Consider the following 57,671-nt stretch of genomic DNA (forward strand, 5'->3'; position numbering starts at 1 on the left):
TCGACTCCGCTCGACTTGCATGTATTAGGCACGCCGCCAGCGTTCGTCCTGAGCCAGGATCAAACTCTCCAATAAAGTTATTGAAAAGAGCGATAAGCTCATTTAGAAAATGCTGACGAGAACTTAAAGTTCTCTTTTAGTTTATCGTCCTTCTATTAAGAAAGACGTTCATCATCCATTTGTTCAGTTTTCAAAGAACTTGTTGTTCCAGTCGTTTATTCGCAACTGGATATTCATCATAACATGTCGAACATTTCGTTGTCAACTACTTTTTTCGACATTTTGTTTTAACTTGTTACTCAGTTAACTTCTCGACCTCGTAACAGTATCGCTCGGAGCGACAAGAAATAATATATCATGTTAAAATAATTTTGACAAGTCTTTTTTCTAAAAAAATTTAAAAGTTAAATTCCTATCTTAACACCTTACTTAATAAGTACTTATATATAACTAAAACAGGAGCCGTATCTAATAAAATACGACTCCTGTTCTTCTGTTACTTTACCTATAACTGAAGCAGTCTAATAAGCTCATCTTCATCTTCAATTGTATCAATCCCCAGCTGTTGAGCTTTAGCAAGCTTACTGCCTGCTTTTTCACCCGCAATCACGAGATCCGTTTTCTTAGATACACTTCCCGTTACTTTGGCCCCAAGTGCTTCAAGCCGTTCTGTAGCCTCATCACGTGTCAGTTTATGAAGCGTACCTGTGAGAACGACTGTTTTACCGCTGAAGAAGGAATCGGTGACGACTACTTGTGGTTCTTCCGGTGCTTTGGCTTCTACGCCAAGCGACAGCATTTTTTCTATACTTGCTCTAACGAAAGGATCCTGGAAGAAAGTCACGATACTCTCTGCAACAATCTGCCCAACATCAGGGAGTTCTACAAGCTCTTCTACAGAAGCATCCATAATACGATGAAGATCACGGTAATGCTCTGCCAGCATTCTAGTTGTCGATTTCCCTGTGTTCGGTATTCCAAGTGCATAGAGGAAAGAAGCCAGATCTCTGCCCTTGCTGTCTTCAATGGCTTGAAGCAGGTTGTTTGCCTTTTTCTCCCCAAAGCGAGAGAGTCCAATGATATCATCATAAGTGAGAGAGTATAGATCTGCAGGTTCTTTTAGTCCCACCTCGTCATAAAGTTGAATTGCCGTTTTATCACTAAACGTCTCAATATCCATGGCGTCCCGTGAAGCAAAATGAGAGATACGAGCGACAATCTGCGGCTTACAGTTCGATTTGTTATTACAAAATAGATGTGCCCCCCGCTCTTCAAGCGGATATCCGCAGGCTGGGCATTCTACCGGGTACACGATTTCTTCTCCGTCTGCTTCATCCGTAACTTTTCCAAGAATCTCAGGAATGACATCATTTGATCTGCGGATAAAGACACGGGTACCGAGTGCATACTTCAGGTTCTTCCGCTCAATATCCCCCACATTGTTAAGTGTACAGTTCGAAACGGTTACCCCTGCAAGTTCAACAGGTTCAACGCGGGCAAGCGGAGTGACTTTTCCCGTTCGACCGACATTCCAGCCTACAGCTTTAAGAACTGTTGTCGTCTCTTCCGCCTCAAATTTATAGGCAACTGCCCATCTAGGGAACTTATCCGTATAACCTAAAACTTCACGCATCCGCATATTCGTCAGCTTAATGACAGCTCCGTCAATCAGATAATCCAGCTTATCTCTGTTTTCCTGAATTTCGGCTAGACGCTCCATCACATCATCAAATTCAGTGAAATAGCTGATATACGGGTTTACTTTAAAATGATTATCTCTAAGAAATTGCATCATCTCTTCATGGCTGGAGAAACGGATCTCATCCGAGTATCCAACATTATAAAAGAAGGCGCTTAGTTTGCGTTCTGAAGTTACTTTAGGATTAAGATTGCGCAGGGCACCTGCTGCCGCATTTCGGGCATTTTTGAGCGGTTCAGCTGCTGTTTCGTTATATTTACTCAGCACCGATAAGTTCATAATACCTTCGCCTTGAACTTCTATCGTGCCGTCTGTATAAGGAATGGTTAGTGGAACGGATTTGATCGTCTTAACTTGCGCTAAGATTCCTTCTCCTGTCACACCATTACCACGTGTTGAAGCCTGAACTAACTTACCGTCCGTATAGGTGAGGTTAAGCGTAAGCCCATCAAATTTAAGTTCGATCGCATATTCTGGAGTCGGAAGCGGATTGTCTGGATTCTTCGTATTATAGTCCTGCACCAGACGCTGTACTCTTCCGTTCCAGCTACGCAGCTGTTCTATATTTTGGGCTTTATCTAAACTCCACAAAGGAGATAGGTGCTTATGAGGTTTAAATCCTTTGAGGATCTCCCCGCCCACACGCTGAGTCGGAGAATCAGGAAGGATGATTCCCCCTTCTTGTTCGAGAGTAACAAGCTCATCATACAGCACATCATATTCTTTATCGCTGATCAGCGGATTGTCGAGCGTGTAGTAGTGATAGTTATAATGGTTCAGCTCTTTTACGAGCTCTTCTAAACGATGCATCGGATCCATGCAGGGCAATCCCTCCGTGAATTAATATGTAAGACCGCCAGCAAAAATGAAACGGAACAAGGTTTATAAAATGTTAATTTTGAACCTATCCTTTTCACTCATGCGGGCTGTGGCCTTGATTCAAAATAAAAGCGTATATATTTATGTTTACCTTAACTGTATTTCATGATTTGAACACCATCGTACTGCAGAAACATTGAAATCCTTTTCTAACATCAAGACTCCACTTTCGTAATAGGTGCAAATCCTGCAAGCAAACGTTTGAGTCCAACAGGTGCAGGGAATGCAATCTGAAGCTCCGTGTCATTGCCTGTACCTTTAATGGAGACGATTGTCCCTGTTCCCCACTTACCATGCTGTACCTTATCGCCTGCCGCAAAATCCTTGGATGCTCCTGCAGCAGATGTCTGAGAACCTCCTGAACCCGTTGTAACTGTTACACGTGAAGCAGCAGAAGCGGTTGATCCGCCAAGACTAAGGTCCTTACGTGCTCCGCCCCCAAAGTTACTTCCTGTTCCTGTGCTGCTAAACCCTCTGCCGCTGTAGGAACCACCTGTATTGTTCCCAGTTCCGCGGCGATAGCGGTCACGTGCGATCTTGGTATCCTCTTTGAGTTCCTCCGGAATTTCATCAAGGAAGCGGGAAGGCGGGTTAGCTGTCGTACGACCAAATAAAGTACGCATCCGAGCACAGCTCAAGAATAACTGCTGCTCTGCACGTGTAATCCCTACATAAGCCAAACGACGTTCTTCCTCTAGTTCCTCTTCGTCCATAAAGGCTCTGCTATGCGGGAATACCCCTTCTTCCATACCAATGACAAATACAACGGGGAATTCAAGACCTTTGGCACTGTGCATTGTCATCAGAACAACCGCATCCGCCTGTTCCTCTTCATCATCGTTCATGCTGTCAATATCCGCGATGAGAGCAAGGTCTGTAAGGAAAGAGACAAGGGACTTGTCCTCATTATTTTTCTCAAATTCCATCGTTACAGACAGGAACTCATCAATATTTTCGAGACGTGCTTTGGATTCAAGTGTATTCTCGTTCTGGAACTCAAGGCGATACTGGCTCATCTCGAGAATTTTCTCTGTAAGTTCGGTAACCGAAAGATACTCAACCATCTGGTGCAAGGCAGCAATCATATCATAGAATTCTACTAATGCATTACGTGTACGGCCTGCAAAGCCAAGATCGTCAACTATCTCAAGCACACGGAAAATGGAAATCCCCCGTTCTCCTGCTGCAGCAGCAAGCTTCGCTACCGTCGTATCACCGATTCCCCTCTTCGGTACATTAATAATCCGCGTCAAGCTGATATCATCGTCCGGGTTAGAGAGAAGTTTGAGGTACGCAAGAATATCCTTAATTTCTTTTCGATCATAGAACTTAATCCCGCCGACAATTTGGTATGGAATATCGGACTTAATGAGAATTTCCTCTATTACCCGGGACTGAGCATTGGTACGATATAAAATTGCATGAGCTTGATAGGATTTCCCATTCTTCACATTTTTACTGATTTCCGAAGCTACAAAATAACCTTCATCATGTTCGGAATCCGCACGGTAGACTTTAATCTTCTCGCCACCTGTTTTGTCGGTCCAAAGTTTCTTCGGTTTACGGCCAGTATTCAGATTAATCACAGCATTTGCTGCATCTAGGATATTGGAAGTGGAACGGTAGTTCTGCTCCAGCATGATGGTGCTAGCTTCTGGATAATCTTTTTCAAAGTTAAGAATGTTCGTGATATCTGCACCGCGCCAGCGGTAAATCGACTGGTCACTATCCCCTACGACGCAAATCCGGTGATGCTTGTCAGCGAGCATACGGGTGAGCATATACTGCGCACGGTTTGTATCCTGATACTCGTCCACGTGGATGTACTGGAATTTCTTCTGGTAAAAGTCGAGAACCTCGGGTACTTCTTTAAAAAGCTGAATCGTGGTCATAATCAAATCGTCAAAATCAAGCGAATTGTTCGCTCTAAGACGTTGTTGGTACTTGGTGTATACTTTCGCCACAATTCCTTCAAAATAATCGCCAATCTGTGCTTCATATTGTGCCGGTGTGATTAGTTCATTCTTCGCGGCGCTCATTGCAGCCTGAACGGCTTTGGGTTCAAATTTCTTAGTATCGATATTCAGGTCTTTCATACAGTTACGAATGACTGACAATTGATCCGATGAATCCAAAATGCTGAAATTTGAGGTAAAACCGATGCGATCAATATCTTTGCGCAAAATTCGTACACACATGGAGTGGAATGTGGAAACCCAGATATCCCGACCTTGAGAGCCGCCAACGAGCTTGGAAACACGATCCTGCATTTCACGTGCTGCTTTATTCGTAAATGTAATAGCTAGAATGCTCCAAGGTGCTGCCTTCTTGGTGGCTACAAGATAGGCAATCCGGTGGGTAAGCACACGGGTCTTCCCACTTCCTGCTCCGGCCATAATCAGCAGCGGTCCTTCGGTAGTCACTACAGCTTCTCGCTGCGGGGGGTTAAGGCGCGAGATCGCGTCTTGTATGTCAATGGATTGCATAAATGCAAGCCCCTTTCTTCTATTAATATGGTGTTGATATAAGGAAGAACATGCTAGTCAAAAGAAATGACCCACCGACGTTCATGGTTATGCACCGGCTGCTATCAAAAACAGCCGTGAAATCAGTGAAGTCAAATGGGCAAGATGGACTGGCCTAAAGACCAAGTTGTTTAATTCAGGTAGAGATGATAGATAAAGATATCATCTTAAGATCTATTTTCGCGGATAATCAAAATCAGTTCCTGAGGTATTCATTGTACCCTTAGCTCGTATTCAGACTCAACTTGTAAAGTCTAGACAAATATACTCATTATTCCGGCTCTACACAGGCTTTACGGCTGATACGGTAGAGAGCGCAGCCTTCAGATCACTGTATAAAATATTGCCAACGACGATCGTATCTGAAACCCGGGCAGCTTCCCTCGCTGTCTCCGCATCACAAATTCCGCCGCCGTAAAATAACTGCGCACTAGATATCGCTTGATGGGCTTCCTTCACGGTAGTCATATCACCAAATGTACCGCTGTACTCTACATAAACAATAGGAAGATTCATCAGTTTATCCGCAACCTGCGCATAGGCGGTAACACTGCTCTCATCGAGATCCGTGTGTGCTTCAGTCAGTTTCGCCACAGTAGAGTCTGGGTTCAGGACAATATACCCTTCCGGAACCAGCAGTTCCCAAGGAATCATATAGCCGTACTCTTCAATTGCCGCCTGATGAAGTCCCGTGATCCAGCGTGAATGATCTGTATTCAGCACCATGGGAATCATATAAAGGTCGAAGCCTGGCACCACCGCGGATAAATCAGACACCTCTTGCACACAAGGAAGCTCGTACCGGCGTACACGGGATAGCAAATCGACCGTATTCTCATAGGTAATACCAGAGGAACCTCCGATCATAATCGCATCCGATCCAGACATACATACGGCTTCGAGCGTATCATCTGTCATCTCCCGGTCCGGGTCCAGCTTGAAAATATGCTTCCAATCCTTGATCATTTCCTTCAACAGTTCATTCCTCCATGCTGCATGTTTATACTTAAGATTAGGTGAGTAAATCCAAGATTTATATCATACGAAAAACCTCTACTGCTAAGTCTAAGTCAGGGGGAAGTGAGTGTCAATTTATGTTCGCATTTTAGGGGAACAAAGTTAATTGTTGGGGGTTCCAGGTGATTGGTGTAATTTGAGGTTAGATCAGTATGTCATAAAGAAAACGAGGATTAGGATAATGGTTAGGTGTAACGTAGGAATCAACATAAGAAAACCCGCCTAAAAGAACCTAGTACATACAATCCTTGTACAGAGTATCTAAAAGCGGGCTTATTTTCGCCTATACAATCCTTGGTAAGCTACAGAAGATAGGCATGAGTGAGGAATTTGTATCTATTAATAAGCGTTTTTGAAACCATTACGAATCGTTTTAAAAATAATTTTAATATCGAATAATAAAGACCAATTCTCAATGTAGAAAATATCTTGCTCAATCCGATCTTCAATTGAAGTATCTCCTCGTAGCCCTTGGCTCTGAGCAAGCCCTGTAATCCCCGGTCTGACGTGGTGCTTGATCATGTACTTTGGAATCTCTTCTTTAAACTGGTTTACAAAGTGCGGACGCTCGGGGCGCGGTCCAACCACACTCATGTGACCAAACAGTACATTAAAAAATTGCGGCAATTCATCAAGACTGGTTGCTCTAAGAAAAGAGCCAAACTTTGTTCGTCTTGGATCGTTTTTTGTTGTCCATCCATTGTCTACCGTACCTTCCGGCAATATTTTCATTGAACGGAATTTGTACATATAGAAAGAGCGCCTGTTTAGACCCACTCGTTCTTGTTTGAAAATAACCGGACCTGGAGAGGTTAACCTAACCCCTAACATGATGACAAGCATTATTGGTGAAGTAATAAGGATTGCTAATAGGGAAAACACAATATCAAACATCCGCTTGGCAAGGCGATTAACGGAAAGATCAAGCGGGATATCCCTTACATTGATAAGCGGCATCCCTGCAAAATAATCAAACATTGGTCTTGCTGGTAAATAGTCAAAGAAGTCGGGGATAATCAGCGTACGTACTCCGGCTTTTTCACATGTGTTAATAATCTGAGGATACTTGTCATGGGCATCCAGCGGAAGTGCAAGAACAACCTCATCGATCATTTGTTTTGCAAGGATCGTTTCCAGCTCATTCATAACGCCCATAATCGGTTTATATTGCTTCGATTCTTCATAATCCCATTTACGGTAATCATCTAGAAAACCAATTACTTCATATCCTATATCGGCATGCTTCAGTAAATTGTTGTAGAACCTCTTACCTAACGAACCTGCTCCAAGAATAAGAACAAACTGGCGATTATATCCTTTTTTTCGTAAAGACTTCAGGAGTCTTTTCAGTGCATACCGATAGGTAAGTGTGAAAATAATGTTCCCAACCATATAAATGGCTAAGTAAGAACGAGAGATATTCACTTCTTTAAAAAAGAACATTAAACTTAGGAGTATAAACATACTTACGGTGTGGATCTCAATGATTTTCCAAAAGTCATCGGCGAATCGTTTCTTTCGCTTAGGTGTATATATGGAGAAAAGAAAACCCGTTACAATAGCGATCAAACCGTAAACCAGACTCCACAAAGTATATGTCTCTAAAGGAAGCGGGTTCTCATATGAAATCCAACCACTCTCAAATTTAAGCCACCATGCGAGTAAAAACGATAATTGGATGATCAGAAAATCAACACATACATAAAGCTGTGTCAGGATTTGCTGATTTCTGCGAATCATGATTTCACCTCGCTTGAAGAATCTTTTATTTGGTTCGTACTAGGGTGTGATGCTGCCCGTTTAGCTGGGAGCATGTTTTTTATCAGAGATAGGGATAACTTGAGACCAATTCCCGTGTAGACAGCTGTGTTCGTAAAAAAGTTATATTGCTTATGGTAATGCTTGTGGTGAAAGACCCACATTGCTCGGTGGAATTCGTAAATAATTTTCCGTGGTCTGCGTTTAGCACTTCCGCCTTTGTAGTGAACAATATATGTATAAGGGTAATAGTAAATGCCCCATCCTGCTTGCTTGATTCGGTAACACCAGTCAATATCTTCGCCGTACATAAAGAACGTCTCATCCAGTCTACCAATCTCCTGAATCACTTCTGATCTTACCAGCATAAATGCTCCTACCAGACAATCAACAGGATACGGCTCATCGGGATCAAGGTGGCCCAGTTGATATTGGTTAAATCTTGGATTTTTCGGGAAAAGCTTCGAAATACCAAACGCATAATAGAACGATGCCGAAGGTGTTGGAAAACCTCTCTTGCAAGCCTTATCTAAGGAACCGTCCGGTAAAATGACTTTGCAGCCAGATGCACCTGTCTCAGGATGCTCATCCATGTATTGAAGCATTGTTTGAAAGGTATCTGGCTGTACAATGGTATCCGAATTAAGAAGCAAAATGTAGCGACCCGATGCGATCTGCATTCCTTGATTATTCGCTTTTGCAAACCCTGTGTTGGTGAGATTGCGAATGATATTCACATTAGGAAACTGCTGTTCTACGGCTTCAACGGTTGCATCGGAAGAATGGTTATCTACTAAAATGATTTCATAGCTATAGGTGGTGCTAGAAGCATAGACGGAGGCGATACAATCTAGTGTCAGCCGCTTCGTATTATAATTGACGATAATAATGCTGAGATCCATATAAAAACTCCTGACAAAATATACTAATCCATTCGACAATTATAGCATAATCTGATTGGTAATTCCCAAAATATCCTGACTTTTACTCTCTAGTCCTAACTGCTTGAATTTGTGCACGTTTTCTTTTTAATTCTGAGCGTTTCTTATAAAAAGAACCCCACTCTTGTAACACCTTAGGTTCTTTCCATAGGAAATATAAATTACTTGCGAATTCATAGGCTAATACATGTGGTACTTTTTTAATAAAAGAAGAAAGCCTCTCATTTTTATATATCATTTTATAGCGATTAATATAGGAAGCTTTACGAATGAATAATGGAATGCTCTCTCGCCCTCCTTTTTTCCACCCCCGTTCGTGCAGTCCTACAGCTTCTGCCACATAATAGGCTTTCCATCCCATTACTTGTGCTCTCCACGCCACATCTACATCCTCTTTATAAGCAAAAAAATCATTGTCAAAAAACTCGCCGTTTATACTAATATTACGAATCATTTTGCGAGAGTACATCGCAGCTGCTCCCGAAACACCAAACACAAATCCTGACTGGGACCATTTAGAAGCTTGTTCACCCGACCCTCGGTCAAAAGCTCGGTAAGCTTTATTCATTATTAATCCCGTTGTGTCCACGATAGAAGGGTCTGCCTTTAGTTTTAATATTCCTGTAGCACTACCTACCTCAGGATGCGAACTCATACAGTGAATAATTTCTGAGATATAATTCTGTTCTAATGAAACATCTGGATTAAGAACAAGGACGTAGTCGCTGTTCGTTTGTTCAATAGCCTGATTATGGCCTGGAGCAAAGCCAACGTTCACTTTATTTTCAATAAGTTCTACTGGAGGTTTTTGCTCCCCACGTTGCTCTAAAAACTGCCTAAGATATTCAACTGTACAGTCAGAAGAAGCATTATCTACAATAACAATAGAATCTATTGGGTAACTTTGCTTAAGAACATGATCTATACAAATAAGGATATCATCCTGACTATTATAAGTAACAATATGGACGCTCACCTTGATGTTATGTATATCTTCCTCTGCTAGAAATTCATTTTTTGTCCTATTCAGTGTCAATGTATTATCCTCACTCTATAAATATTACTTTTCATATATTCCATATTAACCCAACAACTATAATTTATCATCCTATAAAAAAGAGCTTTCTCACATCTTCGTTGAACGAGAATGTAAAGAAGCCCTTATTAGATGTATCATTAATTTATTTAGCTAAGCTCACTTGGTACACTGCTATCCCGCAATTGCTTTAAAAAGCTCTTTAGGCCCTCTCGCCATGGCGGTAAATCAGTAAAACCATTTGTTCGAATAGAGAGATGTTCCATTACGGAATTCTGAGGACGGGGAGCAGGTCTAGGAAACTGTTCCGTACCACATGGCTCCACAGATGCAGTGACATGAATACCTAAAGTATCTTGAGCATCTTCTAAAATAGCTCTTGTGAATTCATACCATGTGCAAGATCCGCTGTTGGATGCATGATAAATACCATATTTATCGGTTTGGATAAGTTCAAAAAGAAAGGAAGCTAGATCAACTGTATACGTTGGTGAACCTTTTTGATCATTCACAACTTGCAGCAGTGGTTTCTCCTGCCCTAACTTAAGCATAGTCTTCACAAAATTATTACCATGTAGGCCATATACCCAAGAAGTACGAACAATAAAATAGCGGGTAGACAACGTTTGAGTTAATATTTCTCCTGCTCTTTTGGACTTGCCATAGATGCTCTGAGGATCTGTATTATCATATTCATGATAAGGTTCCTTAGACTTGCCATTAAAGACATAATCCGTACTAATATAAACAACTTTTGCTTGAATTTTTTCAGCTGCCACTGCTAAATTACGACTTCCTACTGCATTGACTTTATAAGCACCTTCTACATCACTCTCAGCGGCATCTACTGCTGTATAAGCAGCTGAATGAATAATTACATCAGGCATAAATTCAGAAACAACCGCCTGACACTGTTCTTCATCTGTAATATCCAAGATGTTTCGATCACAAGCAAGAACTTTACAGTCCTTATTTTGCAGCAATAAAACGATGTCTTTTCCTAGCTGACCTGCTGCGCCGGTAACGAGTACTCTCATTTAATCGTCCCCCAGACGGCTCCCATATTGTTGGGTGTAGTATTCTTGGTAAGCGCCGGACTGAATTCGTGTCCACCAGTCCTTATTTTTTAAATACCACTGGATTGTTTCTTTAATTCCAGTTTCAAACGAGTGTTTTGGTTTCCATCCGAGTTCCTGCATCGTCTTGGTCGGGTCTATTCCATACCTGCGATCATGTCCCGGTCGATCCTGCACATACGTAATCAGTGACTTTGGTTTACCAAGTTCAGCGAGAATGGTCTCAACAATGTGTACATTGGTCCGTTCATTATTGCCTCCAATGTTATATACTTCTCCATTTCGCCCTTGATGAATAACCAGGTCTATTGCACTGCAATGGTCCTCTACATAAAGCCAGTCTCTGACGTTTAGTCCATCTCCATACACAGGAAGAGCTTTATCAGATAAGGCGTGAGAGATCATAAGAGGAATTAGTTTCTCTGGGAACTGGTAAGGACCATAGTTATTAGAGCATCTCGTAATGTTTACGGATAGACCAAAAGTCTCGTAATACGCTCTTACAAGCAAATCTCCACCTGCTTTACTCGCAGAATAAGGACTGTTTGGGGCAAGAGGTGTCTCTTCCGTAAATAATCCTGTTGCTCCAAGGGAACCATATACCTCATCTGTCGAAACCTGTACAAACTTGCCAACGTTATATTTCTTCGCTGCATCTAGTAATACCTGCGTTCCTAGCACGTTTGTTTTAACGAATACGTCCGGTTCCAGGATACTACGATCTACGTGTGATTCTGCTGCGAAATTCACAACCACATCTATATCTTGTTGCATCAGTTGTTCTATCGCTTGTGCATCTGTAATATCTACCTTAACGAAGGTGTGTTTAGGGTTGTGTTCAATGGATTTTAAGTTCTCGAGATTTCCTGCGTAAGTGAGTGCATCGACGTTGATAATTTCATAGTCAGGATGCTGTTGCAGCATGAAGAGAACAAAGTTGCTTCCGATGAATCCGGCTCCCCCGGTGACGAGTAATTTCATATTGGCCTCCTACTCAAAGTTATACTCAGCATTAGCTAATATTGGGTGTTTTTGATCTTTATCTGAAAGAATAGGCTGACTTGTTGGCCAATCAATATTCAGTGCAAGGTCATTCCACAGTATCCCTCTGTCGTTTTCCGGTGAATAATATTCATCTACTTTATAGAGAACTTGTGTATTGGGAACTAGAGTACAGAATCCGTGTGCGAAGCCCTTAGGGACAAGCAGCTGACGTTTGTTATGCTCACTAAGAATGACTCCTACCCACTGTCCGAAAGTGGATGAGTTAGTGCGAATATCTAAGATAACATCATAAATAGCACCCGATATGACACGCACGAGTTTAGTTTGCGCTTTTGGATTTAATTGATAGTGTAATCCACGTATAACTCCCGGCTCTGCAGAGAGCGATTGGTTATCTTGGATAAATTTATAATTAATTCCGCTCTGCTGAAAAATATCTTCATTGTAGCTCTCCATAAAAAAACCTCGGTTGTCCCCATGGACTTTTGGTTCAATAAGACAAGCTCCTTCTAGTGCTAAAGGAGTGATGTTCATGCTTTTTCTCTCCTTTTTTAGATTTTCAGCTTACCGAAGTCTTCACTAAACAACAAATCCTTTGCCAGTTCGTTGGCTCTTGCCAAAGAGGCGTGCGTACCTGCATCAGTCCACCAGCCTTGAAGTACATCAAAGCTTAATTCTCCTAACTCAATATATGCATTGTTGACGTCTGTGATTTCCAATTCGCCCCGTGCAGAAGGTTTTAAAGTTTTCACAATATTAAACACGCGATGATCAAACATATATATCCCCGTTACTGCATAATTACTTTTTGGCTTTATCGGCTTCTCTTCTATGGATACAATACGATTTTTTTTAAGTTCGGCAACTCCAAAACGATGGGGATCAGATACTTCTTGAAGCAATATTTTTGCACCTTCACCTTGCTGGCGAAAGTTTTCAACGTACGGGGTGATATCGTCTTCGAATACGTTATCACCTAAAATAACTACCATTTGATCTTCACCTACAAAATGTTCAGCGAGATCAAGAGCTTGGGCTATTCCTCCAGCTTCATCTTGTACTTTATATGTAAATGTGACTCCCATTTCTCTGCCGCTACCGAGCAGGTTGACCACATCTCCCATGTGTTCTTTGCCTGTGACGATGAGAATGTCGGTAAGCCCAGCTTTTTTAAGTTTATAAACTGAGTGAAATATCATAGGGTATTTACCGACGGGGAGCAGATGCTTATTGGTTACTTTGGTTAAAGGAAAAAGGCGGGATCCTGTCCCGCCTGCTAGAATGATACCTTTCATAGGGTACCTCCAAAACTTTATAATTTCTTAATCTCTTCATACACCCTTTTACAATTCTGATTATCATTAAATGTATAAAATTGATTAATCCGATCTAAATACGTCATGTCTAGATTACAATTGTTTTTCATATGTTCTATAATAGAATTCACTGTTTCTTCATAAGTATTAAAAACTGGTCCAAATCCATCCTGCTCATAACTGAAATAATCAGGTGCTATATGATTTTCATCAAATTGAAAATAAATGACCGGCTTCCTGAGATATGCAAAATCAAATGCTAATGAAGAAAAATCTGTTACTAATAATGAAGACTCCACTAGTAATTTTTGATAACCATCGTCCCCAAATGAAATTTGTATATTATCGTTTATATCAAAATCTTCAATTTGCTGTCGAATGTTTGGATGTGGTAAAAAAATAATACTATACCCCAGTTTATTTGCCATCTCATTAAGTCTGGCATCATTAATCAAATTATTATACATACTAAAATATTCGCTATGTTTAAAAGTTTTACTATATTTTCTTTCTCCATTTGATTGATTTAAATGAGTGACTAAATGATTTCTCCAAGTTGGACTTATCAGTATTTGCTTCTTTGACTTATTAGAGTCATTAGCATAGTTATATAGATTATCATATCGTGTCAAACCTAATAATTTTACAACATTTCTATCATAAGTATATTTACCATTTAAAATAGCTTCATATTCTCTTTCAGTCGTTGTAGTGAATAGTTTTATATTTTTGTTATACTTATTTAACCAACTGGATAAATCATTGTGCATAATTCCATGCTGTAAAAATATAAAGTTGCTATTCATTAAATTTCTGTAATATTTACTCATACTATTAAACGGATTAAAAACCCAATCTTCGGCATGAGAAGAGATAATGTTTTTTGTTATCAACACCATAATTTTATGTCTATAGCTGCCAAAAGGGATAACTTTCCCAATCTTCTTCATACGCGAATAATCACTTGAATTTTCATTGATCACAAATATTTTTTTGATTCTGTCCTTCTGAGTTTGGCTATACTTAAAGAGATGTTCAGCATTATCATCAGCCTTATGTTGCCTATCCATAAAGAGCCATATTTCTTTTTTATAAAGAGCCTTAAACAAGAAATGTATATTCCTTGCAATTATAGCTTTTTTTGATCCGATTTCTTTTGAGGAATAGATAGAATAAAGATAACTGAGTTCAGTTTTCAATTTATCAAATTGGCTACTTTTTTTCTTCAATTGCAGACCATTATTCTTATATAATAAAATCCAATCACCAGCACTATAATAAGAATTTCTAAAATTACTAATATTAGAGAATTTACCCATGTGTAAACCTATCGGAACTCTATGGTTTTGGTCAGAACTAACATAAAAATTAATAAGGTTAGTTTCCTCTAAATCCCTCAAATCAAACGTTCTAATAAAACCTTTAAATGTCTTTATTACCTTTCCTAAACTATATAGATTTTTTTCTTCTCTATCTACATTAGTTAATTCGTAAAATGAGTTATTAATTTTAATTTCGATCTTAACTTCATCTTTATCAAATAATGAGCCAAAGTGTCCTTCAATACTTAATATATTATTATCCATGCTAATAAAGTCTAAAGTCACCTTTTGATTCTTCAGAGAATTAATATAGTTATTATTAATATATAATCTAATGTCATCTTTTAAATATACCTTTCTCGGTTTTTCTTTATATTTTTTTAATAAGACATCATTTTTCAGGTATAAATTCATATTTGGCATCTCAAGGATGATACTATCTTCTATATTACTAAGGGTAGCACTTAATAACTCATAAAACTCATATAACTCTTGTTCTTCGAGGACACTTGGTCTCGATTCTAACTTTAATCTCCATTGCAAATCATACATCACTAAATATTGTGTGTATTTTGAAACAAAACCAAGCTTTCTTTTAGAATAGTCTACGACCCCCAATGAAAAATTCTTCAAATACTCATTATACCATTCTTTTTTATGTTCACTCATCTGAATAGCAGATGAGTTATCAGGCCTTCTCCTATAGAAATATACTCCTTCTTTTAGAACACCCAAAGTACCTTTTTCTAGTATAATCTTATGTAATACTTCTGCATCTTCTGCATATTTCATATTTTCATTAAACCTAATTTTTTGAAAATATGTAGACTTGATAAAAGAACTTCCTATCTGTAACTGAATAAATCTATATTCACTAAAAACATCAACAACCTTGCTGGAGTTATATTTGTAATTGAGAATGTGATTTCCTGACTTAGCATCAAAAAAAATAAGTGGGATAGAAACTACATCAACTTCTTTATTATTTTTTTCAAAAAAATTGAATACATTTTTTAGAGTTTCTTTACTAAATTTATCATCAGAATCTAAGAAATTCACATACTTCCCTTGCACATATTTTAACCCCTCATTCCTAGCACTGCTTACTCCTCCGTTTTCTTTATGTATATACACGATGTTATTTGGATACTCTTGTTGATAATTCAAACATATAGACTCACTATTATCCGGGCTTCCATCATTGACTAATATAAGTTGGATATGTTTCTCAAAATCTAATGTCTGACTAATTACGCTATCAATCGCTTCTTCAAGATATTCCTCTACTTTATAAACTGCCATTACAATGGAAAATAAGTACCTATACTCTACGCTGTCTCTTTCCATCATGTACCTCCAATTACACTTATTTATTCGAAATTTTAGTTTTAAACCTCATAAACATATTAGGACGTTTATAACCTTGCTTTTTTATATAATCTATATACTTATTTTGAATCTTTTTCTCAAACTGCTTTAAAAGCAATTTTCTTCTGAGAAAAAGAAACTTCTTTCCAGGAATATGATAAACTGACGTTACTATATCAAAATACTTAAATTCGGCATTTAAACTAAATCTAATCCATAAATCCCAATCCTCGAGACAATCTAAAGTTTCGTCCATCCCACCATGTTCCTCGGAAAGACTTCTTTTAAACATCACAGCTTGAATCGGAAACATATTTTGAAAGAATATTAACTCTTTGTCTAATGGAGTGTTATATCGAACCCTTTCTAATAAAACATCCATGATCAGCGGTGAGGATGAAAGATACCTCACTCTTCTTTCTAATGAAGCAGCATGAAGTACAGCATAATTTGGATTATCTATTGCATTTTGTTTAAATAATTCGATATGGTTATGCAACAATAAATCATCATCATCTAGAAAATTAATGTATTCACCATTAGATAACCCCATCCCAATATTAGCTGCTTTTGTTCTCCCCACTTTTTTTCCTGTAGAATAATATTTAATAGGTAAATGAGAAAACACTTGAACCATTTCTTCGGAATCTCCTTGGCCATCTTCAACTATAATCACTTCAAAATCTTTAACCGATTGCTTATCTATACTTATAAGAGCCCGTTCCAAAAATTCAGATCTCTGACATGTACGAATTATAATTGAAACAAACGGTTGTTCTGTATTTTTACTCATCTAAAACACTCATTTCAAGTTAATAATTGAACGATAGATCCTCTCACAATTATTTCGATCATTAAATGCAAAAAATTGATTGACCCTTGTTTGATAAACATTGTCTATCTGAGCATTAGATGAAAGGATATAATCTAAACTGTCGTATACATCTTTTTCTTGGTTTAGGACCGGTCCAAAACCATGCTCTTCATAACTAAAATATCCTTTTTTGTAATGCTTTTGCCTGAATTGTTCTCGGTCAAATTGGTAGTAGATGACTGGCTTCCTCATGTATGCAAAGTCAAAATAAACACTTGAGTAATCAGTTATCAATATTGCAGATTCTCTGAGTAAACTTTGAATATCATAGTTTTCCTTTTTAGCGATAATTATTTTAGGATTTTCAGATTGAAAACACTCCGAAAACATTTGCATTTCATAATGAAGATAAAATACTAAACTGTAGTCTTGAGACTCGAGAATATTTGCAAGTCTGTCGTTTTCTAGAAAACTTTGAAAACGCCGATAATAGTCGGAATGCATGAAATTTTCATATTTATTCTCTACCTGGCTCCACGCCAGCTCTTTTCTCCAGGTTGGCATTAAAAGAATTTGTTTCTTCTTTTCTATTTTCTCATCATATAAATCATCAAAGCGTGCAAAACCTGTATATACCACTTCATTATTCGTATAACCGAAAATTTTTGAAATATAATCGTATTCTGGTTTTGCTCCAGTTATAAATAAATCAAAAAGAGTATTATTTCGACCTAAAACATTACTTACATCATCTTTGGTTATCCCATGTTGCAAGAAGATGTATTTTTGATTAGGAGAAAAAAAACTTAAATACTTTTTGTAACTTGCATAATTCCATGGCTCAATTGATCCTCTATGTGCGGTAACCAAAAAAATAGCATTAACAAATAACATCTTATGCATCATACTACGGTAACGGATGACATTTCCATGTATGTTTACTTTAGAATATTCTTCTTTATTATTAGTAGAAATTAAATAGTATGCATTAATATTTGGATAAGAGTTACGTAAATATTTAAAGAAACTGTAACCATTGTCTCTTGCTTCATCTCCACGCTCAGTTATGAGCCAGACATCTCTATATTTTTTATTTATCTTCAGTACTTGTGCTAGAACTACACATATTAAAACTGAAGTGATCTTTAATATAATTTTGGATTTGGTTTTCAATTTTATTACTAGACTATTACAAATCATATGGATTAAGGTTAAACAAGCAAATCCATAATAGTTATGATTTTTTAAGTGCTCAATTGTATTTTGAGAGATCCTCTTCTCCAGTTTTTGGATACATTGAGATTCTGATGAACTTAAAATACGTTTTGCTCTATTGAAATATTGTTTTTTTTCAGAATGAGAAAAAAACGACTTTGTTAAGATACTTCTTAAAAAAGGCTCTAAAGACCTTACATTAAACCAATCAATCATACTCTTGTATGCTGGATATTCTATTGCTAACTCGTTTATCTCTTCATTCAACACCAAATGATCTAAATAGCTCTCTTTATTCAGAAAATAACTATCGGTTTTTGATGGCTTATGTTTCTCTTCCCTCTTACGGTAAAAATATTTGAATTGATTTGTCACATAAACTTTTTTTGCCTTTATTGTTGTTAAAGTAGAAAATAATGCATCCTCAATCTGTGAATTAGTGAATATGAGCCCTTCAAGAACATTCTTAGAAAACACTTTATTACATACAGAAGTAGCAAAAATAATTTCAGGATAATCTTGTATATCTCGAATTTCTTTATCTACTGTAAATAACTTCTCAGAAGGATTTCTTTTATACATTTTATTTGTACCGCTAAAATATTCATATTCATAAATCAGAATATCCACATTGGTGCTTTGAAAAATCTCAATAGCATACTCATAGGTATTTAGAGAGATAAAGTCATCTGCATCTACAAAGGAAATAAACGGAGCGGACGCTTCCCTGAGTCCTACATTTCGGGCAATTCCTGAACCCTGATTAATAGCCTGCTTGAATAATCGGATACACGGATAATTATTGACATATTTCTCTGCAATCTCTAAAGTACGATCTGTACTATAATCATCAATCAATATTATTTCTAAATTTTCCAGGCCAATTGTTTGATTTACTAAGGACTCCAGACACTTTTCCAAGTAATCCTCGACATTAAACATAGGGACTATTACACTTATTAAATTTGACACTTTTTAATTTCTCCTAAATTTAATTGTTTTTAAACATTTTGCAGACTTCCTTAGGGTCTCCTTCTAGCTTTTTCTGTCCCTTTTCCAACCATAACACTCGATCGCAAATTTTCTCAACTTGTGATAAAGAATGTGAGACAAATAATACAGTAGTTCCATCTTCAATCATGGTTCTAATCTTCTTTTCACTCTTCTCTTTAAACTTGATATCTCCAACAGATAAAACTTCATCAACAATAAGAATTTCCGGTTTCACCAAAGTTGCTATAGCAAAACCTAAGCGTGCTTTCATACCTGATGAGTAATTTTTCAAAGGCGTGTGAATAAACTGTCTCAATTCACTGAATTCTATTATCTCTTCCACCTTTGATTCAATGAATTTTCTAGGATAACCCAAAACCAGTCCATTCAAATATATATTTTCTAGACCCGATAAATCTCCATTGAATCCAGCCCCTAATTCTATTAAAGGAGCAATACTTCCATTTACCATTATTTCTCCGCTGGTCGGCTTTAATATTCCAGAAATAATCTTAAGAAGAGTACTTTTACCTGCACCATTTAAACCAATGATACCTAGAACTTCTCCCTTTTCCACTTTAAAGCTAACATCGTTAAGTGCATAAAAATGTTGATATTGAATCTGCCTTTTAACTTTCTTTATAAGAAAATGCTTAATAGAATCTACTTTTTCAGTAGCAAGTCTATACTGCATGGAAACACTTCTCACATCTATAACACTCATGTTTTTCTCCTTCAAAAATTAATTTACAAATGATAAATGAACCGATCCTGCTTTTTATAAAACACAAGGAGTCCCAACGAAAAATAGACCAGTGCATAGAATATTGAAATAAGAAATTCATATAACGAAAACATTTGATTGTTTATTAATAAATCACGTAACATCTGAAGCACTGGATACATTGGATTGATTTCTATTAACCACTGAAATCTTTTCGGGATAATTTCCTCCGGATAAAAGATAGGTGTCATATACATTAAAATAAGTAATATGACAGAATAAAGATGTCCCATATCCCTAAAAAAAACAAAAATTGTTGAAAGTAATAATCCAATCCCCATGCAAATGATCAATAAAAGAAATAATGGTACAAATAAAAAAAGGTTGTATACCGAAAATTCCATACCAGTAAATAACATTACTAGAAATACAGGGATTAGTGATATTAAAGATGTAATAAATGAGGAACATACTTTAGATAATGGAAAGAAATATTTGGGTACATATACCTTCCGAATTAATTGATTGTTATTCACAATAGAATTCATCGCAAAGTTTGTTGATTCAGAAAAAAAGGAATATATCATTCTGCCAGTGAGAACATACACAGGAAAATTAGCTATGTTGTTTTTAAATAATTCGGAGAAAACAATGGTTAGAATAACCATCATTAATAATGGATTAATGAAGCTCCATAAGACACCCAAATAAGAGTTCTTATATTTTAATTGAATATCCTTTTTAATTAATTCAATTAATAAATCTTTATATTTATTAAAGTTAGTATAATATCTATTCATTAGTCACCTTACCTAAAGTAATAATTACAGTTTCAAGCTAGCATCCTAGTATATACCAAAGAAACTATGTTAAAATATTTGTCGTATCTACTAGAAAAGGAGAATTCTACCTTGTCAAATCCAGTATACGGTAATACTACTAAAACTACTAAAAGTAGTAAGCCGAAGAATCAAAGATCTATGCTTGAATGGCTTCTTGTTGGAGGCCTTGTTTTGTTCCTGATCTGGGCACCGTTCCAGATTGCTTTGTTTAATGGTCAGATGTTGAATTTTGAAAAGCCTCTCTATTGGGCTGTCCTAATCTCCACCCTGCTCATGTTCCTATGGATCGCAAACTATTACAAAGAGATTAAGCTAGAAACGCAGAGAGATTGGCTGCTTGTTGCTGTCTTACTGTTACCTCTGACTTATGTACTTTCTCTTATCTCAGCAGCATCCGAATATCTAGCAATGAATATGATACTGATCCAATGCATCTACGCGGTCATTTTTTCCATATCAGTGGTTATTCTCCAAAACAAACAAATCAATCATATCATAAATCTAGCAATTTTGGGGATTTCGTATATTATTGTCGGATTTGGTCTAATGAACTGGCTAGGTGCATCCCATTTAGCCGCAAATTTAGTCGGATGGTTTACGGGTGCTGTGCAGAATGGAATATATGTAGATGCCGTTATGGTTGATTCCAACGGACCACGGCTTACATCGGTATTTCAATACGCAAATACATATGCAGCTTTCCTTATGGCTCTGCTATTTGCATCCATCTTTAGTTTGGTGAAATCTAAGAAATGGATAGGCCAGTTAACTCACAGCTTCATGCTTGTGCCCATTATTATCTCGTTACTACTTACATTATCAAGAACAGGACTTGTCCTGTTGCCAGTTGTTTTTGTAGTACTTTTGCTCTTCTTAAAACCAGCAAAACAAATTTTATGGATTATATATTGCCTTATAGCTGGAGGAGCTACGATTGCCGTACTTAATCCAATTACGACAGCGGGTCTGAAGCTACACGAAGAATATTCCACCTCCGTTGCTTTAGACGGTTGGATGCGCCTTTTAGTTGCATCTATTCTTACAGCGGTCCTTGCGTGGGTCATCCAAAAGTATCTGGCACCTCGCCTGACGAATGGTGTGCAGCACTGGGCAAACCGAAAATATTCAAATTTATGGATTCCGGTAGGTTCTTCTGTAATTGCAGGAGTTGTTGGAGGTTTACTTCTAGTAACTGGACTGAAGAGTATTTTGCCGCAAAGTATTCAAATTAGACTTGAGAACATTAACTTTAGCCAGCATAGTGTGCTTGAACGTTTTACTTTTTACAAAGACGCGATAAAACTACTCGGTGATTATCCGATCATTGGTGCGGGCGGTGGAGCTTGGGCTTCGTTATATGAAACGTATCAGAACAACCCGTATACAAGCCGTCAGGCTCATAACTTTATCATGCAATATCTTGTGGAAGTCGGTATTATAGGTTTCATCATTTTTATGAGCTTTATGATTTTCATTATTTATAAGTATGTCAAAGGATATATCCGGTCCTCGGAAGAGAATAGAGAGTCACATTTCCTATATTTCATTATTACTTTCTCTATTCTTACTCACAGTATTTTGGACTTTAATATGAGTTATGTATTTATGGGAATCCTCGTATTCCTAGGTTTAGGCGGAATGGCTGCGGTTATGGATAATAAACCGGTGAAAAAACTCCGTTTTACAGGTGGTGGATCGCGGTATATGTACCTTGGTGTTGTAGGGGGCTTGTCTATCATCGTAATGTTTACCTCGGTACGTTACTTGCAGTCTAGCTATGCTGCATTAGAAGCACAACAAGTTGCACAAAACAGCCAATCTTTCGAAGAAATTAAATCAGCTTTGGATAAAGATTTATCTATACGTAAAACACATCCTGATTCATTGCAACTTATGGCCGAAATTTATCAGCAAGTCTATATTCAAACTCAAGACGAACAATTTTACAATGAAGGCATGGCTTGGCTGGAACGCGGAATTGCTGCAGAGCCTTATAACAAAAATATGCTGAAGCAACAAATCGCTCTCTATCAGGCTAAAGGAGAAAATGAGAAAGCTTTTGCCATTCAAAACGAAAAAGCCAAAAATTTTAACTGGGATATCACCTGGTATGAAACACTGATTAGCCAAGCTCACAATTTTGGATATCAGGCACTCGGGAATCAAGATAATGAGAAAAAGGAAAAGTATTTCAAAGCAGGGCTAGATGCATACGAACATGTGAAACAAGGAATTGAACATTTAAAAACATTGCCTGAAGGACAGTTACAAGGTAGAGCATTTGAAATCACGCCTTCCATCGCTCTAAGTGCAGGTAAAATTGAATTTATGCAGAATCAGCCTGCTGAAGCTGCAGCGACACTGAAACAAGGACTCAAAGAAGATATGAGCGACCCAACCAATCAAGAAGTTGCTAGATGGTATCTCGCTTCCTTACAAAAAGCAGGGCAGACAGACGAAGAGATAATGAATCAACTCATTGCTGTTCAGCCCGAAGCAAAACAACAAGTGGATCAATTGGCTAATGTAACTTTCTAAACACAGAGAACCCCTGAGTTAAAATAAACTCAAGGGTTCTTTTTTCTTTAAATTAGATTTTAAATTTTATCAAATAAATCTATTTGTTCGACATTTTATAAGATTGCATAACACGCTCTAAATACTCACTTAAATCTTTCCCTAACTCCTCATTTTTCAAGGCATAGTGAATAGTTGTCTGAATAAACCCAAGTTTCTCACCTACATCATGACGCGTCCCCTCAAAGTGATAAGCAAGAATATCTCTTTTTCCTCCTAGAGCAGCTATTGCATCAGTCAACTGAATTTCTCCATTGACTCCGGTATGCTGTTGCTCTAAAAGATTGAAAATATCTGGTGTAAGTATGTATCTTCCCATAATCGCGAGATTAGATAAAGATGTTCCCACAGCAGGTTTCTCAACTAAATTGTTAGCTTTATATACACGCTCAAGTAATGGCTCCCCCTCTATAATTCCATATCTTGAGATTTCATTCCATGGAACTGGCTGTACCCCGACTACCGGTGTTTCATACTGATCATAAATTTCCATCATCTGTTGTAAACAAGGTTGCTCTGATTCTACAATATCATCACCTAGAAGGACAGCAAATGGTTCGTCTCCAATAAACTTACGTGCACACCATATCGCATGTCCCAAACCTTTAGGTTCTTTTTGTCTAATATAATGGATATCTGCCATTTCAGATGACTTGCGTACTTCCTCAAGTAAAGCCCACTTTTCCTTCGCTGCTAAATTATGTTCTAATTCAAAATAATTATCAAAATGATCTTCTATTGCTCTTTTACCTTTGCCAGTGACGATAATAATATCTTCAATTCCTGAAGCTACAGCCTCTTCTATTATGTATTGAATTGTTGGTTTATCTACAATTGGAAGCATCTCTTTTGGCATTGCTTTTGTAGCAGGTAAGAATCTGGTACCTAGCCCTGCTGCGGGAATTATAGCCTTGCGTATTTTCATTATGTAAAGTCCCCTTCATATCAGTATGAATTATATTATAACGGAATTAATTGGTAAATTGTTTAATAATTATTATTCTTGAATGTAATTATCCTATTTAAATAATAGAAAAAAGGCCTATCTTCACTTCAAGTGTAGATAGGCCTCTTTTTTCCAAAACTATTTATTTCACCAACTGACCGCGAGTTACACCCAGCTGATTTGTTGCCTTAAGTGTCTTCCATACCTGTGTACCGCTGATCTCTCCGCGCAGGGCACGGTTATACAGATCAATTACTTCGCGTACTTGTTCCGGTGTTTCTTCCAGGAACTCAACACGGTAGCGGGATACGCCTAGGTCCATGAAGTTGGTCAGGTATTCAGCACCGGACTGTTCAATTGCATTATACACCGTGTTACGGCAGCCTTCATCAACACGAACCGGATGGGACATGCCGATACGGTCTTGCAATGACACACTGTGATCTTCACAAGGACGACCGCAGTTTGTATAGTCTGTTCCTTCACTAAGGAATGTGCAATATACACAATGTTCCGTGTGGAACATTGGCAAATGCTGATGAATAACGACTTCCATTTTATCTGTCTGCGAACGTTCAAGCAGATCGACCATTTGCTGAATGTTCAGGTCATAAGATGGTGTAACATAATCGCATCCTGACTCTACGAATAGCTCAACTGCTTTGTGGTTGGCAATGTTCAAAGAGAAATCACCAATCAGTTCCGGATGCTCCGCATCTGGATTCTCCATCCGATGACGAAGGTAGAAGTATAGCGCACCTGTGTTACGAACCAGCACAGCATCAGGCTTCAGACGCAGGATATTGTTATGATACCCATTCTCGCCTGGCATATGAATACGCGGTGTAGCGAGTGCGATTTTTTTGCCTGCTGCGCGAACCATTTCAACTGCTGCAGGGAATTGTTTGATGAATTCGAAATCGGCATAAATCATGCCAACTCCTGCTTCAATTGCTGCTTCCACTTGTGGAAGACTGCGGCAGAGTGCGGTAAGTTCCGCCTCGCCACGTTTTACAGGTGCTGCAGGAGTAGCCGCATCGCCGTATACTTCCACTTCCCGTTTCACGTAGACAGGAGGTTTCGGACGTTCGCCAACGAGCATATCCACTGCACGGCGGCGAATGCTGTTTAGCTCACGCATTGGAACAATAACGTCACCGTGAAGCTCTACGTCAAGTTTCTCCAGTTGGTATACAGTACCGCCAAGACGTCCAAATTGCTCTTCGAGCAATTCACGGTTCATCGGGCGCTTCTTAGCAATCTCCAGTTCGAGTTCGGAGTTCACATGAACGGTTGTACCTTTCTGCACATCAGTCCAAGTCGTCTCAAGCAAACCGCCTGGGCGGCCAACAACACTGACATGTACAGGGAAGACCCGATAAGGTTTTTCCGTCTCATAGCTTTGACGCAGACGCTTGTCGAGCGCTGGATCGTTGGTTTTCCAGATCCGATCCCCTTCATGCAAACGACGCAAATCTACATCACTGCGGCCAGGTACGATATCTATAATCCAACCTTCGCCAGCTTCGCCTTCAATCTTCACACCCTGTCTACGGATATCGTATACACGTCCGCCTTCTTCACGTTGTGTTGGATCTCCCGCATCAAATACAATTCCGTCTCCACGTTTCAGCGGAGCTTCAATCTTACATACAACACCATCACGTAAAATTTTCTCTACACGCCCAAGATATACACCGCGGCTTTTCGGGAAGGTACCATCAACCAATTTCTTATTGTTCGTTCCTTCCAAGAAACCATGGGTAAATCCACGAGAGAAACTTTGCTGAAGTTCACGAATTTCTTCTTTACTTACGGGATTCTCAATTCCGTCAAAATATCCATCAATCGCTTTACGATATTTGCTGACTACGTTTGCCACATACTCAGGTGTTTTAAGACGTCCTTCGATTTTAAAAGATGTCACCCCTGCTTCAATCAGTTCAGGCATAATATCAATCGCAGCAAGGTCTTTAGGAGATAGCAGATAAGCTACGTCTCCCATTGGTTTTTGCTCTCCATCTACCATCAGATCATAAGGAAGACGGCAAGCCTGCGCACATTCCCCGCGGTTTGCGGAACGTCCGCCCCACATCTCAGAAGTCAAACATTGACCTGAGTAGGAGACACAGAGCGCACCATGCACGAATACTTCCATCGGCAAACGTGCTTGCTCCCCAATTTTTTGAATTTGCTTGAGGTTATTTTCCCGTCCAAGTACGACACGTTCTATATCAAAAGGTTTCGTGAATTCAACCGCTTCAGGCGAGGTAATGGTCATTTGTGTTGACCCATGAATCGGGAAATCCGGAGAAATCTCGCGGATCAATTTTACAAGACCGAGATCCTGAACGATAACCGCATCTACCCCTGCATCTACACAAGCGTCCACGAGTTCCTTCGCATCACGAAGTTCATTCTCAAATACCAATATATTAAATGTCAAAAATCCTTTTACGCCGTAGCTGTGCAAGTACGCCATAATTTCAGGCAGCTCTTCCATACGGAAGTTATTCGCTCTTGCCCGGGCATTAAATTTCTCAACACCAAAAAATATCGCATCCGCACCATTCGCAACAGCGGAACGCATACAATCCCAATCACCGGCAGGAGCAAGCAGCTCCACATCTTCTCTTCTTAATGCTTTAATATCCATATATCCTCCTAAACCCGTATAAATCACGGGTTGCAATATAAAACCGAAACCTTGTTTTTGTCCTTACTCCATACGATTAGTGTAGCCAATCTATGAAACAACTATAATAGTGTATCAAATCCACTCTCTTTCCTCTACCACTTCCTGAAAAAACCGATAAATAAAATAACTTTTAAAGTCTCATATGGTGCACATAAAAAAAGCAGTAAACAGATTTCTCCGCCTACTGCTCAATTCACGAAACAACTTATCTTTATTCGTTAAAAGAGAATGATTTCAGTGCATGATCCAGCGCATTCTTTTGAACCTCTGTACGATTGGCATCATTCATGACGCTTGTTATGGTATACGTAACTCCTTTATGTTCGAACAGAATTTGTTTCCCTTGATGCGGAACTCCATTCTCTACCTCATGATAGGTAAAGGATGTGGCGGGTAGTCCTGCAAAGGTGATACTTTCGGTTCCCACTAAGCGAAAATCCTTCCGGCTTTTCCCTGCTTCTGCATAGGATTCCTTCATCTGACTTACAGCCAGTTCCACTGAGATCTCTTCGTTTGTCTGAATAGAAAAATATCCACCCGTGAATTGATAAGATATCTTAGATTTCTCATATTGATCTTGAAGCGGTGTCCAAAAGCGCGGAATGTCCAGTGAGTATCCATATTTTTTGGAAGAACGTGTTACGGACTTGGTTTTATCGATTAAATAAGGATCTTCACCCAATCGTCCAAAATTCTCAGTCACGGTCTCAAAATCAATCTCAAGAGACTTCAAGATTGAATCAAACCGTTCCATCTCTTCTTCTGCTTTTTTCGGAACCGCGTATTCTAGATAATACCGATACCCGTTTTCCTGAATCAGCACGTTATATTCTGTCGTCCATCCATCTCCGAAGTTATACTCAAACTTGTTAATTTGTGCATCTTTCCCTGCCACTTTCGCTGTATAGGAATCAATCTCACGGTAAGCATCGGTAACAAACACATCTTTCATCCATTTCGCCAGCTGATCGCTCCAATCTTTGACCGAAGCACCCTGCGGGGCAGAAGTGACTTGCAAAGAAAGATGGGTTCCCTTTTTACTCTCATACACCATGTTTTGATTATCTTTACTCCACTCCGCAGGCACCGTGAGCCCGATACCATAATCCTGGTTATAGGCTGTTGTCATCCCGTCATCTACAGTCGATAAATCTTTTATTGAACGATCTGACGTGTTAAATGATGTTTTAAATGAGTTAAGCAATGGGGAGTATTTTTGGAGATCTTTATAGTTGCTTGCTTCGTTATCTGAAAAATATATTCCATATAAGCGCCCATTATCATAGTATTGTCTAACTTCCCAGAATACACCCTCTGTATCCTTTGTAACGATACGGGCATAAGGAGTAGGTGCGTTCGGATAAGCTTCCCGGTCCATTACCGTCTCGCCCATGCTTTTGGCTTCCTGAACTAGCTGCTGCAGCATATCGTCTGCATCAAGCTTCACTTCTTCCGCATTCACAAGAATTTCAAAATAATAGGCACCTTCGGCATCCATAAAGTTGATATAATCTTCACTTTCATCATAAGAACTGCCGACAACAAGTCCAGTTGGGTAATTCATAGACCATCCATAGTAACTGTTTCCTATTTTCGTTTTCCCTACATCAGCGTCAATCCCATCTTCTGATTGTTCGTGATCGGCATCCTCATTATCATTTCCTTTGAGACGAATAACAAGCTCACCGCTCGGGTTCTTCTGAATACTCGCTCCAAGGCCCTGCGCAACAGGACGCAGCGGCACCATGAGTACCCCTTGTTTCATTTCCGGAGCAGCGCTCATCTCTACCTTCTTACCATCAATCCAGGCTGTAGAACTGCCAATAGTTAACGCTACGGTATGTGGTCCATCCATAATTTTAACGACATCATTACCACTCAGCTTTATTTGACTGTTGAACGTCTTTTTAAAAACGCCCAGTGGCACCATCATCGTCCCTTTTTGAATATAAGGTTTGTTAATGCTCTGTTTCTCTCCATTTATAGCCGCAACCGTGCTACCTACTTTTACTCTAAGCTCTTCCGTATGATTAGCTTCAGCAAGCATGGGAACAGCTCCGCCAAAGGCAAGCATCCCTGTAAGCAAAAAGGTAGCCACGATCTGTGCCGATCTTGAATTATTCAATACTGTCTCTCTCCATTCTTCCGTTTCACACATGGAATATGATCATTACTGCTTACTAGAATCATCCTAGCGTTGATCCTTCTTAAAAATCTGACTCATCTTCCTCCGAATATACTTCCGTCTCTCCTTGGGTCAGAACGACTTGCCTTGACACAATATCTCCGCCCGACTGCATGAGCAGCTTCACTTTTTGCCCGGGTAGATAACTTTTGAGTAGTTCGTTAATGTCGATCACCGAAGTAACACGTTTACCGGCAATACTATAGAGTTCATCCCCCTCTTTAATTCCTGCTTTCTTCGCTTCCTTGGTGAGAACACTTGTAATCGTAAGCGGATCTTCCGTCGGGAGGCCAACGATAGCAGACCAGCTTTCTTCGAGTTCTACTCCCAAGCTGGCGCGTTTAACCTCTCCATATGTGAAATAATGTTTAATTACATAATTAACGGTTTCAGCTGGTATAGAGAAACCTGTATTCTCTACGCCCAAAGCTGCAAATTTCATGGAATTAATGCCGACCACTTCACCTTTTAGATTCACGAGCGGACCGCCGCTGTTTCCTGGATTAATCGCCGTATCACTTTGAATTAGCCGGTACGAACCATTTACTGCTCGGTTTAACCCGCTTACTACTCCGACCGTAGCCGAATTTCGCAATGAAAAAGATACCGGAGTTCCAATCGCAATAACGGTCTCTCCTACACGAGTCTGTTCTGAGGAACTTATGAATTTCGCTGCTTTCAGGGATTTCGCATTGATTTTGATCATAGCGATGTCACTTACAGGATCACTGTAGCTTTTGACAATCTTATAAGACTTCCCGTCTGACGTAACGACTACCGCTTCTGTCAGCCCATCGATTACGTGAGCGTTGGTTACAATCCATCCATTCGATTTAATGATCACGCCTGTCCCATGAGCTAGGTTATAACGTTCAGATCCCCCTGTCTCTCCGCCCTCTACAGCACGACCTATAATTCCCACTACAGAAGGGGATACGTTATCAATGACATCTGGCACCTGATCTTTCGCAGTATATATGTACTTTCCCGTTTTGCTATCGTATTTGCCAGTACCGCCTATTTTGGCAAGTACCTCTTTCGAATTAATATAAATTTGACCACCTTCTTGCTTCGCATCGAATGATACGCTCGCTGCGTTTACTTCTGATGTAAATACAAAGGTGGACGCCAGTAGGCATGCAGCTACTGCCACACCAGCTGATCTATATACGGGTTTCAATTCTTTCACCTGTTCCTCTCTCCCTTCACTTATTTCTCTATCGACCTCTAGTTCTGTATGTATGGTAAATAAGAAATCTATTATTCTAAGAAACTACTGAATTGCTGGATTCTATTTAAAATATGGGAATAAAAAACACCTTCCTTATAATTCAACGGAAAGTGTTCTTGAAATAATAAGGCTTTATTTAATTAACTGAGCCAATTTTTAATCATGGCATAATCTGTAATCAAAAAGACAAGCAGGCTGACGATCGTAAATCCAATGGCAAATAGGTTTTTCTTAGGTGCTTTTACCAAACGAACCAAGCCAATAAATATAATGATGGTAAACAAGATGACAAAAATATCAAAACCATTAAATTTCGTAGTTGCACTTGCAGCTTCTGCTAACAGCATAAATGCACCTCCTCTAGTTCGATTATCGTACACCGTACAAGCGTTTACACCTTCTTATATGTTATCTTCATAATCCAGGTTACGCAAGCCTTTTCATCCAAATAATTCAAAATAATCCAGTTTTCCATTTTCTCTACTTGCTCCCTGTCTTCTGAATGCATAAAAAAAGCAGAAAAGACGAATGTCTTTCCTGCTAGTTCCTATTATTTACGTGTGATGAAGTTCAAGCTTTTTACTTCGCTCTGTATCCCGTTCAAGAACCGGTTTAAGGTATTTCCCTGTGTACGATTCTTTGATATTCACGATCTCTTCAGGAGTTCCTGTACCAAGCAGTGTTCCTCCACCGCTTCCTCCCTCAGGTCCCAGATCAATAATGTGGTCAACGGTCTTGATTACATCCAGATTATGCTCGATCACAAGGACCGACTCTCCTGAATCCACAAGACGTTGCAACACTTTCAGCAAGCGATCGATGTCATCGACATGAAGTCCTGTTGTAGGTTCATCCAAAATGTACATTGTTTTTCCCGTACTCCGTCGGTAGAGTTCGGAAGCAAGCTTCACGCGCTGCGCCTCTCCTCCAGACAAGGTGGTTGCTGGTTGCCCCAGCTTAACATAACCAAGCCCTACATCCATAAGGGTTTGCATCTTCCGATGAATCTTCGGAATGTTTTGGAAGAACTCTGTTGCATCTTCCACGGTCATTTCAAGCACTTCAGAGATGTTCTTCGATTTATATTTTACTTCCAGCGTCTCACGGTTATATCGTTTCCCTTTACATACTTCACATGGGACGTAAACATCTGGCAAGAAGTGCATTTCAATCTTAATAATCCCGTCCCCGCGGCAAGCCTCACAGCGTCCCCCTTTAATGTTAAAGCTGAACCGGCCCTTTTTATATCCGCGAAGTTTCGCTTCATTGGTCTGTGAGAACAGATCACGGATATCATCAAATACACCGGTATACGTGGCAGGGTTCGAACGCGGTGTGCGTCCTATCGGTGACTGGTCAATATCGATGACTTTATCAATATGCTCTAGTCCGCGAATTTCTTTGTGTTGACCCGGTCGTACCTTAGCCCGGTTCAGATCACGCGCAAGTGTCTTATACAGAATTTCATTAACAAGCGTAGACTTACCAGAGCCGGATACACCTGTAACTGCCGTAAATACACCAAGTGGTATTTTTACATTAATGTTCTTCAGGTTATTCTCCTTCGCACCGCGGATCTCTAGAAAGCGATTATCGCCTTTGCGTCTCTCTGCTGGAACTGGAATGAACTTGCGTCCACTCAAATAACTGCCTGTCAGGGAGTTAGGATCTTCCATAATTTCTTGCGGTGTTCCTTGAGACATGACTTGTCCACCATGAATCCCGGCACCTGGGCCGATATCAATGATATGGTCGGCTGCCATCATGGTGTCCTCATCATGTTCTACAACGATGAGCGTATTACCAAGGTCACGCATATGAGCGAGTGTAGAAATGAGTCGATCGTTATCTCTTTGGTGCAAACCGATGCTCGGCTCATCAAGAATGTATAGTACGCCCATGAGACTTGAACCGATCTGAGTTGCAAGACGAATCCGCTGCGCTTCTCCGCCGGATAAAGTTCCCGCAGCACGGCTCATTGTCAGGTAGTCGAGACCTACATTGACAAGGAAGCCGAGACGGCTGTTGATTTCTTTTAGAATCAACTTAGCAATGGATTGTTCTTTCTCTGACAACGTTAATGAACCAAAAAAGTTCACTGCCTCTCCAATCGAGAGTTCCGTAACGTAAGCCATGTTGTGATCGTTAATTGTGACGGCCAAAATTTCTTTCTTGAGCCGATGACCTTTACATGTTCCGCAAGGCTTTGCACTCATGTAGCCTTCTATAAACTCCCGAACCCCTTCGGAGGCTGTATCCCGATAACGGCGTTCCAGGTTTGGAATAATGCCTTCAAAAGCGACATGGGCCTCTTTTCGTTGACCAAAATCATTCTCATAACGGAAGCGAATCTTCTCTCCATTCGTTCCATGCAGCAGCTTGTTCATCTGATCAGCGGGAAGCTCGCTGACTGGAACATCCATAGGGATCTTATAATGCTCACATACAGAGCGTAAGAACTGAGGATAATAATTGGATGTTCCTCCTGCCCAGGCATCAAAAGCTCCTTTTTCAATGGTTTTACTTGGATCAGGAACGAGCAGTTCCGGGTCAACAATCATTTTGACTCCGAGTCCATCACAGTCTGGGCAAGCACCAAACGGACTGTTAAACGAGAACATCCGTGGTGACAACTCTTCCATACTGAAACCACAAATCGGACAGGCAAAATTCGAACTGAAACGAAGCTCTTCCTGTCCAATAATATCGACCAACAATTGGCCGCCAGAAATTTTGAGAGCCGTTTCTATTGAATCTGCAAGCCGCGCTTGTACATCTTCTTTTACAACAATTCGGTCTACAACCACTTCAATGGTATGCTTTTTGTTTTTCTCTAGTTCAATCGTTTCCGAGAGATCTCTCATCTCTCCATCAATTCTTACACGAACAAAACCTTGTTTTGATATGTCGGCTAAAATATTCTTGTGTTCACCTTTACGGCCTGAAATAACAGGTGCCAAAATTTGAAGTCTGGTTCTCTCTGGATAATTCATAATCCGGTCAACCATTTGCTCCACCGTTTGAGAGGTAATCTCAATCCCGTGTTCCGGACAATGCGGATGACCAATCCTTGCAAAAAGGAGGCGCAAATAGTCGTAAATTTCCGTTACGGTACCTACCGTAGAACGAGGGTTTCTGCTCGTCGTTTTCTGATCGATAGAGATCGCAGGAGATAGACCTTCAATAGAGTCTAGATCCGGTTTTTCCATCTGCCCAAGAAATTGACGCGCATAAGCAGACAACGACTCTACATATCGGCGCTGTCCTTCTGCATAGATGGTATCAAAAGCAAGTGAAGACTTACCTGAACCGCTAAGCCCGGTCAGTACGATAAACTTGTCACGTGGAATGGTGACATCTATATTTTTCAGGTTATGCGCTCTAGCGCCTTTAATTACAATGTTCTCGCTTGCCACATGCTCATCTCCTTAGGGGAACTACACCCACCTAAATCCTCCCTGACAGGGAGGACCCCAGAGGACTTCCCTCTGGACTCCCAAACTGGCGGTATGGTGTAGGTTGGCGTTGTTATAGTGCTACTTTGGTATAATGGGGGCGCATCCCCCTGATCTATAACACTCCCATCGGAGTGTTATAGATCAGGGATGCTTGCAGGCGCTGGATTGCTGGAGGCTTCGCTCCTCCAGCGGCGGACCATTGCCCTTTGGGCTCGGTCCTTGAAGGGACTGTGGCTGGTGGGCGCTTTGCTCCTCCAGCGACGGACCATTGCGCTCTGCGCTCGGTCCTTGAAAGGACTGTGGCTGGTGGGCGCTTTGCTCCTCCAGCGACGGACCATTGCGCTCTGCGCTCGGTCCTTGAAAGGACTGTGGCTGGTGGGCGCTTTGCTCCTCCAGCGGCGGACCATTGCCCTCTGGGCTCGGTCCTTCAAGGGACTGTAGCTGGAGAGTGCTTCGCTTCTCCAGCAGCGGACCATTGCCCTCTGGGCTCGGTCCTTGTAGGGACTATGGCTGGAGGGCGCTTTGCTCCTCCAGCGGCGGACCATTGCCCTCTGGGCTCGGTCCTTCAAGGGACTGTAGCTGGAGAGTGCTTCGCTTCTCCAGCAGCGGACCATTGCCCTTTGGGCTCGGTCCTCATTTATATTATTTAAACAGTATATCTACAAGTATAGCCTGTGAACTTTATTTTCAAGCGATATAATTTTATAAGAAAACAAAGAAGAGTACATAAAGATCAAACTCTATATGTACTCTTGAAGAAGAGAACGACCATAAGGCCGTTCTCTACATTATTAATCTGCCTTTAATTCGAGAAGCGCATCACGGAGTTCTGCGGCTCGCTCAAACTGTAGATTCTTAGCTGCATCTTTCATTTCTGCCTCTAGACGCTGAATGAGAGACTGGCGCTCGCGCTTCGACATTTTCTCTGCGCCGCTAACCAGGTAATCACTCTTCGATTCAGCAACTTTCGTCGCTTCAATCACTTCACGTATTTTTTTACGTATCGTCTGAGGTGTAATTCCATGCTTCTCATTATATGCAATTTGTGTAACCCTACGGCGTTCCGTTTCTTTGATCGCTTTATCCATCGAATCGGTAATACGATCACCGTACATAATAACCCGGCCCTCACTGTTACGTGCGGCTCGGCCGATCGTCTGGATTAGTGAACGCTCCGAACGTAGGAAACCTTCTTTATCTGCATCAAGGATGGCGACGAGAGAAACCTCTGGTAAATCAAGACCCTCTCTCAGCAAGTTGATCCCAATAAGTACATGGAATGTACCTAGCCTCAGATCCCTGAGAATAGCCATCCGCTCCAGTGTCTTGATATCAGAGTGCATATATCTAACCTTAATTCCTACTTCTTTGAAGTAATCGGTGAGATCCTCTGACATCTTCTTCGTCAGCGTGGTAACAAGTACCCTTTCATCCTTCTCAACCCGGTCACGAATCTCATTAATGAGATCATCAATCTGTCCTTTGGTTGGTCTGACTTCAATAATTGGATCAAGGAGTCCTGTTGGACGAATAATCTGCTCTACCATTTCACCTTCGGTATGCTCCAGTTCATAAGGACCTGGCGTTGCAGATACATAAATAATCTGTTTTGCCTTCTCTTCGAACTCTTCAAACTTAAGCGGCCTATTGTCGAGTGCAGAAGGTAACCGGAACCCGTGCTCTACCAAGACTGTTTTTCTTGCTTGGTCACCATTATACATGGCGCGAATCTGCGGAAGTGTTACATGAGACTCATCGACAACAATTAACATATCATCTGGAAAATAATCGAGTAACGTATAAGGCGTCGCTCCTCTTTCCCGGAAAGTTAAAGGTCCTGAATAGTTCTCAATTCCAGAACAGAAACCTACTTCTTTCATCATCTCTATATCATAACGCGTACGCTGCTCAAGACGCTGTGCTTCGAGAAGTTTCCCCTGCTCTTTGAGCACTGCAAGACGTTCTTCCAGTTCACGTTCTATATTGACGAGCGCAACCTTCATCGTATCCTCATGCGTAACAAAGTGAGATGCTGGGAAGATCGCGACATGATCGCGTTCACCAATCAGTTCGCCAGTAAGCACATCAATCTCTGTAATCCGTTCGATCTCATCTCCAAACAGTTCAACACGAATGGCATGCTCATCTTTGGAGGCTGGGAAAATCTCAACGACATCCCCGCGAACACGAAAAGTACCCCGAACAAAATTAATATCATTCCGTTGGTACTGAATATCTACAAGCCGAGCTAGAATCTCATTACGCGGCTTCTCCATCCCTACCCGAAGAGATAATAGTAAATTCGAATACTCCATCGGAGAACCGAGACCATATATACAGGATACACTTGCTACGATGATGACATCCCGTCGTTCAAACAAGGAACTCGTCGCCGAGTGTCTTAGTTTATCTATTTCTTCATTTATACTAGAATCCTTCTCGATATACGTATCGGAAGAAGGAATATATGCTTCTGGTTGATAATAATCGTAGTAACTTACAAAGTAATCCACCGAGTTACTCGGGAAAAACTCTTTAAACTCACTTGCCAGCTGTGCTGCAAGCGTCTTGTTATGTGCAATAACAAGCGTCGGTCTATTCAGTTTCGCTATGGTCTGAGCAATCGTAAACGTCTTACCCGTACCCGTAGCACCAAGCAAAGTCTGGTGCCTCTTGCCTGCACGCACACCTGCGACCAGCTCTTCAATTGCTGCAGGCTGATCTCCCTGGGGCTGAAATTCCGACTCGAGTTGAAACGTCTTCGTGCTCATGACTATATCACTCATTGCCCAACCTCACCCTCATCGTCTAAAATAGATCTTACATTTATGTCGATATTTGCCGAGAAAACTTGTATCGGAAATATTCTATGAATAGGAATATTTGTTCCCGTTTATTATACTCGGTTCAGATCATGGATGCAAATGTAAGTAACGAACGAGGAGGCGAAATCATTCATGGATATCGCGACCCTAATCGGTCTCATTGCCGGAGCAGTCGCCATTATCGGAGGTTTTTTATGGGAAGGAGGGCAAATTACAGGATTATTTCAGTCTACAGCAGCACTTATTGTATTTGGCGGAACGATAGCAGCAATTCTGATTAGTTACCCCATGTATCGTATTCGGACGATACCTGCAGCTTTACGTATGGCATTTCGTAAGTCTAATCATGAAGCAAGCGAGTGGATAGATGACATTGTGGAAATGTCGATGCTTGCCCGAAGAGAAGGGGTTCTCGCCCTTGAGCATAAAGTAATGGAACACTCTAATGATTTTTTGAAAAATGGAATTCAAATGGTCGTTGACGGAACTGACCAACCCGTGGTCCAGCAAATTATGGAGCTCGAAATTGATGCCATCGAACAGAAGCATGATCATTACGCCAAAATTTTTGAATCTGCCGGTGCTTATGCTCCAACGATGGGAATCATCGGAACCGTAATGGGATTGGTTCAGGTTCTTGGAAGCCTGACAGATCCTACGGAGCTAGGCCCATCCATTGCTGTTGCTTTTATCGCTACTTTATATGGCGTCGCAAGTGCCAATCTTATCTTTCTGCCGATTGCATCAAAAATCAGAGCAAAAAGCGAAGAAGATACCTCTATTCTGGAAATGCTCTTAGAAGGCATACTATCCGTTCAGAATGGGGAGAATGCTTTACTTGTTCGTAAGAAACTCGAGACTTATGCCCTAAAACATGAGATCCCGGAAATGAACAGAAAGGAAAAAAGTCATGAGACAGCGGAATAGACACAGTCGCCTCATACGAACAAGACAGGCGCGAGCAAGTAACTCCGGCGCTTCCCATGACCGCTGGATGATTACCTATGCAGATCTAATCACTCTTTTACTTATTTTCTTTATCATGTTATATGCAATGAGCAGACTTGATGCCAATAAATACGAAGATATTACGAGCTCGCTGCAAACTACTTTCCAAAATTCGAATCATATTCTGGAAGGCAATAAAGGGATCACAGGAGACAAACCTTCTCCTGAACAACAGAATCCAGGCGGCGATGCAGCGCAGTCCAATGATAATAAAAACAAAAATCCTGAATCTGAAAAAACAGAATCTGCTCATGAAGCAGCTTTTCGAGCTCAAGAGAAAGAACTCCAGCAATTACTCAGCCAGATTGAGGGATACATAGAAGATCACAATCTGACAGAACTGATTTTTGTAGAGGACAAGCCACAAGGCATATCAATCACGCTGAGTGAACGTTTTTTATTCCGCAGCGGTAATGCTAGACTGATGGATGGATCTTCTCCCGTACTACACCAGTTAGCCAGCTTGTTCAGAGATTTAGGCATGAATATTTCCATTGAAGGTCATACGGATAACACGCCCATTGTTAATAGCTCCACTTATAAAGACAACTGGGAATTATCCGGTGCAAGAGCCCTGTCCGTATTACGTTATTTTATGGATGAAGAAGGTCTGGAATCGGATCATTTCCAGTATGCAGGTTATGCCGATACTCGTCCTGCCGAGGACAACAGCACGAAAGAAGGCAGACAAAAGAACCGCCGGGTTGAAATTACCGTACTACGGCAGCTTCAAGAATAAGGCAGTCCCTTTCATGAGTTACTCGTTACTTTAAACAAAAAGACCTCCAATCTGCATACTGTAGATTTGGAGGTCTTTCACTTATTAAATCATCTTATTATGACGGCTGATGATGACGATTAGCTGTCTTGCTGAAAAGCATCAGCAAATCCTTCGTTCGGATTTACCTTACGCTGTGTCTGAAGCTTCATACCAAATATCTGATAGATTGACGCAGGACTCTCCTTAATTGCTGAACCCGTATCTGGGTCAGGAGCTAGTAAGGCACCGAGCTGATGATGTTCACCCTCGTAGAGAGCACGCTGCAGAAATTTACTTTCCCCGTTAATATTCCGTATTTCCAGCTTACAAAAAGCCGCGTTCATCCGCAGACAACGATGTAAATCTGCCTCTGAGTGAACCATTTGTCCATTCACTTTGTAGATGACTTCACCAGGCATAAACCCAAGTTCGTCTGCCGGGCTTCCCGGAAGAACCGCTAGAATCTGTAAGCCTTGCTTTGGATGAACATAGATCGGGCTTCGATTCTCCTCTTCGTATGAACTAATCCAACTGAGTGCTTCGTGCCCAAGAAATGCGATTAGTACCGCAACAATCGTAGCAGGACTCCACCACATCGACAACAGTCCCAGTATAAGCAGTACGGCACCATATAATAACATCCGCTTTGAGGTTAAGGAAACTTTCTCCTCTGGAAGCATCGTTTTCGTCATCTCACCAAAACCGATAAGTAGCGGAAGTCCGAATAATAAATACGCTCCTGAACCTTGTAAGAATACAGGATTCCAAGGAAGATCGGCCCCAGCTCCTAAACCAGCAGGAACCAGCATCATGAGTGGAATGGGAGTTAAATACTGCAACTGATAACCCCCAACCAATTTCCCTCGTTTCCCCTCAAAATAAACCGGAGATGCAGCTTGTCCCCGCTGCAAGCGAATGACTATAGCATGCATCAGATGGAGCACCGCACAGAGTACAAGAAGGGAAGGGATATTAAGCTGCTCAATCTCAAGAATGATACTCCCCATAAAGCCACTCGGCTGCCACTGCTCAAAGAAGCCTAAGATCCACTGGATGAGTCCAAGAATACTTATCGCATACACCGCATTCAAATAACGTACGCGGAATAACATGAGAACGAAAGAGGTTACCCAGATCAGCACTACCCCTTGAATTGAAAGCTGAATTCCCAGGAATACATACAGAATAGAGACGATTACTCCGAGCATTACACCGGTAATCACGGTTCGAGTCGTTAATAACGGCCAAGCGTTAAGACGCACATGCATTAATTTTCGTTCCAGCATCCCTTGCCTGCGAAACCACAGAGCGATGATGACAATAGCAATATAATAAAATGGCTGGCTTAATAGGTCAATCACTGCATCCAATATCAGCCACAGCCATGAGATGACTTCATTCAAATAGGTTCACGCTCCTTTTTTATGCATTTCTTTTTATAAAGTAACTAAAGGTATTATAAAATTGTTTAATCATAAATCCAATAAAAAAAGAAGGCTGAACAGCAGCCTTCTTCTTGAAATCAGACAGTTATTCAACTATCTGCATTCCTGATTCCAGTTAAGAAAAACTTTTCTGAACATTACATGTTCACCCTTGTTTTTCTTGTATTAATTCGACGTAGCCGAAGTTATTTCCTTCTTCATTTCAGATACGGCTTTTTTAAGTTGGGTATCATACTGCGGATCACTGATTTTCTCAATGAGCGCTGCTTCGAGTGCTCCTGCCGTTTTCTCATCTAAGATGCCACTGGCTGTAAGTCCTTTGGAAGCCTGGAATGCCTTAATCGCAGTTTGTGTCTTAGCATCGAAATATCCATCTTTACGGTCTGTTTTAAATCCAAGTCCCTCCAGCATCGTTTGTGCATTCTTCACATCCGTGCTGTTCGAATCAAGTTTAAGCGGTAAGTTATCCTTGGTAATCGGAGCTACTGAGAAGTATTCAGGCTGACTGACCGTAAGATCAGGTTCAATCCCTTTCTCATGAATCCAATCTCCATTCGGTGTAAGCCATTTTGCTATCGTAATCTTCACTAGGCTTCCATCGCCAAGCTGACGTTCAAAACTTGTCTGAACCGTTCCTTTACCAAAAGAGTTCTCTCCGAGCAGGGTTGCTCCTGCGGATTGCTGCAAAGCACCCGCCAGAATCTCGGAAGCACTCGCACTACCTTTATTCATAAGTAGACTTACAGGGTAAGGTTTCGCAGAACCCTTAGATTCATTCTTCTCCCGTTTGCCGTTCTTATCTTCTACCTGAACAATGAGCTCGCCTTTTGGAACAAATTGTTCTGCAATATCAATGACAACCGATAACACACCACCAGGGTTGTTCCTTACATCAATGATAAGGCCTTTCATATTCTGGGCTTCGAGCTTGGCTAGCTCTTCTTCAAAACGTTCTGCAGTATTCAGCGAGAATTGGGTAATAGTAATGATACCAACCCCATCTTCCTGCATTTCTGCGTATACGGTTTCCAGGTCGATGTCATCTCTTACAATCGTAAATTCGAGTGGATCCGTGGAACCTGCCCGCTGAACAGAAACCTTAGCTTCGCTGCCCTTTGGACCACGGATTTTGTTAACGGCCTCATTCAGGTCAAGTCCTTGAAGAGATTCTCCATTCACCGATAAAATGACGTCCTTGGATCGTATACCTGCTTTTTCTGCTGGTGACCCTTTAATTGGCGAGACTACAATGACATTTCCATCCTGAGAGGAAACCTCAGCACCAATTCCTGTAAAGGATCCTTCGATCGATTCTTCAAACTGTGCTGCTGTCTCCTGTCCCATATAACTGGAATAAGGATCACCTAGTGCTCCCATCATTCCGTTAATCGCACCATCAATCAGTTCGGTACGATCAATATCCTGATAGTAGTTCTCTTCAATTAGATCAAGCGTTGTTTCGATTTTCGAAAGATCATTCTTCTGACTGCTTCCGGTTACACTCGCAAGTAAACCTTCTCCACCCTGAGTATTCAGAGATTGAAAGTTTACAAATGCCAGTGTCAGCAAACACCCGCCTAGTAGGCCAATGATAACCAGCATGAAAGCAGAACGCTTCTTCATCATGAGCGTCACCGCCCTTTCTATTCCGTCTGACTTACAATTCACCCTGATCTACCAGCAAGAGTATATGATAAGCTTGTACGGAATATGCCCTAAGTATGCCGAATTTTACAAATAATTCATTGGATTCGTATGACTACCGTTCACCCGTACTTCAAAGTGCAAGTGATTTCCCGTTGAGTTACCTGTTGAACCGACTTCTGCTATTTTCTGACCGCGTGTTACACTGTCGCCTTCTTTAACCTTGATTCCACCATTACGAATATGTCCATATAACGTCCACAGACCGTCTCCATGATCAACTATGACGGTATTCCCGTAACCGCTTGTCCATTCAGCCACAATGACTACTCCACTATCAGCTGCCGTAATCGTCGTACCTTCTGGTGCTGCAAAGTCGACTCCAGCATGCATTTTACCTACTACACCGGTAATGGGGTGAACCCTCGGTCCATAACCGGATGAAATATAGGCACCTGAAATTGGCATCGCGAAAACTCCACTGCCGCTGGAAGTGCTGCTGCTCGAAGAACTACTGGAACTGGAGTTGGAACTCGAGCTAGAGCTGGAAGAAGAAACTTTCTGTTGTGCTTTTTTACGAGCTGCTTCTTCTGCTGCTGCTTTGGCTCTCGCTGCTGCCGCAGCTTGTTCTGCTTTCAGTTTATTCTTCTCTTGAAGCAGAGATGAACGTTTGCTCGCAATCTCAACTAGCATGCGGTCTTGTTCTTCACTCAGTTCTTCCTGAGATTCGATCTCCCCATCATACTGAGCGATAAGCTGCTGCTTTTCTACCTCTTTTGCATCAAGTTCCGCTTTGCGCTCTTTCTTATCTGCGTATAACTGCTTATGTTCTTTGTATTGTTCTTCAAGCTCTTGCTTCTTCTGAACAACCAATTCTTTGTCTTTCTTATGTTCTTCTAGTAGATTCTGATCTTGATCGACAATCATCTTGAGTGAATCTGCACGTTGAAGGAAATCCGCAAAACTAGTAGATGAAAGTAATACATCAAGGTAAGACACCGATCCATCGGTATACATCAAACGCACACGCGATTCTAGCAATTCTTCACGGGCTGCAATCCGTTCTTCCGCTTCTTTCAACTCTTTTTTGGTAAGTCGTAAATTTTCTTCTGTTAACTCAATCTTATAAGAAATGTTAATGAGTTCATTACTTACAATATTAATCTGTTCGATTATTTTATTCAAATAATCTTCCGTTTTTTGCTTGTTATGTTCAGCTTCTTCTTTTTTCTTAGCTGCCTCTTCCCGTTTTGTTTTGGCAGACTGTGATTGTTCCTCGAGCTGTTTAATTTCATTATCGATATCATTCAAGCTAGAAGCAGCATAACCATAACTAGGTGATAGGATTGCAGCGGTGAGTAAACTCATCGCAAGTGCAGTAGCTGTCTTTTTCAAGTTCTCTTCCCCATCCTTCATTTAAAATAAATATATATCAGTGCAAATTATTTTCTTATTGTGATGAGCAGCTGCCCCTAAACCGGGACAGCCGTCATAAATGTAGTTATCAATTAGACTTTCAGTGACTTACGAATAGACAATGTGCTGCCTAGAACGCCAACGAGTACTCCCATGATGAGAAGTGAACCTCCGAGCCAAGCCCATAGACTGGATAAAGGTACCAGGTTCAGCATTTTAATAATAATATCTTCCTGTACGGTAATAAGCAGCTGGTTGTAACCAGCAAATAAAATTCCGATCGTAATAAGTGAACCGATAAGGCCGATAAGTGCACCTTCCACAAAAAATGGCCAACGAATGAATGCATTCGTGGCACCAACTAGCTTCATAATCCCAATCTCCCGGCGTCTTGCCAGGATCGTCACGCGAATCGTGTTGGAAATCAGGAACATAGACATTAGTGCAAGTCCGGCAACAAATACAAAACCTATGGTCCGGATCAGACGTGTAATCTTGAACAACGTCTCCACCGTCTCTTCACCAAAATTAACTTTCATAATAGGCTTCTCAGTATATTTCTCATTCAGAGCTTCAATCTTCTCCGCTACAAAATCAACGGTACTCGGATCAATAAGCTCAACTCGAATGGTGTCTGGAAGCGGGTTGTTATCTACATCAAAGCCTTCCAAAAGTTCTTGTTGATCTTCACCAAGCTTTTCTTTAAATTCAGCCAATCCTTGATCTTTAGGAACAAACGCGATCGAACTTACCTCTGGCATCGCTGCAATTTCTTCTTGTAATGTTGTACGAAGCTCCTCATCTACATTCAGCTGCAGGTACGTACTGATCTCTACCTGGCTGTCCGCATTATCGGCGATCGAATTAACATTCACGACCAAGAGAACAAACACTCCTAAAATCAATAGAGAAACAACAATAGACGTTATGGAGGCAATAGACATCCAACCGTTGCGGAAAATACTCTTGAATCCTTCCCGCAGATGGCGCAAGAAGGTACTAAAATTCATAGCCGTATTCCCCTCTCAGCTCGTCTCTAACGATGTGGCCTTTTTCGATCGCAATAACCCGTTTTCTCATCTTGTTCACGATGTCACGGTTATGCGTAGCCATAACAATGGTCGTTCCCCGGAAATTAATTTCATCAAGAAGCTGCATAATTCCCCAGGACGTCTCGGGATCCAGGTTGCCGGTAGGCTCATCCGCAATAATGACGGAAGGATTATTCACAATGGCTCTTGCAATCGCAATCCGCTGCTGCTCGCCGCCAGAGAGTTGTGCCGGCTCGCGGTCTGCCTTTTCCTTAAGGCCTACCAGATCGAGAACTTCCATTACACGTTTCTTGATATGCTTCTTAGGGGCTTCAATAACCTCCATAGCAAAAGCAACATTCTCATATGCCGTCATCTTGGGCAGCAGTCTGAAGTCCTGAAAGACAACCCCAATATTTCTTCTGACATAAGGAATCTTACGATGTTTCAACTTTCCAATATTAAATCCGTTCACTGATATTTGACCTTTAGTCGGTACTTCTTCTCTGTAAATCAATTTCATAAAAGTCGATTTGCCCGCTCCAGAGGGGCCGACGATATAAACAAATTCATTGCGGTCGATCTTCACCGAAACGCCTTGAAGCGCATGCGCACCATTCGGATAGGTCTTCCACACGTCTTGTAACTCAATCACATCATCACTTCCCGTTGCATTAGTAGCTTCTTTTGCTCATTTCGACACTTTCCAATGATTTCCTTTAAAATCTCTCGATTTTCATCAAGATGTCTCTCATTGTAACAAATTTGTTACCTTTTGAGTAGCCGAAAGATTTCCTCTCCTTCCGCATATATTGAAAGAGTGTTCCTAACACCGGGAAAACAGAAGTCTGAGAGGAGTTCTATATGAAAAAAGTTCACATTTCGTTCATTGTTTTCGCGTTTCTTTCTCTCTTATTCGCTTTTATCTTCGGCTGGCTATACATGTACGCTCACCAGTCCAAAATCCCCCCAGGAGTTCATTTGTCCGGGTGGTCTGTAGGAGGGCAGAATAAGGATACCGTGCTACAGGAGTTAGAACAGAAACTCACAGCACTTGAAAACCTTCCGCTGGGAGTAAAGTCCGAGAACAATCCTATTTCCGAAACGAAACTAACACTGGCTGATGCGGGAGTGACGTACAAAGCCGATCAATTCAAACAAGCTTTACGTACTCTTTCAGAAGGCGGACTCGTCCAAAGAGTAGTTCAGCGCTGGCATTTCACTAAGGAATGGAAGCTAGAGGTTAGCATAGTTCCTGATCATCTCAAACAAAAACTCACTCCAGCCTGGGAAGAAAAGCATTTCGGAAATCCCGTAAATGCAGTTCGGAAAATTACACCAAACGACGAAGTCGTTTATACACCGGAACAAAATGTACAGCGGATTAAGTGGGATCAAATGGATGCGATTATATCTCAAGTCATACCTGACCATTTTTCATTACTTAATAAGAAAGATAAAGAGCCGCCTAGTATAGTTATCGACCTTCCCCTCCAAGAGTTGAAGCCCTCCGTTACCATTGCTTCTCTAAAAGAAGAAGGGATTGAAAGGAAGATCATTGAAGTGGTGACGTCTCTTGGATCAAGTGGAGAAGGAAGAGCACATAATGTCAGCGCTGCAGCCAGCGCGTTAAACGGGCTTATTTTAAAACCAGGGGATATTTTTGATTATGGCAGTATCGTGGAAAAAGCAGAAAAGGAGAGTGGATTTCAGGAAGCGCCGGTCATTGTAAAAGGTCAGTTAGTACCCGGTGTCGGGGGAGGTATATGCCAGGTATCCAGCACACTATATAATGCAGCCCTGCGAACAGGACTAGAGATTGTCGAGAGAAGGAATCATTCGCTTCCCGTCAGTTATCTTCCTAAGGGTCTTGATGCAACTTTTGCATCGGGGTACATTAATTTCCGTTTTAAAAACACGACAGATAAACACCTTCTTATTAAAGCAGAGGTAAAAGACCGCGAACTGAATGTCTCCTTCTTCGGAACTTTTCCGGAGAATGTAAGTTACGAACTCGATACCGAACTTCTCGAAACACTCTCAGCTCCGCTCACCTATGTATCAGATCATTCCCTTTCCCCAGGAAGCGAGATGGTGCGCCAGGCCGGTTCAACCGGATATGTCGTTGCTTCTTATCAAATCAAGAAGGTAAACGGAGAAGTCGTCTCTCGTAAGTTGATATCTAAAGACACCTATCGGCCGCAAGACCGAGTTCTTGCTGTAAACCGTGCTGCTCAGGAGGAAGAACCACCTCCATCGCCGCCCTCTTCGGACACCCCTCCCGTGGAAGATGGAGTTCGTACGGAAGACGCTGGCTAAATTTCAATAGAAAAAGAGCGCTGCATCCATGCGCGCACAATAATAACCCGGGCTAGTATGGTGCATACGTCCGGGTTTCTTTATTTTCTATAACCGATTCATGGTGTATTACACCTGCTCATTCATCTATAACGAACCGATCTGGTTGCAAACCTCTGTCACTGCGTCTGAATGCTTCTTGCAGGACTCACTATATTCGACAAGCCCAATTCGGCACCCAGGACCAATATAAACCTTACGTCCTCTTACTACTTTAGCTTCTGTATGCTCTAGATGCACCACATCACCTTCTATCGTGTCCGCGATCAGATTACTTTGGCGCTTAGGGTTAAACATATGGAAGAGAGAAGATATCAGCGTTCGTTTAATCTCAATCTTGTGACCGCCGATCTCGGCAACTTTACAGAGCCCATACAATCCAATATCGATGTGTTCAGCATTCAGCATCCCCTCTGTCTCAATGGCCCCTTTAATCCTCAATTGTTCTGCACTGCAATCGCCATGAAGGCGAACCGAGCCAAATGCTTTAAAATGCTCACTATGAATGGAACGTTTAACGACCGTATCTCCGTTTAGCTTCACATGCCGGACTTCCAGTTTCCCACCCACTTCGAACTGTCCGCTCGTTTTAATGGAATCTCCGTATACATCGCCCTGGACATGAAGACTTCCCGTAAGCTTAATCTGATTACTCCGGAGATGCCCATTTACCGCCGCTGTACCCGTACATTTAAAATACTGGCTCTCCACATCACTATGAATCACACCTTCTCCTACAACCTTTACGTTTCGAACGGTGCCTCCATTAGAACTTCCGGTGCCTGTTATCTTAATGTCTTTATCCATGTATTCGCTCCTGTATCCTGTTATCATCTATGTTTCCTCCCCACTTCCGCCTTACACCTGGATCTGCCGCCCTACTTGAGATTCTGGATCTTGCTCGTAAGATACGCTATATTCCACTACACCAATCTCGCAACCCGGACCGATGATAATCCGGCTTCCTCTGACTGTACCCGCATGCGTATGTTCTAGATAGATATCGTCCCCTTCTATAATGTGGGTCTTCAGTCTAGGTGTCATAGCAGGTACGAATTGATCCAGTAATCTTACCTTCGATTTACGGCGTACCTGAATTTGTTCCCCGCCAATCTCTTCTACCTCACAACGATGATGAAGCATAATATCCACGGTTCCTGCGTTCAGCATACCCTTGATTTTGAAAACGCCCTGTACTTCGATGGTCTCACATTCCACGTCTTTCCCTACTGTAATCCCACCTGCTACCTCTACACAGCTTCCTATCAATTTTCCATCAATCGTCGCTTTCCCGTTTACAATCAATTTATCGGTCTCCAGATGTTCTCTAATGGATGATACTCCATCAATTCGGGTCTGTTTTGTTTTAACACCGCCTTCAACCTTGCTGCTGCCATTGACTTGATATTCATCCGCAACGACAGTTCCCTGAATATTGGCTGAACCATTCACAACATACCGCTCACAGCGAAGATTTCCTTGCAATCCCGATGTACCATTTACTTCGTAACTCACACAATCGATATCACCAGAAAATTTACCAACCCCATCTACACGAACATGACGATAGGTACCACCCGATGCTTTGCCAACACCTGAAATATTTATGTCTGGTCTGGACTGCTCGTTCCTCATAAGAACCCCTCCGATTCACTCAATTTGACTTTCAACTGCTCCAAATAAGTACCTAGAGATAAACGCAGAACTTCCTTAACACCTGTGTCAAAATATACTTCGCTTCCCGTAGTCAGCATCGTAAATAGGGGGATTCCCATTTTTCGGGTCAAAATGATGTCACAACCTTTATCTTGAAACTTGCTGTAATACGTCTGGAACGTCTGTACAAGTAAAATTCCTTCTTCCCGGTTCATCTGTCCACTGGCAAGAGCCTGATCCAAAACATAGATACACAGCATTTCCTCAAAAGAAAAAGTTTGTTTCTCCTTTTCACTTCCACTTTCTAAAAAAAGATGTATTGAAATCGGTGTTACCAGATGTTTTTGCTCCATTTCTACACGGGTAAGCACCTTGTTACTCACCGAAGGGGAGAACACATCGGCCAATTCATCCAAAGAAAGTTCATCTTTCATGTTTTTTATTCGGTCAATTCGTGTTAAGATGCTTTCCCTAGGAAAAAAAGTCTCCTGTCCTGTAAAAGAAGATTTACGTATAAACCAATCCTCTGGTATTAGGTTTTTTCGCTTCCAACGATAGAGTTGACCGTATGATATTCCCGTCTGTTCCAAAAGTTCTTTCTTAGATATTAAGTCTTCAGTCATGTAATCCTAACCCCCTGAAGACAATGTAACATAACATTGTTACGCTGTAAATGTATGTTTCATTCATTTCTCTGTTTTTATTGATGGGACGCTTGTTTTCTCTTTATTTAAAGAAATTTATGTAGAAAAATAGATTTATTATTTAGTTACCAACCTGTTGATAACTTTTTGAAAATCCATTGTTTTTTTGTTTTCTATTCACAAATTGGTATTGGATTCGTGGAAAAACAGGATTGACTGTGGGTAATGTGCATAGAATTGTGCATAAACACGAAATTACTAATATCATTTTGCGATGAGTCTGTGAATAACACAATGTTATGCACAAAATGGGTATAACATTGTGAATGACTTTCTTTTTACTTCTCCATTCTTCTATTCACACCTGTGGATGAAGTCTCTTCGATGCTTTATTTAGTGGCGATGATCCACCGACTTTCGTTATACTAGATGAGTATCAATGATGCTTTATCTTACATAGGGAGGGATTTTCCGATTATGGCACTTATGCAATGTCATTTCTATTCAGAAGTACTCGGTATGAATACGACGATGCACGTTATTTTACCTCAGCAAACCGCTACACAGATTGGTGTCGATACCAAACAAAGCAATGGACTTCATCAAACACTTTATCTTCTTCATGGTCTATCTGACGATGACTCGATTTGGCTTCGCCGTACTGCCATTGAACGCTACGCATCAGCTTACGGAATTGCTGTCGTTATGCCTAACGCACATCGCAGCTTCTATACCGATATGGCAGAAGGAAGCGCTTATTTTAAGTACATATCAGAAGAAGTGCCCACTCTAGCCCGTTCTTTCTTCCCTCTATCTGCTGCACGTGAGGATAACTTTGTGGCTGGATTGTCCATGGGCGGATATGGCGCAATGAAGATCGCCTTAAGCAAGCCTGAATCCTATGCCGCTGCAGCAAGCCTGTCAGGAGCACTTGATATGGCAAATCATCTAGATCGGATGAATGAACCTGCGCAAGCGAATACCGAATTCAGACGGATTTTTGGTGACCATGTGACAGATACCGAGAATGATTTGATGTGGCTATTAAAACAATGTGAACAAAAGGATGGCCCTAAACCGAAGCTGTTCCAATGTTGCGGAACAGAAGACTTTTTATATGAGGATAATCTTCGTTTCCGCTCAGCCGCGGAACAAACACGACTGGATTTCACCTACATGGAAGGACCCGGCGAACACGAATGGGGTTATTGGGATGCCCGCATTCAGGATGTGCTGAAGTGGCTTCCTCTCTAAGTCTCCTTTATTATATAATGGACAAACTAGCTGTCTTTTAGTTGTAATTTAGTTATCTCTTAGTAGTTATCTGATAGCTATATTTTTATTGATGTATAAAAAAGAGCAGCCACCGGGCTGCTCTTTATCTTTGATATTTGCGTATAACTCGCTCTTGTGAAAACATTTCTAGTGAGTTAGATCTATTTTTAAAAATGGGTAGCTAAGATTGCTTACGCTTCTGCATGCTCAACAAGCCACTGATCTGTAAGCCGCATGATTGCTTCACTCCGTTTGATCGCATCGCATACTTGTTCAGTGGCAGTTCCCCCGTAGACATTCCGTGCATTCACGACCGCTTCCGGCTGAAGTACAGCGTAAATATCCTCATCAAACAGCTCTGAGAATTGGGTGAATTCATCTAGAGACAGATCCAGCAAGTATTTCCCGTTCTGAATACAATAAAGAACCGTTTTGCCAATAACTTCGTGCGCCTGACGGAAAGGCAGTCCTTTGTTAACGAGGAAATCTGCGATATCTGTAGCATTAGAGAAATCTTTATTCACCGCTTCACGCATACGATCTTTGTTCACCTTCATGGTAGCAATCATTGGAGCAAACAACTGCAAAGCCCCTTCGAGTGTCGCTACTGTATCGAACATGCCTTCCTTATCCTCCTGCATATCTTTGTTATAAGCAAGCGGCAAGGATTTAAGAACCGTAAGCAGACCTATGAGATTTCCATAGACACGGCCTGTTTTACCGCGAACTAGTTCCGGTACATCCGGGTTTTTCTTCTGCGGCATAATACTGCTTCCCGTACAGAAGGCATCATCCAGTTCTACGAAACTAAACTCCGTACTGCTCCACAGCACAAGTTCTTCACTAAGACGGGACAAGTGCATCATGATCAGGGAGGCATCTGCAAGGAATTCAACGATAAAATCACGATCACTCACTGCATCAAGACTATTCTCGTATACACGATCAAATTGCAGCTGTTCTGCTACAAAATGACGATCAATGGGAAACGTTGTCCCTGCAAGTGCTCCTGCACCAAGCGGAAGAACATTGATTCGTTTGTAACTGTCCATCAGTCTCTCTGCATCCCGCTGGAACATCGACACATAAGCCATTAGATGATGAGCAAACAGGATCGGCTGCGCTCTTTGCAAATGGGTATATCCTGGCACAATGGTATCCACGTTATCTCTCGCTTGCCCAATAAGTGCTTCTTGCAGCGTATGGAGCATACCGACAATTTCAATAACCCGGGCACGCAAGTATAAATGCATATCCGTTGCTACCTGATCGTTCCGACTACGACCTGTATGTAATTTGCCGCCTACTGGACCAATCTGATCAATTAAGTTCTTCTCAATATTCATGTGGATATCTTCATCCGATACGGAAAATTCGATCTCACCTGCACGAATTTTACCAAGTACCGACTGCAACCCTTCTTTAATCGTCTCCACATCTTCCTGAGGTAAAATGCCACACTTCCCTAGCATACTCACATGAGCCAGACTGCCCTGAATGTCCTCTTCTGCTAGTGCTTTGTCAAAGTTAATCGATGCTGTATATTCTTCTACCAGATGATTCGTTTGTTTCGTGAAACGCCCGCCCCATAGTTTACTCATGTCGCTGCCTCCCTTTCACCTCTCATGGACAAAGACCGCCCCTATTACTTATCAAGGAACGGCCTTTCGTCTCCTTACCCTTTACAGCTGCTTTTATTGATTCTGAGCTACTCCGGAACCTACTTTTAGTCTCAACGCGTTCAGACGGATAAAACCTGTAGCATCTCCTTGATCGTACGCTTGTGTTGGATCTGCTTCCATCGTAGCAATGTCAGGATTATATAAGCTGACCGGGCTTTTCACTCCCGCGCCAATCACGTTTCCTTTGTATAACTTCACACGAACCGTTCCGGTTACGTTCTTCTGACTCTCTGTAACGAGTGCTTGAAGAGCAAGACGTTCTGGAGCAAACCAGAATCCGTTATATACGAGCGTGCTGTAACGAGTAATTAGACTGTCGCGCAGGTTCATCACTTCACGGTCCATCGTGATGGACTCCATTTTGCGATGTGCTGTAAATAGAATGGTTCCTCCTGGTGTTTCATACACGCCGCGGCTCTTCATGCCGACAAAACGGTTCTCCACCATATCCACACGGCCAATTCCATGTTTGCCGCCCAGTTCATTCAGTTTCTCCATCACTTCCAGCGGGCTAAGTTTCTCACCATTCAAAGCAACACAGTCACCTTTATAAAATTCAAGCTCTAGATATTCTGCTTCATTCGGTGCATCCTCAGGATCATTACTCAGTAAGTACATTTCTTTGTTCTCAGGAGTGGTTGCATCAAACCAAGGATCTTCAAGGACACCACTTTCATAACTGATATGTAGTAAGTTACGGTCTGTAGAGTATGGTTTTGCTGCGGATGCGGTTACAGGAATTCCATGTTTTTCAGCATAGGCAATCATCTCTGCACGTCCAGGGAACTGATTCCGGAACTCTTCCAGTCTCCATGGAGCAATAACTGCAATATCCGGTGTAAGTGCAGCCGCGTTCAGCTCAAACCGAACTTGGTCATTACCTTTACCCGTTGCTCCGTGAGCAATAGCGGTCGCTCCTTCAGCGATAGCGATATCCACCATCCGTTTTGCAATCAGGGGACGAGCAATACTGGTACCGAGCAGATATTGTCCTTCATACATTGCCCCTGCCTGGAACATTGGGTAGATGAAGTCTTTTGCAAACTCTTCGCGAAGGTCGTCAATGTATACTTTGGATGCCCCTGTAGCGAGTGCTTTTTCCTCTAGGCCATCAAGTTCGTCTTTTTGTCCGATATCTGCGGTAAAGGCGATGATTTCTGCGTCATATGTTTCTTTCAGCCATTTTAGAATGACGGATGTATCTAGTCCGCCGGAATAGGCTAATACGATTTTCTCTTTTGCCATGTTGTTTCCTCCTCGTTATACGGTGGCTGGGGGCTCTTCAATGTAGTGCGGTGAGTGCTTTATGGATTGGGATCGTTATTGGACGGGATCGTTATTGACTGATTCTCTCCGGTTGTTTTGCTTCGCAAAGCCAAAAGTCGTTCATCATTCAATAACTTCACCCTGAGCAGTAGTGCATAACCTCCGACATTAAAAACCGAACCCCTAAGCACAGGCTGCTTTGTTATCACTCGCTCACTGTGCTAAAACCCTGGAACGAATCTCTCTATCAGCTACTCTGTCATGTCTATTCCATATTCTAACATCAAACGCGATTTATTTTGTCATTTTATAAGAAAAAAGTAAGTTACTGTATTCATTAGTAGAACATCGCCTGCTCGAAAGGTTTTAACCCATTAGTGCGGCCATTAATGCTTTTTGTGCATGCAGGCGATTCTCTGCTTGATCAAAGATGGCGGAGTTCGGGCCGTCAATAACTCCCTCACTCACTTCTTCGCCACGGTGTGCTGGCAGGCAGTGCAAGAAGATATAATCTGGTTTTGCTCCTTTTACAAGCTCTTCATTTACCTGATAGTCAGCAAAAGCCGCTTCACGCTCTTTTTGCTCCTCTTCAAATCCCATACTTGCCCACACATCGGTGTAAATAATATCTGCATCTTGTACTGCTTCTTGCGCGCTGTTTGTTACCACAACCTCAGCACCTGTTTCTGTAGCAATGCTCTTTGCCTGATCCACAATAGCTGCAGACGGTTCATATCCTTTCGGACTTGCCACGGATACGTGAACACCCAGCTTTGCTGCTCCGAGCATTAATGAATGCGCCATGTTGTTGCCATCACCGACATACGCCATTTTGAGACCTTTCAGTTTGCCCTTATGCTCAAGTACGGTCTGGAAGTCAGCGAGTACCTGACATGGATGTGCATCATCGCTCAGTCCATTAATGACAGGGATATCCGCATACTTCGCCAGCTCCGTTATATTGCTGTGTGCAAAAGTACGAATCATAATTCCATCGAGGTAGCGGGATAGCACCTGGGCCGTATCACCAATCGTCTCACCGCGACCGAGCTGGATATCATTTTTACTAAGGAACAGCGCATGTCCTCCGAGCTGAAACATCCCTACTTCAAAGGATACACGAGTACGTGTGGAAGACTTCTCAAAAATAAGTCCAATGGTTTTGCCCTTCAGCGGCTGATAAACCTCACCATTCTTCTGCTTTTTCTTAATATCAATGGCCAAATCCAGAAGATACTCGATCTCTTCTTTTGTGTAATCTGTAAATTCGATAAAATCCCGGCCGTGCAAATTTAGTTTTGTAATTGCCATACTATTCTCCTCCTAAGGGTGCTTTGGCAGCGACATGCTCTTCAATTAATATTGCAATCAGCGATACCGCAGTATCGATCTCTTCTTTAGTCACATATAGATTCGGAAGGAAACGGATGACGTTTGGTCCTGCTGTAACAAACAAGAATCCTTTTTTCTGTCCCGCAAGAACTATGTCACCTACGGCTTCTTTGCACTCAATGCCGACAATCAATCCTTGTCCCCGTATTTCAGTAACAAAATCTTGATCGATCAGCTTTGTACGCAGAGACTCGATTAGATAAGCGCCCATCTCCGCAGCGCGAGCGGGAAGATTATCTTCAAGAATGGTCTCTACTGTGGCAAGAACGGCAGACATAGCAAGCGGAGTTCCTCCAAAAGTCGTAGCATGACTGCCCGCTGTGAACGCTTCACGCAGGTATCCCTTACCAAGCATCGCTCCCACAGGGAAGCCGCTCGCTATTCCTTTTGCTACAGTGAAAATATCCGGTTCAATACCGTAATGTTCGTGTCCGAACAATTTTCCTGTCCGGCCCATTCCCGTCTGAACTTCATCCATAATAAGCAGCAGTCCATGTTCCTCACACAGTGCTTTAACCTCTGCCAAGAAAGCAGGTTCTACGATGTGAATGCCGCCTTCTGCCTGAATCATCTCAAGCATAATGGCTGCTGTATGCGGCCCAATCGCTTCTTTCAGCGCTGGAATATCGTGTAGAGGTACGTGAACAAATCCCTCAGGAAGAGGAAGAAATCCTTCTTTTACCTTATCTTGGCCCGTTGCCGTCAGCGTAGCCAGTGTGCGTCCGTGGAAAGACTGCTTGAAAGTGATAATTTCATAACGACCGTTACCCAGTACTTTTTGCTGATATCTTCTCGCCAGTTTAATAGCCGCTTCGTTCGCCTCAGCACCGCTGTTGCAGAAAAATACAGCATCTGCACAAGTGTTCGCCGTAAGCAGCGCAGCCGCTTTCTCTTGAGCAGGGATATGAAACAGATTCGATACATGCCACAATTCATCCAGCTGATCTTTTACTTTGGCAATAACTCGGTCTGGCGCATGTCCTAGATTCGTCACGGCGAGTCCGCTCATGAAATCAAGATATTGATTACCCTTATCATCCCACAAATAACTTCCTTTTCCTTTCACAAGGCTTATCGGATAACGAGCATAGGTTGGAAAAAGGGAACTCTCCGTAGTCGTAGTCGCTATCGCCTGCTGTTCCGTGTGTGATTCCTTTACAGGCTGCTGAGATGAATTGGTAATCGTCAATTATTTCACTCTCCTATCCATGAATACGCGTATACTGCGTCTACTTACTTATTTAGAAGTCCTATGAATTACATCCGTACAATTCGAGTGCCGATCACTTCACCTTGAAGTACTCTGCTGAGCACGCTTGGCTCACTTCCATCGACGATAATAACTTCCTTCACTTTCCCCTGAATACATTCAATGGCTGCTTTTACTTTGGGAATCATGCCTCCATAAATTTCGCCGGTCTGAATCATATCCTGTATCTCTTGCACCGCTACGGTACCCAGCACTTTTTTCACACCATTCACATTCTTCATAATTCCCGGCACATCGGTAACCACAATTAATCGGCTCGCCCCGAGGTGTGAAGCAACTGCTCCTGCCGCTGTGTCTGCGTTGATGTTATAGCGTTGTCCAGCCCCATCTATTCCAATCGGAGCAATGATCGGCATATATCCCATATCCAGCACCCCTTGAATAATAGAAGCTTCTATTCGGGTGACATCTCCTACATGACCTACTTCTGCATGGTTACTGACGGGTTTCGCTTGAATGAGTCCACCATCCACCCCTGAGAGGCCCAGTGCTTTACCGCCAGAAGACTCGATTCGCCGTACGATCTGCTTGTTAATGCTGCCGGCAAGTACCATCTCTACAACATCAAGAACGGGTTCGGTCGTTTTACGAAGTCCGTTCACAAATTCGGTCTCAATCCCCAGCTTCGCCAGGTTCTCAGATATTGCAGGACCGCCGCCATGAACAATGACAGGCTGCATCCCTTCTACTTGGAGCTTCTGCAGGTCTTCAAAAAAAGCATCCGGAAGCGCAGCAAGTGTGCTGCCTCCGCATTTCATAACAAAGGTGCTGATATCTTTTTGCGCCTCGTTCTTCTTTTTCAAAGTGTCTTGTGTTATCATCATGCCTCTATCCCCTTCCTCGTAACAAAAGTAGCGGACAGCCCTCTCTTACGTCCGGTAGGCCGCATTAATTCGAACATAATCGTAAGTCAGATCACAGCCCCACGCGGTTGCGTTCCCGCTTCCTCCATGCAGATCCACATGAATCTGAACTGAATCTCCTTGCAGATAACGCAGAGCTTCTTCTTCATCAAAAGCAACCGGACGTGATCCCGATAACACTAAAATAGATCCAAGCTTCACATCCACCTGATCGGGCTGAACGGGTTCTCCTGCACGACCTACAGCAGCAATGATCCGTCCCCAATTCGCATCCGCTCCAAACATCGCCGATTTTACGAGACTCGAACCGATGACCGTCTTCGCGATGGCTCTTGCTGAATCATCCGATACCGCACCCGCGATATTTACCTCAACGAGCTTGGTTGCTCCTTCTCCGTCTCTTGCAATCGCCTTAGCAAGCACTTCACACACATAGTTGAATGCTGCTGCGAAGTTCTCCCAATCCTTATGTCCCGGATGCAAAGTCTCATTGCCTGCAAGCCCGCTTGCCATCGCAATAAGCATGTCATTTGTACTTGTGTCACCATCTACGGTAATCATGTTAAATGTAGCATCGGTTGATTTTCCGAGCAGACCTTGAAGCGCAGCCCGATCCACCTGTGCATCGCATGTCACAAAGGCAAGCATGGTCGCCATATTGGGATGAATCATCCCGGAACCTTTCGCAGCCCCTGCAATCATCACTTCTTTTCCATCTATAAAAGTACGGACGCAGATTTCCTTCTTCACTAGATCCGTTGTCAGGATCGCTTGGGAAAAATCACTTGCTTCTTGTTTTCCTGAACCTACTCTTGCAGGTAATCCCTTAATCCCGGCATGCACCTTTTCCATATTAAGCAGCTCACCGATCACGCCTGTCGATGCCACGGCTACATTCTCTACTGCAATACCCAGCTCTTTTGCCGTAGCGAGCCGCATGGCATAAGCGTCTTTTTCACCTTGCTGACCTGTTACGGCATTGGCATTCCCGCTATTTACGACAATCGCCTGCAGCTTACCGTTCTGCATACTTTCTCTAGTAACTTGAAGCGGTGCGGCTTGAAATACATTCGTCGTATACACTGCCGCTGCATCCGCTAGAACTTCACAGGTAATGACACCGAGATCATTACGATCTGTCTTTTTGAGTCCGCAATGCAGTCCCCCTGCTGCGAAACCTTTTGGTGATACGATTGATCCTTCGGGTATAACTTGAAATGCTTGATATGCAACCTGTGCCATAACCTCTCCCCACTTCCATCCAGGTAAATAAAATCGACTGCAATACGGCTATCTCATTCGAATTACGGGTATACTGGTAAAAAATTCAGTCCGGTCTGTTCATCCCAGCCCATCATCAAGTTCAAATTCTGTATCGCTTGGCCTGCGGCACCTTTTACGATGTTATCAATGACGGATATAATCGTAACCCGGCCCGTTCGCTCATCCACTGCAAAACCAATATCACAATAATTGGATGCGAATACTTCCTTTGTAGCCGGCCAAATCCC

The 57,671-nt window shown here is 41.7% G+C and carries 43 protein-coding genes and 1 rRNA gene (1 of these 44 running past the window's edge); 5 read left to right on the forward strand and 39 right to left on the reverse strand.

What is annotated here, in order from left to right:
* The 16 genes from KJS58_RS02785 to KJS58_RS02860 all read right to left on the reverse strand — a co-directional run.
* Positions 1 to 75, reverse strand: a 16S ribosomal RNA gene (locus KJS58_RS02785); the annotation flags it as partial.
* A 430-nt stretch (positions 76 to 505) separates the two neighbouring features.
* On the reverse strand, positions 506 to 2,518 hold the full coding sequence (ligA, locus tag KJS58_RS02790) for an NAD-dependent DNA ligase LigA (RefSeq protein WP_213530289.1): 2,013 nt from the start codon (positions 2,516 to 2,518) through the stop codon (positions 506 to 508).
* 215 nt (positions 2,519 to 2,733) lie between these two features.
* Positions 2,734 to 5,064, reverse strand: coding sequence for a DNA helicase PcrA (gene pcrA, locus KJS58_RS02795; RefSeq protein ID WP_213530290.1), 2,331 nt, complete (start codon positions 5,062 to 5,064; stop codon positions 2,734 to 2,736).
* Between the two features lie 321 nt (positions 5,065 to 5,385).
* The gene (gene pcrB, locus KJS58_RS02800) at positions 5,386 to 6,078 is read right to left on the reverse strand and encodes a heptaprenylglyceryl phosphate synthase (RefSeq protein ID WP_213530292.1); all 693 of its coding nucleotides are present in this window, start codon (positions 6,076 to 6,078) and stop codon (positions 5,386 to 5,388) included.
* A gap of 381 nt (positions 6,079 to 6,459) precedes the next feature.
* Positions 6,460 to 7,860 (reverse strand): undecaprenyl-phosphate glucose phosphotransferase, encoded by a 1,401-nt coding sequence (locus KJS58_RS02805; protein WP_213530294.1) that lies wholly within the window; start codon positions 7,858 to 7,860, stop codon positions 6,460 to 6,462.
* Positions 7,857 to 8,780: a glycosyltransferase family 2 protein gene (locus KJS58_RS02810; RefSeq protein ID WP_213530296.1), complete on the reverse strand. Its 924-nt coding sequence runs from the start codon at positions 8,778 to 8,780 to the stop codon at positions 7,857 to 7,859. Before KJS58_RS02810 ends, KJS58_RS02805 begins: the two co-directional genes overlap by 4 nt.
* Before the next feature lie 82 nt (positions 8,781 to 8,862).
* On the reverse strand, positions 8,863 to 9,795 hold the full coding sequence (locus KJS58_RS02815) for a glycosyltransferase family 2 protein (RefSeq protein ID WP_306433049.1): 933 nt from the start codon (positions 9,793 to 9,795) through the stop codon (positions 8,863 to 8,865).
* A 209-nt stretch (positions 9,796 to 10,004) separates the two neighbouring features.
* Positions 10,005 to 10,892, reverse strand: coding sequence for a dTDP-4-dehydrorhamnose reductase (gene rfbD / locus KJS58_RS02820; protein ID WP_213530298.1), 888 nt, complete (start codon positions 10,890 to 10,892; stop codon positions 10,005 to 10,007).
* The gene (gene rfbB / locus KJS58_RS02825) at positions 10,893 to 11,912 is read right to left on the reverse strand and encodes a dTDP-glucose 4,6-dehydratase (protein ID WP_213530300.1); all 1,020 of its coding nucleotides are present in this window, start codon (positions 11,910 to 11,912) and stop codon (positions 10,893 to 10,895) included.
* 9 nt (positions 11,913 to 11,921) lie between these two features.
* Complete coding sequence (rfbC, locus tag KJS58_RS02830) at positions 11,922 to 12,470, reverse strand: dTDP-4-dehydrorhamnose 3,5-epimerase (protein ID WP_213530302.1); 549 nt, start codon at positions 12,468 to 12,470, stop codon at positions 11,922 to 11,924.
* 17 nt (positions 12,471 to 12,487) lie between these two features.
* Complete coding sequence (locus KJS58_RS02835) at positions 12,488 to 13,231, reverse strand: sugar phosphate nucleotidyltransferase (RefSeq protein WP_213530304.1); 744 nt, start codon at positions 13,229 to 13,231, stop codon at positions 12,488 to 12,490.
* A 17-nt stretch (positions 13,232 to 13,248) separates the two neighbouring features.
* Positions 13,249 to 15,921 (reverse strand): bifunctional glycosyltransferase/CDP-glycerol:glycerophosphate glycerophosphotransferase, encoded by a 2,673-nt coding sequence (locus tag KJS58_RS02840; RefSeq protein ID WP_213530306.1) that lies wholly within the window; start codon positions 15,919 to 15,921, stop codon positions 13,249 to 13,251.
* A gap of 19 nt (positions 15,922 to 15,940) precedes the next feature.
* Complete coding sequence (locus KJS58_RS02845) at positions 15,941 to 16,735, reverse strand: glycosyltransferase (protein WP_213530308.1); 795 nt, start codon at positions 16,733 to 16,735, stop codon at positions 15,941 to 15,943.
* A gap of 9 nt (positions 16,736 to 16,744) precedes the next feature.
* Complete coding sequence (locus tag KJS58_RS02850; protein WP_213530310.1) at positions 16,745 to 18,943, reverse strand: bifunctional glycosyltransferase/CDP-glycerol:glycerophosphate glycerophosphotransferase; 2,199 nt, start codon at positions 18,941 to 18,943, stop codon at positions 16,745 to 16,747.
* Between the two features lie 19 nt (positions 18,944 to 18,962).
* Positions 18,963 to 19,688 carry an ABC transporter ATP-binding protein gene (locus tag KJS58_RS02855; protein WP_213530312.1) on the reverse strand — a complete coding sequence of 242 codons (726 nt, stop codon included), beginning with the start codon at positions 19,686 to 19,688 and terminating at the stop codon, positions 18,963 to 18,965.
* A 23-nt stretch (positions 19,689 to 19,711) separates the two neighbouring features.
* Positions 19,712 to 20,488, reverse strand: a complete 777-nt coding sequence (locus KJS58_RS02860) for an ABC transporter permease (protein ID WP_213530314.1) — start codon at positions 20,486 to 20,488, stop codon at positions 19,712 to 19,714.
* Positions 20,489 to 20,599: 111 nt separating this feature from the next.
* Here KJS58_RS02860 and KJS58_RS02865 point away from each other — a divergent pair, with 111 nt between their 5' ends.
* Positions 20,600 to 23,068 (forward strand): O-antigen ligase family protein, encoded by a 2,469-nt coding sequence (locus tag KJS58_RS02865; protein ID WP_213530316.1) that lies wholly within the window; start codon positions 20,600 to 20,602, stop codon positions 23,066 to 23,068.
* A 79-nt stretch (positions 23,069 to 23,147) separates the two neighbouring features.
* Here the strand turns inward: KJS58_RS02865 and galU are convergent, their stop codons facing one another.
* The 7 genes from galU to uvrB form a co-directional block, all read right to left on the reverse strand.
* The gene (gene galU, locus KJS58_RS02870; protein WP_213530318.1) at positions 23,148 to 24,032 is read right to left on the reverse strand and encodes a UTP--glucose-1-phosphate uridylyltransferase GalU; all 885 of its coding nucleotides are present in this window, start codon (positions 24,030 to 24,032) and stop codon (positions 23,148 to 23,150) included.
* A 163-nt stretch (positions 24,033 to 24,195) separates the two neighbouring features.
* Positions 24,196 to 26,709: a U32 family peptidase gene (locus KJS58_RS02875; RefSeq protein WP_213530320.1), complete on the reverse strand. Its 2,514-nt coding sequence runs from the start codon at positions 26,707 to 26,709 to the stop codon at positions 24,196 to 24,198.
* A gap of 253 nt (positions 26,710 to 26,962) precedes the next feature.
* Complete coding sequence (locus KJS58_RS02880) at positions 26,963 to 28,876, reverse strand: stalk domain-containing protein (RefSeq protein ID WP_213530322.1); 1,914 nt, start codon at positions 28,874 to 28,876, stop codon at positions 26,963 to 26,965.
* An 82-nt stretch (positions 28,877 to 28,958) separates the two neighbouring features.
* A complete protein-coding gene (locus KJS58_RS02885) occupies positions 28,959 to 30,116 on the reverse strand; it encodes a S1C family serine protease (protein ID WP_374705783.1) in 1,158 nt (385 codons plus the stop codon).
* 191 nt (positions 30,117 to 30,307) lie between these two features.
* Entirely contained in the window at positions 30,308 to 30,514 is a 207-nt protein-coding gene (locus KJS58_RS02890) for a hypothetical protein (protein ID WP_213530324.1), read from the reverse strand.
* A gap of 207 nt (positions 30,515 to 30,721) precedes the next feature.
* Complete coding sequence (uvrA, locus tag KJS58_RS02895) at positions 30,722 to 33,583, reverse strand: excinuclease ABC subunit UvrA (protein ID WP_213530326.1); 2,862 nt, start codon at positions 33,581 to 33,583, stop codon at positions 30,722 to 30,724.
* An 833-nt stretch (positions 33,584 to 34,416) separates the two neighbouring features.
* Positions 34,417 to 36,411: an excinuclease ABC subunit UvrB gene (gene uvrB, locus KJS58_RS02900; RefSeq protein WP_213530328.1), complete on the reverse strand. Its 1,995-nt coding sequence runs from the start codon at positions 36,409 to 36,411 to the stop codon at positions 34,417 to 34,419.
* 171 nt (positions 36,412 to 36,582) lie between these two features.
* On the opposite strand from uvrB, the gene KJS58_RS02905 reads away from it, so the two are divergent.
* Complete coding sequence (locus KJS58_RS02905; protein ID WP_213530330.1) at positions 36,583 to 37,377, forward strand: flagellar motor protein; 795 nt, start codon at positions 36,583 to 36,585, stop codon at positions 37,375 to 37,377.
* Positions 37,361 to 38,197: a flagellar motor protein MotB gene (locus KJS58_RS02910; RefSeq protein ID WP_213530332.1), complete on the forward strand. Its 837-nt coding sequence runs from the start codon at positions 37,361 to 37,363 to the stop codon at positions 38,195 to 38,197. Before KJS58_RS02905 ends, KJS58_RS02910 begins: the two co-directional genes overlap by 17 nt.
* A gap of 119 nt (positions 38,198 to 38,316) precedes the next feature.
* Here KJS58_RS02910 and KJS58_RS02915 read toward each other — a convergent pair whose 3' ends face one another.
* From KJS58_RS02915 to ftsE, 5 genes are all read right to left on the reverse strand, one after another.
* Complete coding sequence (locus tag KJS58_RS02915) at positions 38,317 to 39,621, reverse strand: PDZ domain-containing protein (RefSeq protein ID WP_213530334.1); 1,305 nt, start codon at positions 39,619 to 39,621, stop codon at positions 38,317 to 38,319.
* A 207-nt stretch (positions 39,622 to 39,828) separates the two neighbouring features.
* Positions 39,829 to 41,289, reverse strand: a complete 1,461-nt coding sequence (locus KJS58_RS02920; protein ID WP_213530336.1) for a S41 family peptidase — start codon at positions 41,287 to 41,289, stop codon at positions 39,829 to 39,831.
* Positions 41,290 to 41,394: 105 nt separating this feature from the next.
* A complete protein-coding gene (locus KJS58_RS02925; RefSeq protein ID WP_213531008.1) occupies positions 41,395 to 42,702 on the reverse strand; it encodes a murein hydrolase activator EnvC family protein in 1,308 nt (435 codons plus the stop codon).
* A 113-nt stretch (positions 42,703 to 42,815) separates the two neighbouring features.
* The gene (ftsX, locus tag KJS58_RS02930) at positions 42,816 to 43,733 is read right to left on the reverse strand and encodes a permease-like cell division protein FtsX (RefSeq protein WP_213530338.1); all 918 of its coding nucleotides are present in this window, start codon (positions 43,731 to 43,733) and stop codon (positions 42,816 to 42,818) included.
* On the reverse strand, positions 43,723 to 44,409 hold the full coding sequence (gene ftsE / locus KJS58_RS02935; protein ID WP_160032769.1) for a cell division ATP-binding protein FtsE: 687 nt from the start codon (positions 44,407 to 44,409) through the stop codon (positions 43,723 to 43,725). The genes ftsX and ftsE overlap by 11 nt, the downstream gene beginning before the upstream one ends.
* Positions 44,410 to 44,618: 209 nt before the next feature.
* Here ftsE and KJS58_RS02940 point away from each other — a divergent pair, with 209 nt between their 5' ends.
* Positions 44,619 to 46,073, forward strand: a complete 1,455-nt coding sequence (locus tag KJS58_RS02940; protein WP_213530340.1) for a VanW family protein — start codon at positions 44,619 to 44,621, stop codon at positions 46,071 to 46,073.
* A gap of 126 nt (positions 46,074 to 46,199) precedes the next feature.
* Here the strand turns inward: KJS58_RS02940 and KJS58_RS02945 are convergent, their stop codons facing one another.
* Genes KJS58_RS02945 through KJS58_RS02955 form a run of 3 tightly spaced genes read right to left on the reverse strand, consistent with a single transcriptional unit; the run spans position 46,200 to position 48,391 of the window.
* Positions 46,200 to 46,919: a hypothetical protein gene (locus KJS58_RS02945; RefSeq protein WP_213530342.1), complete on the reverse strand. Its 720-nt coding sequence runs from the start codon at positions 46,917 to 46,919 to the stop codon at positions 46,200 to 46,202.
* A gap of 51 nt (positions 46,920 to 46,970) precedes the next feature.
* On the reverse strand, positions 46,971 to 47,747 hold the full coding sequence (locus tag KJS58_RS02950; RefSeq protein WP_213530344.1) for a polymer-forming cytoskeletal protein: 777 nt from the start codon (positions 47,745 to 47,747) through the stop codon (positions 46,971 to 46,973).
* Positions 47,744 to 48,391: a YhbD family protein gene (locus KJS58_RS02955; RefSeq protein ID WP_213530346.1), complete on the reverse strand. Its 648-nt coding sequence runs from the start codon at positions 48,389 to 48,391 to the stop codon at positions 47,744 to 47,746. Before KJS58_RS02955 ends, KJS58_RS02950 begins: the two co-directional genes overlap by 4 nt.
* Positions 48,392 to 48,889: 498 nt before the next feature.
* Here KJS58_RS02955 and KJS58_RS02960 point away from each other — a divergent pair, with 498 nt between their 5' ends.
* Entirely contained in the window at positions 48,890 to 49,666 is a 777-nt protein-coding gene (locus KJS58_RS02960; protein ID WP_213531010.1) for an alpha/beta hydrolase, read from the forward strand.
* 212 nt (positions 49,667 to 49,878) lie between these two features.
* Here the strand turns inward: KJS58_RS02960 and argH are convergent, their stop codons facing one another.
* The 8 genes from argH to argC all read right to left on the reverse strand — a co-directional run.
* Positions 49,879 to 51,288, reverse strand: coding sequence for an argininosuccinate lyase (argH, locus tag KJS58_RS02965; protein ID WP_213530348.1), 1,410 nt, complete (start codon positions 51,286 to 51,288; stop codon positions 49,879 to 49,881).
* A gap of 93 nt (positions 51,289 to 51,381) precedes the next feature.
* The gene (locus KJS58_RS02970) at positions 51,382 to 52,614 is read right to left on the reverse strand and encodes an argininosuccinate synthase (protein WP_191800454.1); all 1,233 of its coding nucleotides are present in this window, start codon (positions 52,612 to 52,614) and stop codon (positions 51,382 to 51,384) included.
* Between the two features lie 59 nt (positions 52,615 to 52,673).
* On the reverse strand, positions 52,674 to 52,844 hold the full coding sequence (locus KJS58_RS02975; protein ID WP_213530350.1) for a hypothetical protein: 171 nt from the start codon (positions 52,842 to 52,844) through the stop codon (positions 52,674 to 52,676).
* 157 nt (positions 52,845 to 53,001) lie between these two features.
* Complete coding sequence (gene argF / locus KJS58_RS02980; RefSeq protein ID WP_213530352.1) at positions 53,002 to 53,946, reverse strand: ornithine carbamoyltransferase; 945 nt, start codon at positions 53,944 to 53,946, stop codon at positions 53,002 to 53,004.
* A gap of 1 nt (position 53,947) precedes the next feature.
* Positions 53,948 to 55,156, reverse strand: a complete 1,209-nt coding sequence (locus tag KJS58_RS02985) for an acetylornithine transaminase (RefSeq protein ID WP_249716904.1) — start codon at positions 55,154 to 55,156, stop codon at positions 53,948 to 53,950.
* A gap of 128 nt (positions 55,157 to 55,284) precedes the next feature.
* Positions 55,285 to 56,121: an acetylglutamate kinase gene (gene argB, locus KJS58_RS02990; RefSeq protein WP_213530356.1), complete on the reverse strand. Its 837-nt coding sequence runs from the start codon at positions 56,119 to 56,121 to the stop codon at positions 55,285 to 55,287.
* Between the two features lie 45 nt (positions 56,122 to 56,166).
* Positions 56,167 to 57,402, reverse strand: coding sequence for a bifunctional glutamate N-acetyltransferase/amino-acid acetyltransferase ArgJ (gene argJ / locus KJS58_RS02995; protein WP_213530358.1), 1,236 nt, complete (start codon positions 57,400 to 57,402; stop codon positions 56,167 to 56,169).
* A 62-nt stretch (positions 57,403 to 57,464) separates the two neighbouring features.
* On the reverse strand, positions 57,465 to 57,671 hold the end of the coding sequence (gene argC / locus KJS58_RS03000) for an N-acetyl-gamma-glutamyl-phosphate reductase (protein WP_213530360.1). Its footprint extends 843 nt past the window's final position; the window shows 207 of its 1,050 coding nt (coding positions 844-1,050); the start codon falls outside the window, past its right edge — the gene reads right to left on this strand; the stop codon is at positions 57,465 to 57,467.

The sequence above is a fragment of the Paenibacillus sp. J45TS6 genome (genome assembly GCF_018403285.1).
Lineage (GTDB): Bacteria > Bacillota > Bacilli > Paenibacillales > Paenibacillaceae > Paenibacillus.

Coding starts and splice junctions, on each gene's coding strand:
- uvrB (WP_213530328.1), bottom strand. CDS start 36,411: ATGAGTGATATAGTCATGAGCACGAAGACGTTTCAACTCGAGTCGGAA.
- KJS58_RS02835 (WP_213530304.1), bottom strand. CDS start 13,231: ATGAAAGGTATCATTCTAGCAGGCGGGACAGGATCCCGCCTTTTTCCT.
- KJS58_RS02920 (WP_213530336.1), bottom strand. CDS start 41,289: ATGATGAAGAAGCGTTCTGCTTTCATGCTGGTTATCATTGGCCTACTA.
- pcrA (WP_213530290.1), bottom strand. CDS start 5,064: ATGCAATCCATTGACATACAAGACGCGATCTCGCGCCTTAACCCCCCG.
- KJS58_RS02945 (WP_213530342.1), bottom strand. CDS start 46,919: ATGGATAAAGACATTAAGATAACAGGCACCGGAAGTTCTAATGGAGGC.
- galU (WP_213530318.1), bottom strand. CDS start 24,032: ATGAAAATACGCAAGGCTATAATTCCCGCAGCAGGGCTAGGTACCAGA.
- ftsX (WP_213530338.1), bottom strand. CDS start 43,733: ATGAATTTTAGTACCTTCTTGCGCCATCTGCGGGAAGGATTCAAGAGT.
- argH (WP_213530348.1), bottom strand. CDS start 51,288: ATGAGTAAACTATGGGGCGGGCGTTTCACGAAACAAACGAATCATCTG.
- rfbD (WP_213530298.1), bottom strand. CDS start 10,892: ATGAGAGTACTCGTTACCGGCGCAGCAGGTCAGCTAGGAAAAGACATC.
- argJ (WP_213530358.1), bottom strand. CDS start 57,402: ATGGCACAGGTTGCATATCAAGCATTTCAAGTTATACCCGAAGGATCA.
- KJS58_RS02960 (WP_213531010.1), top strand. CDS start 48,890: ATGGCACTTATGCAATGTCATTTCTATTCAGAAGTACTCGGTATGAAT.
- KJS58_RS02970 (WP_191800454.1), bottom strand. CDS start 52,614: ATGGCAAAAGAGAAAATCGTATTAGCCTATTCCGGCGGACTAGATACA.
- rfbB (WP_213530300.1), bottom strand. CDS start 11,912: ATGAAATTACTCGTCACCGGGGGAGCCGGATTCATCGGAAGCAACTTT.
- KJS58_RS02860 (WP_213530314.1), bottom strand. CDS start 20,488: ATGAATAGATATTATACTAACTTTAATAAATATAAAGATTTATTAATT.
- argB (WP_213530356.1), bottom strand. CDS start 56,121: ATGATGATAACACAAGACACTTTGAAAAAGAAGAACGAGGCGCAAAAA.
- rfbC (WP_213530302.1), bottom strand. CDS start 12,470: ATGAACATCACTCCTTTAGCACTAGAAGGAGCTTGTCTTATTGAACCA.
- KJS58_RS02840 (WP_213530306.1), bottom strand. CDS start 15,921: ATGGAAAGAGACAGCGTAGAGTATAGGTACTTATTTTCCATTGTAATG.
- KJS58_RS02805 (WP_213530294.1), bottom strand. CDS start 7,860: ATGATTCGCAGAAATCAGCAAATCCTGACACAGCTTTATGTATGTGTT.
- KJS58_RS02890 (WP_213530324.1), bottom strand. CDS start 30,514: ATGCTGTTAGCAGAAGCTGCAAGTGCAACTACGAAATTTAATGGTTTT.
- KJS58_RS02905 (WP_213530330.1), top strand. CDS start 36,583: ATGGATATCGCGACCCTAATCGGTCTCATTGCCGGAGCAGTCGCCATT.
- KJS58_RS02810 (WP_213530296.1), bottom strand. CDS start 8,780: ATGGATCTCAGCATTATTATCGTCAATTATAATACGAAGCGGCTGACA.
- KJS58_RS02845 (WP_213530308.1), bottom strand. CDS start 16,735: ATGAGTAAAAATACAGAACAACCGTTTGTTTCAATTATAATTCGTACA.
- ligA (WP_213530289.1), bottom strand. CDS start 2,518: ATGGATCCGATGCATCGTTTAGAAGAGCTCGTAAAAGAGCTGAACCAT.
- KJS58_RS02950 (WP_213530344.1), bottom strand. CDS start 47,747: ATGAGGAACGAGCAGTCCAGACCAGACATAAATATTTCAGGTGTTGGC.
- KJS58_RS02910 (WP_213530332.1), top strand. CDS start 37,361: ATGAGACAGCGGAATAGACACAGTCGCCTCATACGAACAAGACAGGCG.
- KJS58_RS02855 (WP_213530312.1), bottom strand. CDS start 19,688: ATGAGTGTTATAGATGTGAGAAGTGTTTCCATGCAGTATAGACTTGCT.
- KJS58_RS02955 (WP_213530346.1), bottom strand. CDS start 48,391: ATGACTGAAGACTTAATATCTAAGAAAGAACTTTTGGAACAGACGGGA.
- KJS58_RS02940 (WP_213530340.1), top strand. CDS start 44,619: ATGAAAAAAGTTCACATTTCGTTCATTGTTTTCGCGTTTCTTTCTCTC.
- KJS58_RS02875 (WP_213530320.1), bottom strand. CDS start 26,709: ATGGATATTAAAGCATTAAGAAGAGAAGATGTGGAGCTGCTTGCTCCT.
- argF (WP_213530352.1), bottom strand. CDS start 53,946: ATGGCAATTACAAAACTAAATTTGCACGGCCGGGATTTTATCGAATTT.